This window comes from Proteus sp. MB838, from assembly GCF_054767435.1.
Window position 1 is genome coordinate 1 of sequence record NZ_BAABMO010000030.1, and the last position, 50,853, is coordinate 50,853.

Below are 50,853 nucleotides of genomic sequence, written 5' to 3' on the forward strand. Positions count from 1 at the left end.
AACTGTATGAAATAACATTATTTTTATTCAGATGTTAATTTTAATTATCATCACAATAGAAATAACAACAAAATAAAAAAATGTAAAAAGATACTAATAAAATAAAAATAGAAAAAAATGCATTAACATTAAAAAATCTTATGTTTTTTGAGGGGTGATCTTAAGTTATCGATAACTAGTCATAAAAATCATTCGTAAAAAATTGATAATTCTGGTTAATGGGACGGTAAAAATTACACAATCAGGTTGTTTTTCAAGCAAATAAAAAGGCACTAAAAAATAAGTTTTATTTTTCAGTGCATTATATTAATCGATTAATTCATAATTAATATGAATGTATTCTGTTTTTTTACTGTAGAGGGTTAGCTAGAAATCCCAGTCATCATCTTCGGTATTGATCGTTTTACCAATAACATAAGAAGAGCCTGAGCCAGAAAAGAAATCATGATTTTCATTTGCATCTGGCGATAGTGATGAAAGTATTGCTGGACTAACATTAGTTATTTCATCTGGAAATAGTGCTTCATAACCTAAATTCATCAGCGCTTTATTCGCATTATAATGAAGGAATTTTTTTACATCTTCTGTCCAACCGACAGAGTCGTAGAGATCTTCTGTATATTTAACTTCATTATCATATAAATCTAATAATAATGAGAAAGCAAAGTCTTTAATATCTTGTTTCTCTAATGATGATTTATTTAATAACTGATTTTGGAATTTATAGCCAATATAATAACCATGCACAGCTTCGTCACGAATAATTAAACGAATTAAGTCGGCTGTATTGGTTAATTTCCCTCGACTTGACCAATACATTGGTAAATAAAATCCAGAATAGAATAAAAAAGACTCTAAAAATACACTGGCAATTTTTTTCTTTAATGGATCACTATCTTGATAATAACGCAGAATAATATCTGATTTCTTTTGCAAATAGGTATTTTCTTCACTCCAACGATAAGCATCATCAACATCTGTTGTTAAGCAGAGTGTCGAAAATATCGAGCTATAAGAGCGAGCATGTACCGCTTCCATAAAACAGATATTCGATAATACCGCCTCTTCATGAGGAGTCTGAGCATCAGGCATTAAGGTTGGTGCCCCGACCGTATTTTGTATCGTATCGAGCAGTGTAAGCCCTGTAAATACACGGATAGTCAACTGTTTTTCAGCTTGGGTTAAGGTATTCCATGAAGGTATATCATTAGAAAGTGGAATTTTTTCGGGTAACCAAAAATTCATGGTTAAACGGTTCCAAACTTCTAAATCTTTTTCGTCTTCAATACGATTCCAATTTATCGCATTAACACGACTTAAATAAGATGCAGACATAGTAACACTTTCCTTATCATTATTATTAAAGGGCGCATGAAACACAGCCTTTTATTTCTGTGCCGGCTAATGCTGTTTGTCTAATACGAATGTAATACAAGGTCTTTATACCTTTACGCCATGCATAAATTTGTGCTTTATTAACATCCCTTGTGGTTGCTTCATCAGAAAAGAATAATGTTAGCGACAATCCTTGGTCGATATGTTGTGATGCTTGGGCATAGGTATCGATAATTTTTTCTGCGCCAATTTCATAAGCATCTTGATAAAAATGACGGTTTTCATTGGTCATAAAAGGGGCGGGGTAATAAACCCGACCGATTTTACCTTCTTTTCTTATTTCAATCGGTGCCACAATGGGGTGAATACTCGATGTAGAGTGATTGATATAAGAGATTGATCCTGTTGGTGGTATTGCTTGTAAGTTTTGATTATAAATACCGTGAGTCATAATCGAGAGCTTAAGTTTTTGCCAATCTTCTTGGGTTGGAATATGAATATTGGATTGGCTAAATAGCTGGTGGACTTTTTGGGTTTTAGGTAACCACTGTTTTGATAAATATTTATCAAAATACTCCCCAGTGGCATATTTTGACTGTTCAAACCCTTTAAAGCGCTGTTTAGTCTCTATCGCTAATTGGTTAGAGGCTAAAAGGGCATAGTATGTTACGGTATAGAAATAGATATTGGTAAAATCAAGTCCTTCTTCTGAACCATAATAAATCCCTTCACGGGCTAAATAACCATGTAAGTTCATTTGCCCTAAGCCAATGGCATGAGATGCTTGGTTGCCTTTTTCAATAGAAGGTACTGATTCTATTTTAGTCATTTGTGCCACACTCGTCAGTGCTCTGATGGCAACATTTACGGTATGCGCAAAATCTGGTGAGTCCATCGCCATGGCGATATTCATTGATCCGAGATTACAGCTAATATCATGACCAATTTGTCGATAACTTAAATCAGGATTGTATTCACTGGCACTATTTACTTGTAAGATTTCTGAGCATAAATTGCTCATATTAATTCGGCCCGCAATCGGATTTGCGCGATTGACGGTATCTTCAAACATAATATAGGGATAACCTGATTCAAATTGAATTTCAGCTAAAGTTTGAAAAAATGCCCGTGCTTTAATTTTTTTCTTACGTATCTCTGCATTGTTGACCATTTCAGTATATTTTTCGCTAATACTGATTTCTGACATAGGAACGCCATATACTCGTTCTACATCATAAGGTGAAAATAGATACATATCTTCGTTGCGTTTAGCTAATTCAAAGGTAATGTCGGGAATAACGACACCTAATGAAAGCGTCTTAATACGTATTTTTTCATCAGCATTTTCTCGTTTTGTATCTAGAAAATGATAGATATCAGGATGATGAGCATGGAGATAAACCGCTCCAGCACCTTGTCTTGCGCCTAATTGATTGGCATATGAGAAGGCATCTTCAAGCATTTTCATTACCGGTACTACGCCAGACGATTGGTTTTCAATGTGTTTTATGGGGGCTCCTGCTTCTCGTAAATTAGTCAGTAAGAAAGCAACACCTCCGCCACGTTTCGACAATTGCAACGCAGAATTGACTGCTCGGCCAATGGACTCCATGTTGTCTTCGATACGTAATAAAAAACAAGAGACCAATTCGCCACGCTGTTTTTTTCCACAATTTAAGAAAGTAGGGGTTGCAGGCTGGAAACGGCCACTAATTATCTCATCGACAAGGTGAGTGGCGAGTTTGGTATTCCCCTGTGCTAGGGTTAAGGCAACCATACAAACACGATCTTCATAGCGTTCGAGATAACGCTCACCATCAAAGGTTTTTAAGGTGTAACTGGTGTAGTATTTAAATGCACCTAGGAACGATTGAAAGCGAAATTTTTTGCTATAGGCATGCTTAAAAAGCTGTTTGATAAACGGGAAATCATACTGCTCTAATACTTGTGCTTCGTAGTAGTGTTGTTGCACCAGAAAATCGAGCTTTTCTTTTAGATCATGAAAAAACACCGTATTTTGATTAACGTGTTGACGAAAAAAATGGTGGGTGGCTAATTTGTCTTTATCAAACTGGATATTGCCTTGCTCATCATAGAGATTGAGCATGGCATTTAAGGCGTGATAATCGAGTTGTTCTATAGAGTGGGTCATATTTTTTATCTCATTCACTTTTCAGTCATTATTTGCTAGCTGACCAAAATGTGCTTAATCCGGTTTTTACACGTTTAACATCTTCAGGCGTACCAAGTAACTCAAAACGATAGAGAAAAGGGACTTGGCATTTTTGTGCAATAATGTCACCTGCTAAGCCGTAAGCAGAGCCAAAATTGGTATTTCCTGAAGCAATAACACCGCGTATTAATTGGCGATTTTCAGGAATATTTAAAAACTGGATCACCGCTTTAGGCACTGCGCCTTTAACGCCACCGCCACCATAAGTTGGGCAGAGCAACACAAAAGGTTGTGTGGCTTGTAGTGGTTCATCCTCTTTTATCCTTGTCGCTTGTAGATTAAGTTTTTGTACGAAGCGGTGACAATTTTCTGAGCGACTAGAGAAATAAATTAAAGGGGCAGTCGATTGCATAAGTTGCTCCTTTAGCGCGCTATTTGACGAATTTTATCTGGGCAGAAGCCAGACCAATGTTCGTCACCATTAACGACAACTGGTACTTGGCGATATCCCATAGAAACTATTTTTGCTAATGCTTGAGTGTCTTGGGTGAGATCAACCGCAGTGAAAGGAATTTTTTGTTGTTGTAATGCGCGCTCGGTTGCACTGCATTGAACACAATTTGGTTTGGTATAGAGGATCACAGACATAGAATAACCCTTATAAAAATGTGAATGTGTCTGCTCACAGTCACAATGAAAAGTGCTTAAATACTATATATAGGTTTATTCTTTTTCAACCACACTAGATATGGTGTTTTTTATTTTTGATAATGATTATTATTAAAATTAAGCAGTTAGCAGATTTATTTTATTTTCTTATCGCTCATTTGAGCAATTTTTATTAGGTATAGTAGAAAATTAGATGATTGATTTACTTACAAAGCATGTTTTAATCTTGATGATACAGACAAATCAATAGAGAACACATTATGTACCAAGATTATCTCAATACGCCGAAAGGTTTTCCAAAGCCTTATATATCCATTACCGCAGATGATGATGGCATCACCAGCCTTAACTTTGTTAGTGAAAAAGAGGCGTTAGTTAATTCAAATGCCATAATTGACCTGTGTATAAAACAGTTAAAAGAGTATTTTTCGGGTAAACGAACCCTATTTTCAGTGCCACTAGCGCCAAAAGGAACCGAATTTCAAATACGCGTTTGGCAGACTTTACAGTCTATTCCTTATGGTGAAATTTGGAGTTATAAAAAGTTGGCACTTACATTAGGTTCCGTCAACTATTGCAGAGCGGTAGGAATGGCAAATTCACGTAATCCAATCTCGTTAATTATTCCTTGCCATCGCGTCATTGGTCATAATGGTAAGTTAGTAGGCTATACTGGGGGACTTGATATCAAACGTTGGCTATTACACTATGAAAAAGTGGATATTGACGAATAGTTCATATTGTAAGTATTAAGCACTATTTCTTAAGTGATTAATGGCTTAAGTTATGGGATTTGTCTGAATAATAATCGTTTAACAGAAAAAAAATACGCGTTTCGTGATCTAGACTGTGGACAGCGAATCATCATTTTTGTTTTACTATAGCCAACGCAAAACGCTTGCGTTTATTTTCTATTTTAAAGGTAAACTTGATGTCTAAATTAAAAGGTAACGTTAAGTGGTTTAACGAAACTAAAGGTTTTGGTTTTATCACTCCAGAAGATGGCAGTAAAGATGTGTTCGTCCACTTTTCCGCTATTGTTTCAGAAGGTTTTAAAACACTTGCTGAAGGTCAAAAGGTAGAGTTTGAAGTTACTGACGGCGCGAAAGGGCCATCTGCTGCAAACGTTGTCGCTATCTAATTAACGACTTCTCCAAAAGTAAAAAACGTTTTTGAAATGACCCCCAATAGTTGGACAACCAATTATTGGGGGTCTTTTTATGTCAAATACAGGGGGGATTTAAACATCATCATTGCCAATCAATGGTCAGCGGGTGAAGCATTTCAGACACTTTCTGAACAGTATTTATTAAAATAAATTAAAACTATTTTACTAAAAGCTGACTATCTTGTTCTGCCTTCTTTTTAGCCTGCTGAAAACGAAGAAGTAACTAAAGAGACTACATTTCACGGAGTAGCCAGAATGCGAATGCCGTCATCAGAAACGAGCCCGCTAAGTTTGCCCCCATGGTGCCTAATGCCCAGCCTATTCGTCCTTCATTAAATAAGGCGACCACCTCAACAGAAAAAGTAGAAAAGGTGGTTAAGCCACCACAAAAACCTGTGGTAAGCATGATTTTCCAAATAGGGTCAATATTGGGAGCTTTACTAAACCAAGCAATGCCAAAGGCGATAATAAAGGCACCAATACAGTTAGCGACCAAGGTCCCCGTTGCAAAATGGGGAAAAAGAGAATTAAGGCGGTAGCTAATTAGCCAGCGTAGTACGCTACCTAAACCACCGCCGATAAATACAGCTATTGCAATGTTAAGCATAAGAGAGATTAATCGTTATTTAACCTCAATCCCTTGAGCTTGAAGATCAGCATGATAAGACGAACGAACAAATGGTCCACAAGCGGCGTGGGTAAAGCCCATCGCTAATGCTTGCTCTTTCATATATTCAAACTCGTCAGGACTGACGTAGCGTTGAACAGGAAGATGGTGACGACTGGGTTGTAAATATTGCCCTAATGTCAGCATCGTTACACCATGTTTACGCAGATCGCGCATCACGTCAATAATTTCTTCATTTGTTTCACCTAAACCGACCATTAACCCCGATTTAGTTGGAATATTTGGGTGGGCTTGTTTAAAGCGTTCTAGTAACGTTAGAGACCATTGATAGTTCGCACCAGGACGCACTTGACGATAAACACGAGGTACGTTTTCTAAATTGTGGTTAAAGACGTCTGGTGGTGTGTCAGTGAGGATCTCTAATGCTTTATCCATACGACCACGGAAATCAGGGACTAAAGTTTCGATGCGAATATTAGGATTTTTTTCACGGATAGCGGTAATACAATCGGCAAAATGTTGTGCACCACCATCGCGTAGGTCATCGCGATCTACTGAGGTGATAACAACATAACGTAATCCCATATCTTTTATCGTTTGGGCTAATTTAATTGGCTCTTGGGGATCGGGTGCGTTAGGACGACCATGGGCAACGTCGCAAAATGGGCAACGACGCGTACAGATTGCCCCTAAGATCATAAAGGTTGCGGTACCGTGGTTAAAACATTCTGCAAGATTAGGGCATGAAGCCTCTTCACAAACAGAATGCAGGCCATTTTTACGCATGGCCGCTTTAATACCTTGAATTTTACTTGAATCTGCGGGCAACTTTATTTTCATCCACTCAGGTTTGCGTAGCAGTTCTTCACGTTCTGTAACGATTGTTTTAACAGGAATAAGTGCCATTTTATCGGCGTCACGATATTTTACGCCGCGTTCCATCTGAATAGGTTTACTCATAATTGTGCCAGTTCCAGTTATCTAGGGTGATTAACACGATGTGACTGAGGTAATCAGGGTTTTAAAAAAAAATGATAAATGTTAAAAAAATTATAGCATTTTTATTGCTGTGGTTGGAATCCCAGTTGTGTACAAAAATGGTTGATTAATAATGATGCCACTTGTTCCGATGTTGCATTAGGCGCCAAATCAACCAGTTGTGTCATTTTTAGATCAGGATAACCACAAGGATTTATTCGCGTAAAAGGAGATAAGTCCATATCAACATTAAGTGCTAGACCGTGAAAAGAGCAACCTTTGCGTATACGTAATCCCAAAGAGCAAATTTTATCACCATTAACATACACGCCCGGTGCATCTGCACGAGCATATGCGTCTACATTAAATTCTGCGAGTGTGTTGATCACAGTATTCTCTAAAACAGTGACTAATTGGCGAACGCCAATATGGTTACGTTTTAGATCAAGCAAAACATACATCACTTGTTGGCCAGGGCCGTGGTAGGTCACTTGTCCACCTCGGTCAGATTGGATCACCGGTATAGAGCCTGTGTTTAAAAGGTGTTCTGCTTTACCCGCTTGACCTTGGGTAAAAACCTGTTCATGTTGAACCAGCCATATTTCATCAGGTGTATGACTTTCCCGTTTTTCCGTAAACTGATGCATAGAATCAGAAACCGGTAAATAGGGTTTCATACCCAATTGGCGAATAATGATTGTTTTATCTTGCACCGTGAAAATCTTCATTTGTAGCGTAATTGTGAAAGGCAGTATAACGCTCCAACAAATGAACTACCAGAATGAGATGAGATTATTGCTTCAGTTTGTGTTTGATAAAGGAATATTGATAAAAAAACGACGTAGTGAGAAGGGGGATAGATGTGATTAACCAAGAAGAGCTTAATTGGCGATTAACCCCAATTAGGCTTTTATTTTAGTGAGACTTGCTAAAACTAGGTGACAAATCAATAACGAAATAATAAGAATTAATATAAGAAGTAAGGTGAAAGAGAAAGAGAAAGATAAAGAGAAGATACTGCGTAATATTGCTTCTTAAGTACGTCTAATGCCCCCTAATAGGGTAAGGGGGCAAATAGAAAAAAATTATAACACCATGCGAACAAGCTCTAATTCACCTAACTCTTTATAGAGGGTTTCTACTTGTTCAATATGCGTTGCGTTGATAGTCACAGAGACTGAGTGATAGTTACCTTTGCTACTTGGTTTTACTGAAGGTGTATAATCACCGGGTGCATGACGCTGGATCACTTCAACGACTTGGTCAACTAATTCAGGTTTAGCATGTCCCATGACTTTGTAAGTAAATGAGCAAGGGAACTCTAATAGTTCGTTTAATTTTGTTTTCATCATAATGTAATCCTTAAGACAACAGGCGATGTTGTTTTAATAATCTCTTTTACACCTCATCAGCACAAATAAAAAGCGCATTCCTCCTATAATGAGGAATGCGATACTGATAGTTAGGGTAAATATAGAATGGGTAAATGTGTTTATTCCAATATCGATATAATCTTTATATATGGACACATTTATCCTTTTCAAGCCTTAACCAAACCAACGTGAAAATAATAATTTGATGTAATCAATCAAGCGGCTGAAAATGCCACCTTCTTTCACTTCATTCATAACAACAAGTGGACGTTGTTCAATGACTTGCCCATCAAGTTGGAAATTAATGGTGCCAACCACTTGGTTTTTACTGACTGGCGCATGTAATTCAACATTATCTAATACATAACTGGCCTTTAGATCTTTGAGTCGGCCACGGGGGATCGTGAGATAAACATCTTTATCAACCCCTAATTGCACTTTATCAGTATCACCATACCAGATAGGTTCAGCAGCAAATTCTTTACCCACTTGCAGTGGTTTTACCGTTTCAAAGAAGCGAAAACCCCAGGTAAGTAGTTTTTTACTTTCAGCATCACGGCCTTTAGATGAGTGTCCACCCATCACGGCAGAAATCAAGCGCATATTTCCTTCTGTTGCAGAGGCAACAAGATTATAACCCGCAGCTTCAGTATGACCCGTTTTAATACCATCAACATTGAGGCTAGTATCCCAAAGTAAACCATTACGGTTAGTTTGACGGATATTATTGTAGGTAAACTCTTTTTCTTTATAAATGGCATATTCTTCTGGAACATCACGAATTAATGCGGCGCCAATCAATGCCATATCTCGTGCACTACTGTATTGCCCAGGTGCATCTAAACCATGTACAGTTTGAAATTGTGTGTTTTGTAAACCTAGACGCTTAACATAGTCATTCATCATAGTGACAAAGGTATCTTGGCTTCCCGCAACATAAGAGGCCATTGCTACACAGGCATCATTACCTGATTGTAGATTGATACCGCGTGTTAATTGTGAAACGGTGACTTTATCACCGGGTTTTAAAAACATTAATGATGAGCCGCGAAATACAGGGTTGCCCGTTGCCCATGCTTCTTCACCAATAGGAACAATATCGTTGTTTGATATTTTTCCTGCACGAATGGCTTGACCTATAACATAACTGGTCATCATTTTGGTTAAACTGGCTGGATCACGACGGACATCTGCGTTTTTTTCCGCGAGGACTTTCCCAGAATTATAGTCGATAAGAATATAGGATTCGGCTTCGATATTAGGAACAGCGGGTATCATTGTTTTTAATGTGTCATCAGCAATAGCATGATGGCTAATAGCTAATAAAATAAAGGTTGCACTAAATAGACGTGTTCTTAGTAATTTCACTGGGCGTGTCTGTTTCATTCTGTTTGTCTGTTCCGGAAATTCAGGGAAAATAAATAAAAGTTGATAAGAAAAATATCAGCAAACTCAGGTGATTCTATGCCTGAATTTGCTTTTAGAAAAAGAGTTTTTACGAATTATTACCCTTTATTGGCTAACAATAAACCCATCGATATTTTTACTTTGTTTCAAAGCACTTTTTATTGTTTCGGCTTGCGTTTTTGATGAGTAGGGGCCTAATTGCACTTTATGTAGTCCATCAGTTGTATTAATGACACCTTGGGTATTTAAAGCATTGGTTAATTCAGATAACCATGTTTGTGCATTAGTTTGATTACTTAAAGCACCTACTTGTACATAGTAGCCTTGCGCTATTGCGCTAGATGAAGATACTGGCTGTGGAGCTGGAGCTGGAGCTGGAGCTGGAGCTGGAGCTGGAGCTGGTTGAGTCACTGTTATGGGAGACGGTGCTGTTACAGAGGGTTGGGGAGCCATTGTCGATGGCTGAGTATTAAAGTTAGGACGCTCAGGTAATGTAGTGGCTCTTTTCTCTATTTGTGCACCTTGAGTACCAATACCACTTATTTGGCCATTTTGATCAACGACAATACCTTCAATTTGAATAGGGGTTGTTGGCATTAACTGCAAACTGTTATAAACAGCAGGTGTAACCTGTATTTGTTTGCCTTCAACGTAAGGGCCACGATCGTTAATTCGCACAATCATTGTGCGTCCATTGATTAAGTTTGTTATTTTCGCATAACTTGGAATAGGCAATGTTGGGTGTGCCGCAGCAAACTCATAAGGGTTGACTCGTTCACCTATGGTTGTTAAGCGACTCATTGCTAAGCTGTCGTAAACAATCGCTTGTCCTCGTTCACTAAAGTTCGCCGGATCTTTGACTATGCGATAAATTACCCCATTTTTACGATAATCTTGATTCGCAGTCGGGTGATAAGGCTCATAACGAGGCTCTATACCTAATACGGGTTGTGTAGGTACATTTGGCAACCTTGTGGTTGGCTGATTATTATTCACAGGTTTATCAGCAACACATCCTGCAAGTAGCAATGCACTGACACCCATCAAAACCCATTGCAAACGCATAGAAACCTCATTATAAACTTTTTGATAATAGTTTTCGGTGTGTATGAATTGACATAACAATGCCAAATCCTGCCATTAGTACAATTAATGCCGATCCCCCATAGCTTACCAGTGGTAATGGCACGCCGACTACTGGGAGGATCCCACTCACCATACCAATATTGACGAAAACATAAACAAAGAAGATCAGCATTAATCCACCAATCATGACTCTGCCAAATGTATTTTGTGCTTTTGTCGCGAGATAAAGACCTCGAGCAATTAAGAGTATATAGAGCGTTAGTAGGATTAAAACACCAATCAGTCCTAATTCTTCTGCGAGTACGGCAAAAATAAAGTCGGTATGGCGCTCTGGTAAAAACTCAAGTTGAGACTGAGTCCCTTGTAACCAACCTTTGCCATGTAATCCACCAGAACCGATAGCAATTTTAGATTGGATAATGTGATATCCGGCTCCTAAGGGGTCAATTTCAGGATCAAGTAACATCATGACCCGTGTTCGTTGGTAATCATGCATCAAGAAAAACCAGAGTATCGGAATAAATCCAGCAATTAATAGTGTTGCGACAGTAATCAAACGCCAACTCATACCGGCAAGGAAGATAACAAAAATTCCTGAAGCAGCAATTAAAATAGAGGTACCCAAATCAGGTTGTGCTGCCACTAAAAGGGTGGGAACGAAGATCAACACTAAGGCTATTGCTGTGTTACGTAATGTTGGCGGGCAAACATCACGGTTCATAAAGCGAGCGACCATTAGAGGAACGGCAATTTTGGCAATTTCAGAAGGCTGAAAACGTATGATACCTAAATCAAGCCAGCGTTGTGCACCTTTACTAATTTGCCCAAAGACATCAACAAAAATAAGTAATACAACACAAAATACGTAAAGGTGAGGAGCCCAGTTTTCATACACCCGTGGAGGGATCTGCGCCATGATAATCATAACGATAAAACCCGTAGCAATTTGTCCCAGCTTGCGTTCCATCATATCGGGATCTTGCCCACTTGCTGTCCACATAATAAATGCGCTATAGCATAATAAGGCAATAATACAGAGCATAAAGAATGGATCGATATGTAAACGCGTCCAGAGTGATTTTTTCTTGTTATTTTCTGTCATTGGGTTATTCCTCTGAGCCACGCGGTGAAGGCGGGGAAATAGGCAACTCGGTGTTGTTGTCTCCAAGTATAATGTGATCAAGTATTTGGCGAGTAATATCCCCAACAGATGGGCCAGCACCACCATTTTCTAAAATTATAGAGACGGCAACGGTAGGGTTTTCATAAGGCGCAAAAGCAATCATTAATTTATGATCACGAAGATGTTCTGCTAATTGGCTAGCATTATAGGTTTCATAACTAAATACCTGTGCTGTACCTGATTTTGCAGCAATCTTATAAGGAGCATCAGCAAAGCTACGTCGCCCTGTACCATTGGGTAGATTGGCAACACCATACATACCGTACTTCGCTAACTCCCAATAACCGGAGTTGATATCGCCAATTTGGCGTGTCTCTTTATCCACGTAAGGTAGCATTTCATTACCTAACTTGGTGCCATAAAGTAAGTGAGGGGTTTTAACCTGACCATCGTTAATTAAGGTCATTAACGCTTTTGACATTTGGATTGGGGTCGCCGTCCAGTAACCCTGACCTATACCAACAGGGATGGTATCCCCTTGATACCAAGGTTTTTTATATCGTTGTTGTTTCCATTCTCGGGTTGGCATAATGCCATTACGCTCTTCAGAAAGGTCAATCCCCGTGTATTCACCATAGCCAAAGCGGGACATCCATGTGGAAATACGATCAATACCCATATCATAGGCAACTTGATAGAAGAAGGTATCTGCTGACTCAATAATGGATTTAGTAACATTGAGTTTTCCATGACCCCAACGTTTCCAGTCACGATAGCGTTTTTCAGAGCCGGGCAGTTGCCACCAGCCCGGATCATGGATAGTTGTGTTAGGAGTAATAACCCCTTCACTTAGGGCTGCAACAGACATAAAGGGTTTAACCGTTGATGCCGGAGGATAGAGCCCTTGGGTTGCCCGGTTTATTAATGGTCTATCGGGATTATTAAGTAGGCCTTGATAGTCTGTATTAGATATTCCCCCAACAAATAGGTTAGGGTCATAACTTGGATTAGAAACCAGTGCTAATATCTCGCCGTTACGAGGATCTGTGACGACCACAGCCGCTCGGCTAGTGGTTAATAGCGTTTCAATATAGGTTTGTAATTCAAGATCGATAGTTAGGTAGATATCTTTACCGGCTTGTGGTGGTTGCTCATGCAATTGGCGGATCACACGGCCACGGCTATTAACTTCGACCTCTTCATAACCGGTTTTACCATGCAAAACAGATTCATAATAGCGTTCAATACCTAATTTACCGATATCTCGGGTTGCTGCGTAATTAGGATAGAGCCCTTCTTTTTCAAGACGTTCTACATCTTTATCATTAATTTTTGCAACATAACCAATAACATGAGTAAGGGCTGAACCATAAGGGTAATAGCGACGTTGATAGCCTTTGATTTCTAATCCGGGATAGCGATATTGATTAATGGCAAAACGTGCCACTTGCACTTGGTCAAGTGACGTTTTAAGCGGAATAGAACTAAAACGACGAGAGCGTTTTCGCTCTTTTTCAAATGCAGCAATATCGTCGTCAGTTAAATCAACGACCTCTCGTAAACTCTCCAATGTTTCTTGGATATTAGCCACTTTCTCCGGTACGATTTCTAATTGATAGATAGTACGATTTAGGGCAAGTGGAACCCCATTACGATCGTAAATAATGCCTCGGCTCGGTGGGATGGGAACTAATTTGATCCGGTTATCATTCGAGCGAGTTTGATAATCATCGTGGCGAGCGACTTGTAAGTGATACAAGTTAAAAACTAAGATGCCCGTTAAAACTAAGATCCCTGAAAATGCGACAATAACACGGCGGATAAAGAGTTTTGACTCCGCTGTATAATCTCGAAACGGGGTGCGTTTTCTTTTCTTCATCCCATTAGTTGATTTCACTTACTTACCCGCCAATTTATTATTCCCGATGATAAGGATGGTTTGTGGTAATACTCCATGCACGGTAAAGGCTTTCTGCTACCACTACACGTACTAGCGGATGTGGCATAGTTAATGGAGATAAAGACCAACTTTGTTCTGCAGCTGCTTTACAAGCGGGGGCTAAACCTTCAGGGCCACCAATTAATAAGCTGACATTTCTTCCATCTAACTTCCAGCGATCGAGTTGCTCGGCAAGTTTTGGGGTATCCCAACGGGCGCCAGGAATATCAAGGGTGACGATACGATTTCCTTTACCTACCGCTGCTAACATCTGTTCGCCTTCTTTTTCGAGAATACGCTTAATATCAGCATTTTTCCCTCGTTTACCCGCGGGGATCTCGATGAGTTCTAAGGGCATATCTTTGGGAAAGCGGTTAAGATAATCCATAAAGCCGGTCTGGATCCAGTCCGGCATTTTTGTACCAACGGCGATGAGCTGTAATTTCAAACTCAGCTCCAGAGTTTTTCGAGTTCGTACATACGGCGACTGTCTTCTTGCATTACGTGTACCATGGCTTCACCAAGGTCAACAACAATCCAATCAGAAACGCCTTGTCCTTCGATGCCTAAAGGTTGTAATCCTGCTTCACGACAGTCATCAACCAGATTATCGGCGACAGACATTAAGTGTCTGTTTGAAGTTCCCGTACAGATGATCATGTAATCAGTGACACTTGATTTTCCACGAACATCTAATGCGATAATGTCTTGAGCTTTAGAATCCTCAAGTTTATCAATAATAAATTGCTGTAATTCTGAGCCTTGCAAAAGGGTCACCTTTTTCTATTTAGTTAACTCAATCGAGAAAATAACAAAGCGCTATTTTAAAGGAATTTATACCAATAAATCTATTTTACTCGATGATTTATTCCAGTTGTCGATAGCAAAAACATCTATCAAGTATGGTTGCTATTCGACGCTTGATTTAGAAAAATTCATATATGCCTATTTATTGCGCCATAATAAATAATAAAAGCCGGCAGATAAGAACTTTCCAATTAGACGACAGTTTTACTCCACAGTTCCCTTAATAGGAACCGAGGGTGAGAATAACAGTAAAACAATGTCTGTCAATGCTCGTGAAATACCTGATAACGGTATCATCACGTCAATGATTGTATCATTATACGGTGTAATGTTGAGATAGTGACTAAGAGAAACAGACGAATGAAAGAAAATTATTATTATTTGGAGCAAACTTCAGAAATAGCGAGTAACAAAAACGCATTGTTACAGGCAGATTGGCAACGATTTTGTCAATTGTTATGCTATGAAGGCATTGAAATTAAACAAAATAATGATGAAAAACGACAAAATAAGGCAGTGATTTGTCGGGTTAAAATGAAAGGGGACTATTCATCAACCTTATTCACGCAGATTTTGGGGGAAGGAGAGTTACAATTAACCCTTGAACAATTTTCTCAACCTAGTGGATTGGAACATTTTCTGACACAGTTTTTTGCCTTAATTGATTATCAACAGCAGGTAAATGCTAAGTTGAGCAAAAAAGCACTGATCCAATTTCATAGTCGATATAAATATTTGTTAATGGCTTATTCTCAAGTCGCTTATCGAGAATTGGGGCGTTATATGGCCAATATCCCTAATTCGCTACCGCTGTTACAATTTGCCGAGCAGTATCAAAAGGCCTTAATGAAAGCACTGTCAATACCAGCAACTCGAGAAGGGCATACCAATGCATTAATGCATATGGCGGGATATTTTAAGCGAGCACTTAGCGCAGAGCAAAAACAGTTGTTAACACAAGAGATTTTATCTTATCGGCAAGGAAAAACGAGTCTTTCGGCTCCTTTGTCACGGTTGAAAAACTACTTGGCGTTTTATCCTGATAATTATCTACTTTCTCAACGCTATTTTTCACCTTATCCAGCGGTATTTGATGACTTAAGAGCGCAATTTTAATCTCTAAGATCTGTTATCGATACAACTGATGCTGTTTGATATAGTTTTCAACAGACTCAGGCAGAAGATCATGACAATCTAATCCTGCTTTATGTCTAGCCCTAATATCGGTCGCTGAAATATTGTATAAAGGAGTATCAGCAAGAAAAATTTTCCCTGCGGGTAAACAGTGAATATCTGCTTGCTGTTTGGTTTGATGTTGTTCAAGCCAGGTTTGCATTTGTGGTGATGTAAATGTGGTTTGGTAACCCGGGCGAGCGCAAACCAATAAGTGACACACATCTAACAACTCTTCCCATTTATGCCAAGTATCAATTGAAAGTAATGAATCTTGTCCAATAATAAAGGCTAATGGCTGTTTCTCACCAATTTCTTGTCTAAACGCTTTTAATGTCTCAATGGTATAAGAGGGAGTCGGTTTCTCTAACTCTCGAGTGTCGACTTTGAAAGCACTAAAAGGTTGTAATGCGAGCCGCACCATGGCTAATCGCTGTTGTGAAGAGGCTTCTGGTTGGGGGCGATGAGGGGGAATATTATTAGGCAACCAAATCACTTCTTTTAGCCCTATCAAGCCAGAAAGGGCTTCTACAGGACGTAAATGCCCATAATGGATCGGATCAAAAGTACCACCATATAGAGCAATGGCTTGATGAATTAAAGGGGGGTTATTATTGGTGCTAGCCATGGCGAATAAATCCTTCCGGTAATGCTTTTCCACATAATAATAAGCCAAGGGCATGAAGTTCAGGCCAAACGTTTTGTCCGTGATCCTGTTTAAGGGTTATTTCAATCTGGGTAAGTAATCGCATGGCAGTGAGTAATTGATGCTCTGACAAACGTTGTAACGCGGCGGTAAATATCGGACGTCGGTTTTGCCATATCCGATGTTGATCGAAAACGGATTTTAAGGAGGCCGTTTTAGCGCTACGATGTAAGGTAATTAATTGCATTAATTCGCGTTGCAATGTTCTAAGCAGAATAACGGGTTCAATATCCTCTCTTTTTAGTTGCTGCAAGATATGCCATGCCCGTTGGGTTTTACCTGCTAATAATGCATCAATCCAATGATAAGCAGTAAAATGAGAGGCATCATTGACAGCCGCTTCAACTCTTGGCAGGGTTAATTTACCATCAGGATAGAGCAAACAGAGGCGTTCAATTGCTTGAGCTAAAGCGAGTAAATTTCCTTCATAGCAGTAACACAGTAATTGATTACCTTGTTCATCAAGCTCAAGGCCTTTTTGCTTGGCGCGTCTCGCTACCCAATTTGGTAATTTATCTAACTCAGGGGTTAAGCAAGTCACATAAATACCTTGCTGGCTGAGTGTTTTAAACCATTCGCTATTTTCCTGTGCCTTGGTTAATTTATGTCCACGTAAAATTAACAAGAGATCTTCATGCAATTCGTGAGATAAGCGTAAGAGCTTTTCTGACATTGCCGCATTAGGACCATTTTCAGGAAGATGGAGTAAGATAGATTGCTTTTGTGAAAAAAGACTCAGTGACTGGCAGAGTGAATATATTTCATTCCAATCAGTGCTGTTATCAAGGGTAAATTGATAATGTTCCGTAAAGCCTTGTGATTTTGCCACCGTTTGAATGGCATCTTGAGATTCTTGGAGTAATAGCGGTTCATTACCCCAAAGTAGGTAACTTTGGCGCAACCCCTCTTGGAGTTGCGCATTAAGTTGTTCTGGATAAAGGCGGATCATTTGGCTGGTGAGATTATCTGTTTCGCTTTAGCTGCCTCTGACGCTTTTTGGCGTTCAGCATTGTGAACCACCAATAATTTACGTACTAAGATAGCGGTAGCCTGTTCACGCATTTCCTGTTTGATAATATCATTTTCGGCATCTTTAGCTAATGCTTCTAATGGGTTATCAAAGAATGGACGTGAAACCTGTGATGAAATAGGGTAGATGGTTCCATCAGGCATAATCACTTGTGCATCTAGGACAAAAGTGAGCTGACGTTCAGCCGATTTACCGTCTTGATACACAGAGACAGTCTCTTTATTTTCTGAAGATCCAACAATTTTGAGAACAGGAATATCTGCTTTTGGCGTTTCAACCAGTTGAACTCCACTTAATCTCAATTGTTGACGCATTACACGAGATAGTGGCCCGTATGGGTCACCAGAGCTTAGGTAAAGCGTTTTTAATTCAGCTGGAACTTGGGTTTTACCTTGTAGGTGAAAACCGCAGCCAGCGGTGACCAACACCGCTAACGCAAAAAACAGCGAAAATAGATATCGCACTAAGCCTCCTTATCAGCCAACAACGATGTTCAGTAATTTGCCCGGTACATAAATCACTTTACGTACGGTGACATTTTCTAAATATTTAGCAACACTGTACTCTTTTGTTGCCATTTCCTGAACATAATCTTTTTCTGAATTAGCAGGAACAGTGATACGACCACGTACTTTACCATTAACTTGAACAATAATAAGTTTCGTGTCATCGACCATCGCTTCTTCATCAGCAACAGGCCATGGTGCAACATCAATATCCTCTTTACCACCTAACGCTTGCCACATGACAAAACAAGCATGTGGAATGATAGGAGAAAGCATACGTACCACTGCTTCTAATGCTTCTTGCATTAAAGCACGATCTTGCTCAGTCTCTTGTGGTGCACGTGTTAATTTATTCATTAACTCCATAATTGCAGCAATAGCCGTATTGAATGCTAAGCGACGACCTACATCATCAGAAACTTTGGCGATAGTTTTGTGTAAATCGCGACGTAAGTCTTTTTGCTCTGTGGTTAATGTTGCCAAATCAAGTGATTGAGTCGTTCCTTTTTCGGTATGCTCATGAACTAAACGCCATAAACGACGTAAGAAACGGTTCGCACCTTCAACACTTGATTCTTGCCACTCAAGTGTTAATTCTGGTGGTGCAGCAAACATCATAAATAGACGTACGGTATCAGCACCATAACGCTCAACCATGGTTTGTGGGTCGATGCCGTTATTTTTTGATTTAGACATTTTGCTCATACCAGCGTAAGTCAGTTCATGGCCTGCACTGTCAGTTGCTTTGATGATGCGATTTTTTTCATCGCGTTCAACAATCGCTTCTGCAGGAGAGACCCAATGGCGAGCGCCATCTTCACCGGTATAATAAAATGCATCTGCTAATACCATGCCTTGGCACAGTAAGCGTTTAGCAGGTTCATCAGAATTAACTAAACCAGCATCACGCATCAATTTATGGAAGAAACGGAAATACATCAGGTGCATGATAGCGTGTTCAATACCACCAATGTACCAGTCAACCGGTAACCAATAGTTAGCAGCTTTTGGATCTAACATTCCCTTGTCGTAATCAGGGCAGGTATAACGTGCGTAATACCAAGAAGATTCCATAAAGGTATCAAAAGTATCTGTTTCACGTAGCGCAGGTTGACCATTAATCGTTGTTTTAGCCCACTCAGGATCGGCTTTAATTGGACTGGTAATGCCGTCCATTTTCACATCTTCTGGTAAAATAACCGGTAATTGGTCATCAGGAACTGGAACAACGCTACCATCTTCTAAGGTTGCCATTGGAATTGGCGCACCCCAATAACGTTGACGAGAAACCCCCCAGTCACGTAAACGGTAATTCACTTTACGTTCACCCACACCCATTGCAGTAAGTTTATCTGCAATAGCATTAAAACCAGCTTGGTTATCAAGTCCTGAGAATTCACCAGAGTTAATTAGGCTATTTTTCTCAGTCAGAGCGCCTGTTGATAAGTCAGGTTGGTTACCTTCTGCATCAGCAATAACCGCTTTAATCGGCAAACCATATTTAGTGGCAAATTCCCAGTCGCGTTCATCGTGACCTGGAACGGCCATAACCGCACCTGTACCGTATTCCATTAAGACAAAGTTAGCTACCCAAATAGCGACTTTCTCTTGGGTTAATGGATGAATAGCATACAGACCTGTAGCAATACCTTTTTTCTCCATGGTTGCCATTTCAGCTTCTGCCATCTTCATGTTACGGCATTCATCAATGAAGTGCTGAATTTCAGGATTATTTTGAGCGGCTTTTTGAGCTAATGGATGACCGGCGGCCACAGCAACATAAGTGACCCCCATAAAGGTATCTGGACGTGTGGTATATACGGTCATAGTATCGTCGCTATCTGCGACATCAAAGGTAATTTCAACACCTTCAGACCGGCCAATCCAGTTACGTTGCATGGTTTTAACTTGTTCTGGCCATTCATCTAACGTATCTAAGTCGTTTAACAGCTCTTCAGCATAATCGGTGATTTTAATAAACCACTGTGGAATTTCTTTGCGCTCGACAGGGGTGTCGCAACGCCAGCAACAACCATCGATGACTTGTTCGTTAGCCAGTACGGTTAAGTCGTGTGGGCACCAGTTTACAGCAGAGGTTTTTTTATACACTAAACCTTTTTCATACAGCTTAGTGAAAAACCACTGTTCCCAACGATAATATTCTGGTGTACAGGTGGTGACTTCACGATCCCAATCATAACCAAAGCCCAGTTTTTTTAACTGGCCTTTCATATAATTGATATTTTCATAAGTCCACGGTGCAGGTGCGGTGTTATTTTTTACGGCAGCACCTTCTGCGGGTAAACCAAACGCATCCCAACCAATAGGTTGTAAGACGTTTTTACCCAACATACGTTGATAACGGGAAATCACGTCACCAATGGTGTAGTTACGGACGTGTCCCATGTGTAGTCGACCAGAAGGATAAGGTAGCATTGACAGGCAGTAATATTTTTCTTTGTTATTATCTTCTGTCACTTTAAATGTATTGTTCTTTTCCCAGTGTTCCTGGATAGTTTGCTCTATATCTTCGGGACGATATTGTTCTTGCATGGCACCGATAATCCTATGGTGAATTAATGGCTACCGAAGGGTAACCGCTATGATGAATTAAGACTTGCATAGCATAGCTGATTTTGTCTAATAGCCACAACTATTGATCTCAAGGAAAGCCATTGTTTGCATAACTTTTTTGCCACAATGGCGAGATAGCGCGAAAACAGCATTTTTTTGTTAATGATAAATGCGAGATTTTCAAGCGTTTAGCCTAATTATTGCAATAAAAATGAATTAATTGCTACTGTGTTGCGTCATCAAAGGTTGATGATTATTTTTAGCGATATTTTGCTGGCATGTAATAATTCATGCCAGCAAAGGGGAAAAGTGAGTGGGATGAAAAAGAAAATTGAAGATTAATGTAAGATTTTAGCTAGGAAATCTTTAGCCCTTTCTGATTTAGGATTATCAAAGAAGTCATTTTTCGGGCTATCTTCGACAATACGACCTTCATCCATAAAAATAATACGGTCAGCAACTTTTTTAGCAAAGCCCATTTCGTGTGTAACCACCATCATGGTCATGCCTTCATTAGCCAGCTCAACCATAACATCAAGAACTTCATTAATCATTTCAGGATCAAGTGCGGATGTGGGTTCATCAAATAGCATCGCAATAGGATCCATACATAAAGCACGAGCAATAGCAACGCGTTGTTGTTGACCACCAGAAAGTTGAGCAGGGTATTTATTAGCGTGGTTGGCTAAGCCTACGCGCTCTAATAATTTTAGCCCTTTCTCTTTTGCTGCACCTTTCTCTCTATTAAGGACTTTCACTTGCGCTAGTGTAAGATTTTCAATAATGGAAAGGTGAGGAAATAATTCAAAGTGTTGAAACACCATACCAACTTTGGCTCGTAACTTAGCTAAATCAGTTCGTTTATCATTGACTTTTATATCATTTACTAGGATTTCACCTTGTTGTATAGGCTCTAAACCATTAACGGTTTTGATAAGCGTCGATTTACCTGATCCTGAAGGTCCACAGACAACAACAACTTCCCCCTTTTTCACTTCAGTGGAACAATCTGTCAGTACTTGAAACTGACCATACCATTTGGATACATCTTTTAGGGAAATCATCTAAGTAGTCCTTTTTTTAAGAAAGTTCACTAACATTGAAGCGGAGAAACTAATTATAAAGTAGACAAAACCAGCAAAAAGGATCATTTCAACCTGTGTGCCATCACGCTCACCAATATTTGCCGCTGTTCGGAAAAAGTCGGTCAGACTTAATACATACACGAGTGAGGTATCTTGAAATAAAACGATACCTTGTGTGAGCAATAAAGGGATCATGGCACGAAATGCTTGAGGTAAAATCACTAAACGCATCGTTTGTGATTTTGTCATTCCTAAAGCTAAGGATGCTGAAAACTGGCCTTTACTGATGCTTTGTATACCTGCTCTGATGATTTCAGAGTAATAAGCAGCTTCAAATAGAGAGAACGCTACCATTGCTGAAATTAAACGGATATCACTTTTTGGTGAAAGGCCTAGAACATTTTGTAATATGTTAGGCACAATTAAATAGAACCACAGTAATACCATCACTAAAGGAATAGAACGAAAGGTATTAACGTAAGCGGCCGCAAACCAACTGATGGGCTTAAAAGTAGATAAGCGCATCACTGCAAGTATTGTTCCCCATAAAATACCGATAACAATTGCTGTTATGGTAATTTTTAAGGTAATGACCATGCCATCCATTAAAAAAGGTAGGCTAGGAACAACAGAACTCCAGTCAAACTCGTACATTATTGACCTCCTGCTGTGCCAGGTAAACGCACCCGTTTTTCTAACCAGTGCATAATCAACATAATAATGACGTTAATAAAGACATAGGCTAGCGTGATAGCGGTAAAGGATTCATAAGCTTTAGCTGAATAATCTAATAATTTATTCGCTTGCGCAGCCATATCAATCAGGCCAATCGTTGAGGCGATTGCAGAGTTTTTGACTAAGTTCAGCATTTCAGAGGTCATTGGCGGAATAATGACGCGATAAGCATTAGGTAATAAAACATAGCGGTAGGTTTGTGGCAGTGTTAAGCCTAGTGCTAAGCCTGCTGCTTTTTGTCCTCTTGGTAATGAATTGATTGCCGCCCGCACCTGTTCACACATGCGCGCTGCGGTAAACAAACCTAAACAGAGTGCTGAAGAGACAAAGAATTGGATATTCGGCGTTAAGTCCATTTTGAACCAATCACCAATAGCTTGTGGTAAGAGTTCAGGGATCACTAAATACCATGTGAAGAATTGTACAATCAGGGGGACGTTACGAAATAGTTCAACATAGATAGCCCCTAAACTAGAGAGCAAGCGATTAGGTACGGTTCGTAAAATACCAAAAAAAGAGCCGACAATAAAAGCAATGATCCAAGCACAAAGAGATAAAGCGACAGTAACTTGAAAGCCTGAAATAAGCCAACCTAAGTAAGTGGTATTTCCAAAAGGGGCTTCTTGGAAGAATATCCCCCAATCCCAATCAATCGACATGATTTCACCTCCGGTGAAAAAAATGGGGCAGGGAACGGCTGCCCCAAACTTCACTGATCTGTCTGTCCAACAGATACTTTATAATTATTAATTTTGCATCAATTACTTATATGCATTGTTAGTTCAATGCTTTATCATTTGGTGATGCAAACAGTGCTTTCATTTCATCCGAGATAGTGAATTCTAAATTGAGGTTTTTCGGTGGAATTGGGGCATTAAACCAACGATTGAACGATTTTTCTGCTGCGCCAGATTTTTGCGCATTAGCAATGGTTTCATCAATTAACGACTTAAATTGTGTATCACCTTTGCGTAACATACAGCCATAAGCTTCTTCCGATTGAGGTGTTCCCACAATCTCCCATAACGCAGGTTTTTTCGCTTTAGCACGTTCACCCGCTAATAAGGCGTCATCCATCATAAAAGCAACGGCACGCCCTGATTCAAGTGTACGGAATGAGTCGCCATGATCTTTTGCGCTAATAATGCGCATATTCATTTTTTTCTCATCATTGAGCTTGTTGAGTAACATTTCAGATGTGGTGCCTGACGTAACAACCACATTTTTGCCCGCAAGATCAGCAAAATCTTTAATTCCACTGTCTTTTTTCGCAAGTAAACGTGTACCAACAATAAAAATAGTATTCGAGAAATCAGCTTGTTGTTGGCGAGCGAGATTATTGGTCGTTGAGCCACACTCAAAGTCAAATGTACCATTTTGTAATAGTGGAATTCGATTCTGAGAAGTGATAGGGATAAGGCGAACTTGTAGGTTAGGTTTGCCTAATTTTTCTTTTACTGCCTCAACAATCAGGTTGGAATAGTCTTGAGAGTATCCGACCACTTTTTGTTGATTATCGTAGTATGAAAAAGGGACAGAGGATTCACGATGACCAACAATAATAATATCGTTATCGTTGATTTTTTTTAAGGTACCAGTGAGTTCTTCTGCTTGCACAGCTCCTGCAGCCCCTAAAATCATTAATGATAATGCTAGTTTACGCATGCGCATAATAACTCCTGTCGTGGTGATATTGATGTGTTGCTTTGTGTTGCTTTTTTGTTTTAATTTGTTTTGATAATGTTAATAAATAGAACAAATAACATACGGTTGGGAAGTGCAATATTCCAAATACGAGAGCTATCTCTCAATAAAAGGATGAAATAAAAAATTGTTCAATGTTTTTTGGAAGTGATTTTCAATATTTAAAATTATTATAGTAATAACCATGAGAAGTTAAAGGTTAAAAAGAACAAAGAAGAAAAAGGCGTTAATCTAAAAAAGAAAAGAATTTGTAAAGTTTATCTTAAGGAGTTGTTTGTCTGTAGATTACCGTTAAGATAGCAGGTCAACAAATGAGGAAATCTATGCATAATTGGCGGTCAGGTCGCTGGCTAGTGTTGATAACAGTATTGCTGATCTTGTGTTGTATTGTTCAGCGCTCTATGGGGGCTCATGTGATTAGTGAGCGCTTAGCATCTGCTGTTTCGCAAACACAGTCCTCATTCTCGACGCCAATTGCAGAGCAACAAAATGCAAGTGAAGGGAAATATTCACTTTCAACCTGCGAATTAAGTGCTAAATCACTCTTATCGATTCCTCCTTTAGCGATTGAACCGCTTTTTTATACTTGGGCGGTATTACTTTTATTTGGTATGGCTGCCATTTATGTTTCTCGTCAACGTAGCCAGAAAAAACAACATCACCCACCTCCACGAATAAGGCTTCACCTTCATTACTGTATTCTAAGGGATTAGTAGCGCTTTAACTCAATAATACGTCTTATATTGAGGCGTTGTTTTATGTGTAGCGTTAGAGGATTTTTTAGGGAGTTGCTATGGTTCGTTCTTTTTTAATAGCATTGATGTTGATGCTATTTTCATTATCTTCATTAGCCGCCGATACAGGTTGGCTAACTATGCCAGACAATGATCATGCTCAGGTTAGGGCTACGGCTGACAAGTCATCGACAGGCGATGTTAAAATATTGCTTGAGGTGCAATTAGCGCCGGGCTGGAAAACATATTGGCGCTCTCCCGGAGAAGGTGGCGTAGCACCTGAAATTAATTGGACGCAATCTGTGTCTGATATGATATGGCATTGGCCATCACCTTCCGCTTTTGATGTCGCAGGTATTCATACCCAAGGTTACGATAAAGAAGTCGTCTTCCCCATTGAACTAAAATCTGTCGATAGCGATAACTTAAATGGGGTATTAACACTTTCAACCTGTAGTAATGTCTGTATTTTAACTGATTACTCATTAAATCTGGATTTAAACGAGCCTGCTCCCGCTGACTTTGAATGGCAATATAATCAAGCCATGGCCAAAGTACCAGTGACAAGTGGATTAATTTCTGCTGTTTCATCTGATTATCGAAATAGTCAATTAACCCTCTCATTACAACGAGAACAAGGTGATTGGCATCAACCTAATATTTATCTCGATCCACCACAAGGAATGCTATATGGCATTCCACAGTTAACAGCAAAAGGTGATCATTTATCTGTTACTGTCGATGTAACCGATGATTGGGGAGACGCTGCGGGTGACATTGTAGGAAAACCACTCTCCTTTGTTGTGACTGACGATGGCTATTCACGTCAAGTCAATGACACTATAGGCCAAGGCGATAGCGCATCTCTGCCTACTGCTGACTCGGGGGTAGGATTATGGAGTATTTTATCCTTTGCGCTGTTAGGGGGCCTAATTCTTAATTTAATGCCTTGTGTGTTACCTGTTTTGGCAATGAAATTGGGCTCAATTCTTCATATCGAAAAACGTGATACAGGGGCTATTCGTAAACAGTTTTCTGTTTCTGTTGTGGGAATTTTAGTGTCATTCTGGGTCTTAGCGCTGTTTATGACCGTATTACGCTACAGCCAAGAAGCAATAGGTTGGGGCATACAGTTTCAAAGCCCTTGGTTTATTGGCTTTATGGTGCTGATCACGGCTATTTTTACCGCTAATTTATTTGGCCTATTTGAATTACGTTTATCAAGTAATATGAATACCAAAATAGCAACAGCAGGAGGCCAAGGTTATAGTCGACATTTCTGGGAAGGGGCTTTTGCTACATTGCTTGCCACACCGTGTTCTGCCCCATTCTTGGGGACTGCGGTTGCTTATGCATTGATAGCACCATTAAGTGAGTTATGGTTAATTTTCACCGCATTAGGTCTTGGAATGAGTTTACCATGGATCATGGTTGCTATGTTTCCATCAATTGCCAAAGTATTGCCAAAACCGGGTAAATGGATGAATCGCCTAAGAGTTGTTTTAGGCTTTATGATGTTGCTATCTTGTATTTGGCTGATCACTTTATTGATCCCCCATTTTGGTATTGGCATTGTTGCGGCTATTTTTGTGGCTATCGCCCTGATCTTGCTTTTTGCTATTGCTAAACATTACGGCAAAAAAACGCTATTTGCTTCAATGGTGATCACCCTTATTTTAGGTGGTACAAGCTATCTATTTATTGCTCAGCCTGATACTCAGACCTTGGCGGGGCAAGATCATGTGAATTGGCAACCACTCTCAGAAGAGGCTATTCATCAAGCGTTAGCTGAAAATAAACGGGTGTTTATTGATGTTACCGCAGATTGGTGTGTTACCTGCAAAGCAAATAAATACAATGTATTATTACGCGATGATGTGCAAAAGGCACTTTCAGAGCCTGATGTTGTCGCATTAAGAGGGGATTGGACGAAACCGTCAGAACAGATCACCCAATTTTTAAAACAGCGCGGTCAAGTCGCCGTGCCGTTTAACCAGATTTATGGACCATGTAACAAGGAGGGGGAGATCCTACCGCCTCTTTTAAATAAAGATCTAATGTTAACTATTCTTTCAGAGGCTAAAGGAGCCCAATAATGAAAAAAACACTTTCTGCACTGGTTATCTCTTCGTTACTTTTTGGTGCAAATGTTCAAGCCGCTGCCTTGAATGCAGCTCAAGAAAAAGAAGTACGTGCATTAGTTCGTGATACTTTAGTGAGTAATCCTGAGATTTTGGAAGAAGCTATCATGGCATTGCAAACTAAGAAGGCAGATGAGCAACAAGCACAGTTCCGTCAAGCATTGGCCTCTGAACATGATGCATTATACAACGATGCGGCAAGTCCACGTATTGGCGCTAAAGATGCTAAGTTAGTGTTAGTGTCGTTCACTGATTATAACTGCCCGTATTGCAAACGCTTTGACCCATTATTAGAAAAGATCACCGAACAATACCCTGATGTGGCGGTTATCATTAAACCATTACCATTTAAAGGTGAAAGCTCTGCTAAAGCCTCTCAGGCGGTGCTTTCTGTCTGGAAAGAAGATCCAAAAGCATTCTTAGCACTTCATCAACGTTTGATGCAGAAGAAAACGATGCTAGATAATGCAAGTATTGAAGATGCAATGAAGAGCACTAATACTAGCAAAATTAAGTTAACTGATGACAGCTTAAAAACGTTGCAAAATAACTTAGAGCTTTCTCGTAAACTGGGTATTCAAGGTACGCCAGCGACGGTAATTGGTGATACTATTTTACCGGGTGCTGTTGATTATGATCAGTTAGAAATTATTGTGAAAGAACAACTGGCGAAAGTGAAAAAATAATGGCAAATCGTTTACGAAAATGGGGTAAAGAATTAATTATTCTCGCCCTTATTTTTGTGGCTATTTCATTTGCTATGGACTGGTGGCGTCAACCAACGCCACCAGAACTTACTGATTTATCTACGCTTTATACAGTCGATGATAAACCAGTCTCATTGATTGCCCTTAGCCAAGAGAAACCATTACTGATCTATTTTTGGGCGAGTTGGTGTGGCATTTGTAAGTTAACTACACCGACGGTAAATGATTTAGCACAACAGGGTTATAATGTTACGTCTGTAGTTATCCGCTCTGGTGATGATGCCAAAATAATACGTGGCATTAACTCCAAACAACTGGTTTTTCCGGTTATTAATGATGATAGAGGGGCTATTTCTCAACGTTGGGGGATAAGTGCTACACCTTCTTTTGTTATTCTCTATAAAGGTGAAATGGTGCACTTTACAAGTGGCTGGACATCCTCTTGGGGATTAAAACTTAGGTTATGGTGGGCTTCAATTTAACTTGTTTATCAGAATTTAAATGAAGAAAAAATAATACCAGGTAAGCTGACAATAAAATCTATTATCTCATAGACAAGTTTTTTACGTCTGCGTTTTATTTTTGCTTCTTGGCTACCTTGAACAATTAATTCCTTTTCATTGTAAGTGCGTTTTGAGGTATTAATATGTATTGGTACAATATTAATAGGAATAACGATTTGATTATTCTTATTGGCTGGTGTTAATTGAGCTAATGTCCAACCATATTGATGTTGTTTATCTCCAAACGCATTTTTCTGGATAATACGACCGTAATAATCTTTACGAAAACCTTTTTCTTCATTATCGCTGGAAATCTGATGGGCATGTTGCCAATAAGGTAACACATCTGTTGGTGATTGAATGAGTCGCGATAGTGCTAGTGGGTCAAGTGGGATCATATTGAGACGTTTAGAGCTTGCTTCTTGTTTTTGCTCATAGGCTCTCGCTGTTTGCCAATGTAAAGGCACAATTGTTTCATCTTCAATAAGTTGATGAATCGAACTAGGTTGTTTTGATAATACCCAGCCAAATTCATTTTGTTGATTAAACAGTTGGCGCTTGATCCATTTAGTTTCTTTATCTTTACGAAATCCTTTTGTTTCATTATCGGCAGATATTTTTTTCGCTCTTTGCCAAATAATATCAAGAATATATTCAGGGTAATGGATCATTGAAAAGTCCTTTTATTAGAAAAGCCCTTACTTAATTAACTGTTTTAAGATTAATTGAGTAGGGCTTTATTTAACATTAAGAACGACGCTTAATAAAAGCAAGAATTAAAAATACCCCTGCTAAAATCCACACTGGATAACTCCCCATTTTATAATAAGGTGTTGATCCTGTCGTGGGCGTCATTTTTTCAGCTAATGCACCAGCTTCAAATTGTGGAAGCTGGGCAATAACATCACCATTAGCAGCAATAAAGGCGGTAATGCCGTTATTAGTTGAACGTAATAATGGGCGTCCTAACTCTAATGAACGCATTCTAGCCATTTGAAAATGTTGCCATGGACCAATTGAATTACCAAACCAAGCATCATTTGAAATAGTTAATAAGAAACGTGTATCCGGCTTAAAGTTAGCACGAACTTGTTCTCCAAGAATAATTTCATAACAGATGGCGGCGGTTATTTTGGCATCATTTACCGTCAGTTGAGGTTGTATATATTCACCTTGGCTTAATGATGACATAGGTAAATTAAAAAATGGCGCTAATGGGCGCAATAAAGACTCTAAAGGGACATACTCACCGAAAGGCACAAGATGATGTTTGTTATAGCGATCTGTTGCCGGATATTGGTAAGCATAGTGTTCACCTAATGTAATAACACTATTATAAAAACGATAGCCTTCTAAGGTGGGACGCGCATCAATAATTCCTGTCATTAGATGCGTGTCTTGTGCTCTTAATTGTTTATCCAATTGCGCTAAAAAGCCTTGTTGCTGAATTTCAACATCAGGGATAGCTGACTCAGGCCAAATAATTAAGTTTGCTTTACCCATAAAAGGGCGACTTAAGGTGAGATAGGTGTTTAACGTACTTTCTAAAGTACCGGGTTGCCATTTTAATGATTGCGCGATATTGCCTTGAATTAAGGCAATTTCTTGTGTTTCATCAGTTAAAGGTTGATACCATTGATAAGATTTAAAGCTGATAGGTAAGAGTAATAATATTGCTCCGATCACCGCACTATATAGTGATTTACGATAGATAGCGACAGCAATAAGTCCACTAATTATGGTCAGCAAAAAGGTTATCATGGTGACACCAAAAATAGGTGCAATACCTTTTAATGGGCCATCAATTTGGCTATAACCAAATTGTAACCACGGAAACCCTGATAACACCCAGCCTCTTAAAAATTCAGTGAGTTGCCATACAGCGGGAGCCGCAAAGACAAAACGCCAAACGGTAGGTTTAGGAAAGAACTTGTTTAATAATCCGGCAAATAGGGCGGTATAAAGCGATAAGTAAAGGGCTAACAATATGACTAAGAAAATATTGATAGCAAATGGCATTCCCCCAAAATCAGCAATGCTGACATATACCCAGTTTACACCACTACCAAATAATCCAAATCCCCAGGCAAAACCAAGCCATGCCCCTTGTCGTGTGGTTCGTTGCGTTATTATCAGTAGCAAACCTGATAAAGAAATTAACGCTGCAGGCCAGAAATCAAAGGGAGAAAACGCGAGTGTGCCACTGGCACCGAAAAAAACCGCCAGTAGGGTGCGAACCCACTGGCGGTTTAATAAAGAGAAATTATTCATTAATATCCTACACATCATTACCTAGTTCAGGTACAGGCGCATCGTCAGGAATGTGCACATAAACCTGAATAATTTTACGGCTATCAGCCATAACAACTTTAAATTGGTAATTATCAATGGTAATAGTTTCACCTCTAGCAGGAAGATGACCGAAGGCTTGCATAACTAAACCACCAATCGTATCGACTTCTTCATCACTAAAGTGAGTACCAAATGCCTCATTAAAATCTTCTATTTGGGTTAATGCTCTCACTGAGTAGGTATGGCGACTTAATGGACGAATATCAATATCATCCTCATCATCATACTCATCTTCAATTTCGCCGACGATAAGTTCAAGAATATCTTCAATCGTGACCAAACCAGAAACACCACCAAATTCATCAATGACAATAGCCATATGATAGCGTTGCGAACGGAACTCTTTTAGTAAGCGGTCAACGCGTTTACTTTCTGGTACAACGACAGCAGAACGTAAAACTTTGTCTATACTAAATGGCTCAGCACCAGTACGCATAAATGGCAATAAATCTTTTGCCATTAATAAGCCTTCAATATGATCTTTGTCTTCACTGATGACAGGAAAGCGAGAGTGCGCTGAATCAATAATCACATCAAGGCACTCATCAAGGGTTTGATTGCGTTTTAATGTGACGATTTGCGAGCGGGGGATCATAATATCCCGTACACGCTGCTCAGCGATATCCATTACCCCCTCTAACATATCACGGGTATCAGGATCGATTAATTCTTTCTGTTCAGAATCGCGGATAAGCTCCATCAGATCATCACGATTTTTAGGTTCACCGTGGAATAACTGATTAAGCAGTGTGAGAAACCCCTTTTTAGGACCAGGGTTATCGTTACTCGAAGATTGGTCGTCGCTCATGGCGTTTTAACTATTTTTCCTCATTGAATGGTTATTAGATATAGTATTTATCATAAAATAAAGAGAACTGTTACTCTTTTTCAATCAAATAGGGATCTTCATAACCTAATTTTTGTAAGATTTCTGTCTCTAAACCTTCCATTTCTTCAGCTTCATCATCTTCAATATGATCATAGCCTAAAAGGTGCAGACAACCATGGATAACCATGTGTGCCCAGTGCTCTTCAACAGTTTTATTTTGCTCATCGGCTTCTTTTTCAACGACCTGACGACAGATAATTAAATCACCCAGTAAAGGTAATTCCACTTCAGGCGGTGCTTCAAAAGGAAAAGAAAGTACATTAGTTGGTCTATCTTTTCCTCGATAAGTCAGGTTTAACTCATGACTTTCCGCTTCATCAACGATACGGATAGTCACTTCACTAATAGGCTGAAATTGCGGTAGTACGGCTTCCAGCCAAGTGATAAATTGGGCTTCACTCGGAAGCCCTTGTGTATTTTCAGTGGCAACTTGTAAATCAAGAATCACTTCACTCATGATTTTCTCTCTGCAGTCTCTCTTTTTCTGCTTTAATTGCTTGGCGGCGTTTTTGATCTTCAACTTCCCAAGCTTCATATGCGACAACAATCTTAGCAACCACAGGATGGCGAACCACGTCTTCACTATGGAAGAAGTTAAAGCTTAAATCATCGACATTAGATAGCACTTCTATGGCATGACGCAATCCGGATTTATGGCCTCGAGGAAGGTCGATTTGCGTGATATCACCTGTGATGACCGCTTTAGAGTTAAAACCGATACGCGTTAAAAACATCTTCATCTGTTCGATTGTGGTGTTTTGACTTTCATCGAGAATAATAAATGCGTCATTGAGTGTACGACCTCGCATATAAGCTAAAGGGGCCACTTCAATCACATTACGCTCTATCAGTTTCTCAACTTTTTCAAAACCTAACATCTCGAATAACGCATCATAAAGTGGTCGTAAATACGGATCGACTTTTTGGCTTAAATCGCCGGGTAAAAAACCGAGCTTTTCACCCGCCTCTACCGCAGGGCGAGTCAGTAAAATACGGCGTACTTCTTGACGCTCAAGGGCATCGACAGCGGTAGCAACAGCCAGATAGGTTTTCCCTGTACCTGCAGGCCCGATACCAAAAGTAATATCGTGAGTTTGGATATTGGCAATATATTGCGCTTGGTTAGGCGTACGTGGTTTTATCACGCCGCGTTTAGTGCGAATATTGGTCGATTTCCCAAATTCAGGCACATGCTCATCACTTTGCTCAAGCACTCGGCTCTCTTTGATGGCAAGGTGAATTTGCTCAGGGTCGATGTCGGGTATCACACCTTTAATGGGTGAGGTTTCCACATACAGATGTCGCAAAATTCCTGCAGCTGCATTCACATTCAGTGATTTACCCGTTAGTTTAAAACGGTTATCACGGTGATTGATCTCGATACCTAAACGGCGTTCAAGTTGCTTAATATTGTCGTCAAATGGGCCACATAAACTCATTAAACGGTCATTATCTGCGGGCTCTAAGAAAATCTCTTGGGTCGCTACCTGTGTATGGGCTATTACTGTCACTGAGTATCCTTTTGTTAAGTCTGATCAATTAAGGTTGGTAAACACCTACACCTAATTCATCTTCTTTACGAGTACGGGCAATAACGGATTCTGGTGATTCATGGATACGTAAATCCATTTGATCTTCCGTTCTGACCACTTTACCACGCAATGAGTTAGCGTAAACGTCAACAATTTCGACATCAACGAATTTACCAATCATATCCGGTGTACCTTCGAAGTTAACCACGCGGTTATTTTCGGTACGACCTGAAAGTTCCATCACATTTTTACGTGAAGGGCCTTCTACAAGAATACGTTGTACGCTGTTAAGCATGGCACGGCTGTAGTTCATTGCTTGCTGATTAATGCGCTGTTGTAACAGATATAAACGCTGTTTCTTCTCTTCTTCGCTCACATCATCAGGTAAATCAGCCGCAGGGGTTCCTGGACGGGCTGAATAGATAAAGCTAAAGCTCATATCAAAGTTTACATCCGCAATTAATTTCATGGTTTTTTCGAAATCATCTTGCGTTTCACCTGGGAAACCAATGATAAAGTCTGAGCTTATCAGAATATCAGGGCGTGCTTTGCGTAATTTACGAATAATGCTCTTATATTCAAGAGCTGTATGATTACGCTTCATTAAGGTTAAAATACGATCTGATCCGCTTTGTACGGGTAAGTGTAAGAAGCTAACCAATTCAGGGGTATCTTCATAAACCGCAATAATATCGTCAGTAAACTCAATAGGGTGGCTGGTAGTAAAACGAATACGATCAATACCATCAATCGCTGCCACTAGGCGTAGTAATTCTGCAAAGCTACAGATTTGCCCGTCAAAGGTTTCACCACGATAAGCATTGACGTTTTGACCTAATAGATTAACTTCACGTACCCCTTGAGCGGCCAGTTGTGCGATTTCAAATAGAATATCATCACAAGGGCGGCTGACTTCTTCACCACGCGTATAAGGCACTACACAAAATGAGCAGTATTTATTACAGCCTTCCATGATAGAAACAAATGCAGAAGGGCCTTCAGCACGAGGTTCAGGTAGACGGTCAAATTTTTCAATTTCAGGGAAACTGATATCGACCACTGGGCTTTTGGTGCCTTTTACCTGATTAATCATTTCTGGTAAGCGGTGTAAGGTTTGTGGTCCGAAGATAATATCGACACACTGCGCACGTTGACGAATGTATTCACCTTCTTGAGAGGCAACACAACCACCAACGCCGATGATAATATCAGGTTTATTATCTTTAAAATTTTTCCAACGTCCTAACTGATGAAAGACTTTTTCTTGTGCTTTCTCACGGATAGAACAGGTATTTAGCAGTAGAATGTCCGCATCTTCGGCGACATCGGTTAACTGATAACCGTGGGTGCTTTCGAGTAGGTCTGCCATTTTAGATGAATCGTACTCATTCATCTGGCAGCCCCAAGTTTTAATGTACAGTTTTTTTATCGTCGACATTGTATAAATCCGGTATTTACAGTGAGATAATAGCTAATCACTGAAAAACGTTGCGTGTAATAAGCCAATAAGGCGGTTATTGTAGTCATTTGTGTGGTCAGTGACTAGAGTCAGTCGGCGCTAATTCTTTCTGGCGTTCAGTTTTGCTTATTTCTAATAAACTGATATAGCGCTTACCTATTATTTTTAAAGCAATGAGTTATGGCATAACAATGATGAGAAATGTAAAAAACGATTTTGATGCAGTCATTGCCGGTGGAGGCATGATTGGCGCAGCCGTTGCCATTGGGCTGGCGCAAGAAGGGTTGCGTGTTGCAATGGTAGAACGGCAATCTCCAGCACCTTTTGATGCCTCATCTCATCCTGATATTCGTATTTCTGCGATCAGCTGCGCGTCCGTTAGTTTATTAAAACAGCTAGGTGCATGGCAACATGTTTTAGCGATGCGCAGTGCGCCATACCTAACCCTCGAAACATGGGAAGAAGATAATGCCCATGTTATTTTTGATGCCAAAAGTCTTGGTTTACCTGAATTAGGTTATATGGTTGAAAATCGCATTTTGCAATTGGCATTGTGGCAAGAAGCAGAACGTTATAGCAATATCACTTTATTATGCCCAAATAGTCTAAGTAACATGAAATACTTAGATAATAAATGGCAAGTCACGCTTGCTGATGGTCAGGAAATCACCACTCAGTTAGTTGTAGGGGCCGATGGGGCTAATTCGCAAGTACGTCAAATGGCAGGGATTGGCAGTAATGGTTGGCAGTATCGTCAATCCTGTATGTTAATCACCGTGAAAACGCAATTGCCACCAGAAAAGGGTACATGGCAACGCTTTTACCCTTCAGGGCCACGGGCTTATTTGCCTTTGTTTGATAATTGGGCTTGCTTAGTTTGGTATGATTCTCCGCAGAGAATTAGAAAGCTACAAACGATGCCAATGGCACAGTTAGAAAAAGAAATCGAACATGCTTTCCCTGAACGCTTAGGCAAAGTGACACCTATTGCTGCAGGCTCTTTCCCATTAACTCGTCAGCATGCTAGTCGTTATGTTGATAATGGTGTGATTTTAGTGGGGGATGCGGCACATACTATTAATCCATTAGCAGGACAGGGGGTTAACCTCGGTTATCGTGATGTGGATTGCTTGCTTAATTTAGTGGCGCAAGCGAAACAGCATTTTGAACCTTGGCATTCAATGGCATTGTTAAAAAAATATCAGCGCCGTCGTATGCCTGATAATATGCTGATGCAGGCAGGAATGGATCTTTTTTACCACGCTTTTAGCCATCAATTACCAGGTTTAAAATTAGCCAGAAATATCGGGTTATTAGCGGCGCAGCATGCAGGAAAAGCGAAAGAAGCCGCGTTACGTTATGCTTTAGGGATTAAATGATGAGCAATGCGATGATCTGAATTGTATTCATCGATCATCGCATTAGGTTTAAGCCTTTAAGTGCTTAGCATGAAAGGCTATATGTTCACCGATAAAACTCGCGACAAAATAGTAACTGTGGTCATAGCCTTGATGTAAATTTAAACAGCATGCAAACTGTTTTTTATCACACACTTGTGCTAAACGTTCTGGCTGTAGTTGCTGTTGGTAAAAAGGATCATCAAGACCGACATCCACTCGTATGGGTACTGTCTGTGGTGTTTTATTCAGTAATTCAATCGTGTCATATTGTTGCCATTGTGCCATATCGTCGCCTAAATAAGCGCTGAAGGCTTTTTGTCCCCAAGGGACTTGGGTTGGTGCAACAATGGGTGAAAACGCTGAAATACTGCAATAGCGAGACAAATTACGCAAACCAATCATCAATGCACCATGTCCCCCCATTGAATGTCCACTAATAGCACGTCGCTCATTGGCAGGAAAATGTGTCTCAATCAATTTAGGGAGTTCATTAACAATGTAGTCATACATTTTATAATGACTATCCCAAGGTGCTTGTGTGGCATTCAGATAAAAACTAGCACCTTGTCCTAAATCATAAGCACTATCATCAGCCACATTTTCACCACGAGGGCTAGTATCAGGTACCACTAAAATAACACCGTGTTGCGCAGCATATTGCTGTGCTCCGGCTTTGGTAATGAAGTTTTGTTCATTACAAGTTAATCCAGATAACCAATATAAAACCGGATATTTTTGCCCATCTTCCATAGGCGGGAGATAGATAGCAAATTTCATCTCACAATTGAGGGTGGTAGAGGTGTGTTGATAAACCTCTTGCCAACCGCCAAAACAGGCATGGCGTTCAATGTTGTTCATTTTGACTCCTTAACAACAAAGTCAGACCTATTTGATAATAGGCCTGAGAGTGATTAATCGAAATGAATAACAGTTCTAATTGATTTACCTTCATGCATTAAATCAAAGGCTTCATTTATTTTTTCAAGAGGTAAAGTGTGGGTCACAAAAGGTTTGAGTTCGATTTTCCCATTCATTGCATCTTCAACCATATTGGGTAGTTGGCTACGACCTTTTACTCCGCCAAATGCAGTCCCTTTCCATGAACGACCTGTGACGAGTTGGAAAGGGCGTGTTGAGATCTCTTGTCCTGCCCCCGCAACACCAATAATGATAGATTGCCCCCAACCACGGTGAGCACTCTCTAGAGCGGCTCTCATCACATTGACGTTACCAATACACTCAAAAGTATGATCAACGCCCCACTGAGTCATTTCAACCAGTACTTCTTGAATAGGTTTGTCATAATCATTGGGATTTAAACAGTCTGTGGCACCAAATTGGCGTGCTAATGCAAATTTTTCAGGATTAGTATCAATCGCAAAAATACGGCCTGCTTTGGCTTGTCTAGCGCCTTGCAGTACAGCAAGACCAATGCCACCTAAACCAAATACAGCCACCGAGTCACCTTGTTGTACTTTTGCCGTATTATGTACAGCACCAATACCTGTTGTCACGCCGCAACCAAGTAAGCAGACTTCTTCATGGTTGGCTTGTGGATTGATTTTAGCGAGTGATACTTCAGCTACTACCGTATACTCACTAAAGGTAGAGCAACCCATATAGTGATAAATAGGTTGTCCATTATAGGAAAAGCGCGTTGTGCCATCAGGCATTAAGCCTTTACCTTGGGTTGCTCTTACTGCTACACAGAGATTCGTTTTGCCTGATTTACAAAATAGGCATTCGCCACATTCTGCTGTATAGAGAGGGATCACGTGATCACCCGGTTTGACACTGGTGACGCCTTCACCTACTTCAACCACCACCCCCGCGCCTTCATGACCTAAAATGGCCGGGAAAACACCCTCAGGATCATCACCTGAAAGGGTAAAGGCATCAGTATGGCATACGCCAGTGTGACTAATTTTAATCAATACCTCACCTGCTTGAGGTGGCATCACATCAACTTCAACAATTTTTAAAGGCTCTCCTGGTCCAAAGGCGACCGCAGCACGAGATTTCATAATGATATCCTTGTTGTTATTAGCGCAGGTAAGTGCGTATTAGTGAGATTGCATCATCAACGGAGTTTTTTTGATCTTCAGGAGAAGCGACGGCATCCATTAGACCTTCACGTAAATGACTTTCGAGTACGCCCGCCATCAGGCCATTGATAGCACCCCGAATGGCAGCAATTTGCTGTAAAACTTGACCGCATTCATTTTCGTTTTCAAGGGCGGTTTCTAATGCCAAAATTTGCCCTTTGATTTTTCTTACACGGGTTAACGCGGCTTTTTTTTCTGCTGGTGAGTGTGGCATATATAATCCTTAATTATACTATGGGGGAGTATAGTATTGGTATGAATATATGTACAGCTTGATCAAAAAATAGCGTTACGATGAGTTTATGTAGATTATCGAGCAAACAATGATAACTATGAGAGTAATGAGGAAATAGACAAGGCGTCAGCGTGTTGATAAAGGGTGAGAGAGAGAGGGGATATTTAAGGCTAAAAACAAAAAAGACCCGCCATAGCGAGTCTTGTTTGTTGATTTTAGTTAGTGTTTGACACTATTAATCTATTAATCAATGGTGCGGGAGGCGAGACTTGAACTCGCACACCTTGCGGCGCCAGAACCTAAATCTGGTGCGTCTACCAATTTCGCCACTCCCGCAACAACCTTTGAGAAAAAAAGACTCGTTTAACGAGTCTCTCTTTCAGAATATGGCTGGGGTACCTGGATTCGAACCAGGGCATGCCAGGATCAAAACCTGGTGCCTTACCGCTTGGCGATACCCCAAAATGGTGGCTATGACGGGATTCGAACCTGTGACCCCAACATTATGAGTGTTGTGCTCTAACCAGCTGAGCTACATAGCCAATAGGAGATAATTTCTCACTATTTATTGAATTTAGCAGAAATATGGCTGGGGTACCAGGATTCGAACCTGGGAATGCCAGGATCAAAACCTGGTGCCTTACCGCTTGGCGATACCCCATCCGCTAATTCAATTGTCAACACGCATATTATCTATCAGGAAAATGGCTGGGGTACCTGGATTCGAACCAGGGTATGCCAGGATCAAAACCTGGTGCCTTACCGCTTGGCGATACCCCACCTGATAAATTGACGACGGTTAAAATGGTGCGGGAGGCGAGACTTGAACTCGCACACCTTGCGGCGCCAGAACCTAAATCTGGTGCGTCTACCAATTTCGCCACTCCCGCAAAAAAGATGGTGGCTATGACGGGATTCGAACCTGTGACCCCAACATTATGAGTGTTGTGCTCTAACCAGCTGAGCTACATAGCCATCTTTTTTTGCATAACCTTCGTCGGCGTTGCGGGGCGCATTATGCGTATTACAGACAAATCCGTCAACTGCTTTTTGCATTAATTTTCGAGAAAAGTGTTCGTTTGCTCGCTGGTTAATCATTTTGTCGAAAAAAGATCCAAAAAACAACCTTATTGATGAAAAATCTTACCAAGTAAATAACAACAGATTGTCTGAATAAAAAGAAAAAACAGCCTAATAGGTGATAATTTGATAGCACAGGGAAGGGGATATAGCGGTGTGGTGGTGACATAATAAAACAACGCACAGTTATTTTAGCTGTACGTTGTTTTTTAAAGAAAGATGACTGGTTGAAATTTATCCTAAAATTAATCTTAATTGAGATAAATAACAGCCTTCATTTAAAAAGCTGTTTTATTGTAACAAAAAGATTATTTGTCGAATAAATATTGTAGTAACTCTCCATTAAGCATTGCTCGCTTGGTAAGTGCAAATGCCCCAATGGCTGAGCGATGATCAAGTTCGGAGATAACAACAGGAAGCGCTTCTCTAAACTCTTTTAATACTTGGGTATTAATGCAACTTTGGATCGACGGTAGTAATATTTCAGCCGCTTCGGTCACTTCTCCTGCCAGAACTACTTTTTGTGGGTTAAATAGGTTAATTGCAATGGCGATAGCTTTACCTAGATGAAGACCCACTTGTTTAATGGTTTCAACAGCGAGGGGATCGTTTTTTACCGCTGCATCGCATATATCTTGAATTTGGCATTGTGTTGCAGATAAATGCTGGCTGGGATAGCCTTGTTCAAGTTGGTAGCGGACTTTAGCTTCTATTGCGCTATTGGACGCAATAGTCTCTAAACAACCAAAGTTACCACAGTGGCAACGCTCTCCTAATGGATCTATTTGGATATGACCAATTTCACCAAGATTACCACGCTGGTTGAGCAAAATTTTGTTGTTGATAATAACACCAGCCCCTGCGCCACGATGAATACGAACCAAGATAGAATCTTCACAATCTCTGGTGGCACCAAAATAGTTTTCTGCTAAGGCGAGACTCCGAATATCATGGCCCGCATAGCAAGGCAGATCAAAGTGTTTTTCTAAGTTATCAACGAGTGCCCAGTTATTTACCTTCATATGAGGCATATAGTGGACAATGCCTTTATTAGGATCAACTAACCCGGGCAAGATAATTGAAATTGAAATAAGCTCATTAATACGACGTTGATTTTGTTTAATAAAATCATCAATAGCATTAATAAGCAAGGTTTCAACTTCTTGTTGGGTGCTTTGTTCTAAAGGGTAGTGTTGCTCTACTAAGGCTTTACCACTGAGATCATAAAGAGCAACAGTGGCATCATTGCGTCCTAATCGGACGCTGACGGTATTAAAACGGCGATGTTCCACAACAATGGATATTGCGCGACGACCTCCGGTTGAAGCCTGTTGATCAACTTCTTTAATCAAGCCACGTTCAAGAAGCTGACGAGTAATTTTAGTGACACTGGCAGGGGCGAGTTGGCTCTGCTCGGCGATTTGAATACGAGAAATCGGCCCGTGTTGATCAATGAGCCGATATACAATCGCACTGTTAAGTTGCTTAACAAGATCGATATTGCCAATTTGCGTTTCAGTGTTGTTGTGACTCATCAGCATTTACATCCATTAGTTATCTGTTATTTCAATACCATTGACAAATGTTGTGCAAAGGTTGAAGTCCTTATCAAAAGAAGCAATATTTGCTATTTTACCTGCTTCAATTGTACCGAGTTCGTTATCTGCACCAATCGCACGGGCAGGGTAAAGTGTTGCCATACGCAATGTTTCATCTAATGGAATACCAACATGAAGTACACTATTTTTAATAGCGTCAATCATCGTGAGTGATGAACCACTTAATGTACCGTCCGCATCCACACACAGCCCATTGCGATAATATATCGTTTTTCCAGCAAAAACGAAGCTATCCATCTCATTTTTATTTGGATCAAGCCCCGCAGGAGCTGTCGCATCTGTCACTAATAACAGTTTTTCACCTTTTAAGCGCTTACTGTTACGGATATTTGCCCATGAAACATGTAAACCATCGGCAATGATCCCTGCGTAAACCTCAGGGGTATCATAAATTGCCCCTACAAGACCCGGGCCACGACCTGAAATATAAGGCATTGCATTATAAAGGTGAGTCGACAATGAAATACCGTTACGAAAGCCTTTACGCGCTTCTTCATAGGTGGCATTTGAGTGGCCTGCAGAAACAACAATACCTGCTGTGATTAATTGACGAACATATTTTTCATCGACCATTTCTGGTGCGAGTGTAATTTTAGCGATGACATCAGCGTTATCACACAAATAGTCAATCATCTGTGCACTTGGTTGACGAATAAATTGAGGATCATGTGTCCCTTTTTTAATGATATTGATATAAGGGCCTTCTAAATGTAATCCCAACACTTTATTTTGGTGTTTTTGCATATAAGCGCGAGTTGCTTCAATGCCTATTTTCATCAATTCATCAGAACAGGTAATTAATGTTGGTAAATAGCTAGTACAGCCTAAGCGTTCATTGGCTTTTTGCATAATCTCTAGCGTTTTTACTGTGACATTTTCCGCGGTGTCATTAAATTGTACACCGCCACAGCCATTGACTTGTAAATCAATAAAACCGGGGGAGACAATCGCACCTTGCATATCACGAGTGGCTATATCTTTTGGTAGTTGATCCTGTGGGCAAACCTGCTCAATACGTGACCCGTTAATAATAATGGCGTGATCTTCTAAACGGTCATAACCTGTATAAATAACAGCATTTGTTAAGGCAAACATACCTTTGTCTCCTAATATAAGGGAAGTCAATCTAAAAAACCGATATCAGCCAGCAAATTCTGGCTGATAAGTAAGAGAGCTTAGTTTTCCACTACTTATCGTAGGTACTTAATTTACTAAACTTAGTCTTGGTATTGCTGGCGCTCTTGCGCTTCAATTTGCTGAAAATAACGCAGTGTTTTCACACGCAGTTCCATTGTCGCCGGATCATCACAGACTAAAATTGCTTTAGGGTGTAATTGCACGCAAGAGATAGTCCATAGATGATTAACAGCACCTTCTGTTGCCACCTGTACTGCTTGAGCCTTATTGATGCCAGTCGCTAAAATCATTAACTCTTCTGCATCTAATAATGTCCCTACACCGACAGTTAGCGCATATTTAGGCACTTTATTGATATCGTTGTCGAAGAATCGTGAATTAGCGAGACGAGTATCTTCAGTCAGTGTTTTCATCCGTGTACGAGAAGCGAGTGATGAGGCGGGTTCATTAAAAGCGATATGACCATCATTACCAACACCTCCCATAAACAGATTGATTTTGCCATAAGACTTTATTTTCGCCTCATAACGTGCACATTCTGCTTGTGGATCTGTTGAATTACCGTTTAATAAATTGATATTTTCATCTTTAATATCAATATGATTAAAAAAGTTCTCATACATAAAAGTACGATAACTTTGTGGGTGATCTGCTGGAATGCCAACATATTCGTCCATATTGAAGGTGACAACATGCTGGAAACTTACTTTACCTGCACGATGTAGTTCAATTAGCGCTTTGTACGTTGCTAATGGCGTACCACCAGTAGGTAAACCAAGAACAAAAGGACGATCGGCGCTTGGCGCAAATGCGTTGATTTTCTCAACGATATAATTAGCCGACCATTTTCCCACTTGCTGTGCCGTGGATAGGGGGATTAACCTCATAATAACCTCATAGAAAAAAGACAAATCTGACAATCAAGTTACATACTATTTCAATGCGTGATTATCAGTGACTCATCTATAACACGAATTGCTTTTCATTTTTAGTCAATGAAGACATCAATCCTTCAAAAGATATTTTTAATCATAAAATAAGCTTTCTGACTTAGCCAGCATTTAAGCTAAAAAATATCCTATATAGGTGACTTTAATCACAAATTAGCACTAATTAATTTGCGATACAAAATAATTTTTTTAGACTAAAAATGGAATTAAATAATTAACTCATCAATAAATATAAATGAGTATAAATAAGATCCCAAATAGGGGTTATCCAAGGGGGAGTGTGTGAATATTTTAAGTTATCTGCAAAAGATAGGACGGGCATTGATGGTGCCCGTTGCGACATTGCCTGCTGCAGCAATTCTGATGGGAATAGGCTACTGGATTGATCCGGTAGGCTGGGGAAACGATAATGCGCTAGCTGCTTTACTGATCAAATCAGGTGCTGCCATTATCGATAATATGTCAGTATTGTTTGCGATAGGTGTTGCTTATGGTATGTCAAAAGACAAAGACGGGGCGGCGGCCTTAACTGGCTTTGTCGGCTTTTTAGTGGTGACTACACTTTGTTCACCTGCTGCGGTATCGATGATCAAAGGTCTACCACTTGCAGAAGTGCCTGTGGCTTTTGGTAAAATAAACAACCAGTTTGTCGGTATTCTGGTTGGGGTACTTTCAGCTGAGCTGTATAACCGCTTTAGCAGTGTCGAATTACCTCGTGCATTATCATTTTTTAGTGGTCGTCGCTTAGTGCCGATCCTCACGTCATTCTTGATGATTATCGTCGCCTTTATTCTAATGTATATCTGGCCGGTAATTTACGGCGGCTTAGTGAGCTTTGGTGAAAGCATTAAAGATATGGGGGCTTTGGGCGCCGGTATTTATGCTTTCTTTAACCGCCTATTAATTCCTGTTGGTTTACACCATGCGCTGAACTCTGTGTTCTGGTTTGATGTGGCAGGTATTAATGATATTCCTAACTTCCTTGCTGGTCAGCAAGCGATTGATGCGGGCTTGGCAACGGTCGGTGTGACAGGACGTTATCAAGCAGGTTTCTTCCCAGTTATGATGTTTGGTTTACCAGGGGCAGCACTGGCTATTTATCATTGTGCGCGCAAAGAGCATAAAGCAAAAGTTGCGGGTATCATGATGGCTGGGGCATTTGCGGCATTCTTTACGGGGATCACTGAACCGCTTGAATTCTCCTTTATGTTTGTTGCTCCAGTGCTTTATGTTATTCACGCATTCTTAATGGCGATTTCTGTTTATATTGCCGCAAGTATGGAGTGGATTTCAGGCTTTGGCTTTAGTGCGGGCCTTGTGGATATGTTCTTATCTTCACGCAACCCTCTGGCGGTTAAATGGTATATGTTGATTGTGCAAGGTATCGCATTCTTCTTCATTTACTATGGTATTTTCCGTTTCACTATTACTAAATTTAACCTGAAAACACCGGGTCGTGAAGATGAAGTGGCGGGGGATGAAACCGCAGACGGCTATGATGAAGATATCAAAGCCGTCCCCACTAATAGCAAAGAAGCAGTGCAACAAGAAGCACGTCAATATATCGCTGCAGTTGGTGGCTCAGATAACTTAACTGGTATTGATGCTTGTATTACTCGTTTACGTTTAAATGTAAAAGATGCCAGTGTAGTCAACGATGCTTACGCAAAACACCTAGGTGCTTCAGGGGTTATTCGCTTAAATAAACAGAGTGTTCAAGTGATTGTGGGCACACGGGCTGAAATTGTTGCAAGTGCCATGCGTGATGTATTAGCACAAGGCCCAGTTGCCGCTTATGCTGGTAGACATACAGATAACGCGGTATCGACAGAAAAAACATCAGAAAAACAGACTAATAATGATGCCAAAGTCATTCTTGAAATGGTCGCGCCATTTGATGGTGAAGTGGTTGCATTAAAAGATGTGCCTGATGAAGCTTTCTCAAGCGGTGTCGTGGGAGATGGTCTTGCTATTAAACCCACATCAAATATTGTGATGGCACCTGCTGCCGGTACGGTAGTAAAAATCTTTGATACTAACCACGCATTTTGCATTGAAACGGATAATGGTGTTGAGATTATCGTCCATATGGGGATTGATACGGTCGCATTAGGAGGAAAAGGCTTTAAACGTCTGGTTGAAGAAGGTACAGAGGTTAAACTCGGCCAGCCTATCTTAGAGCTAGATCTTGAGTATTTAAACACTAATGCTAAATCAATGATAAGTCCGGTTATCATCAGTAATATCGATGACTTTGATAAAGTGAGTGATATTGCATCCGGCCAAGTGACGGCAAATAACACCATAATCTATAAAGTATTAAAATAAATATCATATAGATATTTAATCCTCTATAAAGAGATGGTTAAATAAGACGATAAAACGGGGAGTGTTGTCTACTTCCCGTTTTTTTATCCCTATCTTGATAAATATCTCTGCGCTCTCTTTCGCTAGGGTATTTATGAAACCTGCTTATTGGATTATAGTGGTGTTCGTTTTTTTGTATTATAAATCAATGTCATACATATCGATACTCACAATCACTCACTATTAACTCACAATTCAACGTAGCCATTACCTCTATCATCAAGGTATTTATCTGTCATTCTCATAGATTTGTGGCCAAGTATTTTCTTTGCAAACTCAGCACTTTTTTCTTCTTCATATAATCTTGCAGATAAACTTCTAATTTCATGAAATGTTGGTTTATTTTCCAAATACTCAGGTAGGGCTTCGATAAACTTACCTCTTAATGTTTTTGCTGTGGTATTGCCACAGATTTTATCTGAGTTCCTATTCATGAGATTTAAAACATCTTTAATAGAATAACCAATAGACTCAAGTCTTAATGAGAGTGGTATTGCTACTTTAGAACCTGTTTTTATTTGGGTGACATACAGCCTATCATTTTTTATATCATCCCACTTCATATTGATAATATCGCTAATGCGCTGAGCTGTAAGGGCCGCTAGTAGAAACATATGCCTATATTTGTCATTTGTGTGCTCCAAGGCGTATTTAAACTCTTCTAGTGATAACCTTGATCGCTGAACACTTGTTTTTGGTGGCTTTGTCACGGAAACGGGATTTTCCTTTATCACACCATCCGCAATAGCTTCATTAAAGGCATCTAGCATAGTGGACCTTAGTAATTTTGCCATTGCCTTTTTAGGGTACTCTGAAATAAATGTGGCTACATCTCTTGGTGTTACATTCTCAATTGGACAGTCATTAAAGTGTAATTTGATTAACTTTATTCTTGATTCGTAATCGTAGAGCGTCTTCTCTTTTAACCCCCTGTTGTTTACTTTCTCCCTATAAGTATCAAGCCACTCATGCAATGTTACACAGTGAACATTATTAATTCTGTCAACTAATGACTCTTTAGGTTTATAAATAGCCAAATTGGCTTGTATGGCTTCGGTTATTGCTAATGATTTGTTTGAGCCAACAGAAAATTCCTTTTTAGTTCTTACATCCCTGTAATAGTAAATCCCTTTACGCAAATACAAGTTAGGCGGTAAACCCTTGTTCTTTGCACTTCTGCTTCTGCCCATTAATTTTCTCCATTAAATATTGCGGTTCCCTTACCATTTTGTCATTTGTTAGAATTGTCCACGGCTCTAACTCATATTCTCTACCAACCTTTTCTGGAGCAGGGTATAACCTACCTTCCTTTATATAGCGAGATAATTGCCGTTGACTTCTAGGGTTAGCGAAATATTTATTATTCCATTCTGATAATGTAATTCGTTTCATTGATTATTCTCCGTATCCTTCATCATTAAAAAAACTTCCATAGCGCCACGGTATGGGTTTTTATTTACTGACATGAAGTCATAATCAAGGCAGTCAGCTGTCCATTTATTAGAATGGTACATTGGTGATAACCCTATTTTATTTTCAATAATAATCGGCATTGCGTCTGATGGGTTATTGCATGGGTCGAAAAAGCGATAACCAAACGAGCCATCAACAAGGAATTGGATAATATCCATTGTTTGTTTAGTTACATGGTATTGCGTTTCAGGTAAAACAGATTGAGCTACTAATAAATTAATCTCGAAATCAGATAGTTCGGTGTATTTATTCATTATCATCTCCTAGTATTTCATTAATAGTATTTCTGATGTCAATTAAGTCTTGTTTTGTCACATCCATATTCCAAGATGGAGTATTTAAAATAAAACAATCTTTTGTTGTAGGTTCAATCTCAATACAATCTTTGTAATTTTCCAAGCCAGCATAATATTTATCTTTCATTCCATACCTCTCCACAAACAACTTTAACATTCCTCACTGACATTAAATATTCAGCACGTTTATTGCATTCCGATTGCGTATAAATATCTTCCGTAACAGGCACAGCAGAACCCTGTATTAACATGTGTAATACATATCCGATTATTTGCATGAATTGTTACTCTGAATTTTAGGTATAAAAAACCCTGCACTAGCAGGGTGGGTAATTAATAATAAAGTTCATTTAGTCTAGATGTTATTTCCCTTTCTGTTTCTTTTAGGAAATCTATCAATTCATTTTTATCTTTACAGCTAAAATGTTCATCAGGGATGTCTAGTGAATGCGCATGTGAATACATAACATAGCTATATGTTTTATTAATGAAATTCTCACTTAATGAGTCAATGTCTAAGATAAATATAAATAAATATAAACTCGCATGTATATTATTTCTATCCAAAAAATCATTATTTTTAAGCTTAAGGTTTATGGTGTTAGTAATATTGTACTCATCCTCTAATGGGTCTTTGTATATAATTTTATTTCCACTAACTCCTATTCCATAATATTTATCATCATTCTCAAGAAATGTTAAGACTCTTTTTATTTTAAAATTAAAATCACTAACCTTTTCCCTAATAAAATAAATTAATTTTTCATCTATCTCTTTTTGTTTTCTTTTATCATCATTTTTTTTGAGAAAAATAAACCCCGATTGTTATGAGTATACCCAGTGAAGATAGAAGAGCGAAAAAAGCAGATAGAAAAGAAAAAATTATGCTCAACTTATCTTTACCTTGCGCGTCATTGGCAAATATATCAATAACAAAAATACCAAAAACAATTAAAGCTATTGAAGCTGTTAATGCCCAAAAAATAATATTTTTAAACTTTGAAGATAGTTCAATCATTGTGGATACCATTATAAATATAGGAATCATACTCACATCCATGTGACTAATCCACACCTAAGAGACTGAATCAATACATATGTGGCGTTACTTTCATTGCATCCCTGCGAGTTAAATTAAGCTGCGTTTTCCCAGCCTGAAATGGCAAATCTACCTATCTTATTGTGATACCATTGGGTTCCGCGTTGCTCTGCTTCATTCATCATTTGATGAAGTGATTGCTTGAAAGTTTCTTCATGCACCACTGACATTTGAGTTACTTGTCCACTTGGTGCGATATGTGGAACTTTTTTGTTAGGCACAGCCCAAGCCATAACAAGTTGACGGCATTTGGCATCACTTAATCCATAAGTGGCTTTTAGGTAGCTGTATCCCTGATAACCTACAGGGATAGTACCTTGCTCCATTTGTTCAATTTTCTGTTCAACGCAGTTAAGACGCCTTTCCTGCTCTACATTGACTTGCGCCATAGCGGCGATTAACTCAGCTTGTGACATTTGCGGTGGATTAGACAATGTTTTAAGTTTTTCAAGAACCGAGCGACGAACCGCTTTTGATTCTCTCATACCAACCAACATTAGCTGATCCATGTTTAAATCATAAGCTCTAACTTCGTTTCCATAGCGGTAAAAAGTTTTTACCGCTGGTAAATCATCCAATTCATCCTCTATTCGTTTAACAAAATGAGCATTTTTAACCTCTGCTTCACCACAAGACACTCTGGCAGGGTTTATTATATTATTAAGAAAATCTAAACTGCTCATGGTGATTTCTTTTTCAACGTTAATTAAATTTTGCATATAAAAATCCCTCGCTGGTTAAAACGATGCTAAAAGCCCTGAATTAACAGGGCTGAGATTGATTAGTGGTGACGCGGCAGTTGACGGTTCGTCAGCTTAGAGTTTAAATCTTGCTGTAGGTATTTAACGAATACATAGCCGTCTTGGAATCTGTCATACAGGCGACCATAAACAGGTGAGTTGAGCGTTTTTAATGCAGGGCGTAATTCTTCTTTCCAAATCTGATAAATGGCTTCGTAGTGTTTGGCGAGAGCATTTATGTTGTAGGCATCTCGTTCTTCTTGAGTAACGCATGAGGTTATTCTATTCCCGTACAGTTCAGCTTCCATACGGTTAAATTCGGCAATGTAGGCTTCTTTGAATTGAGCCGCTTTCTTGCCTGTGAATCCCATAACCAAAAAGACAAATCCGTCTTTAGTCATCTGGTAGTAAACAATTTCACGCTTTGCTCCACTGCCAATTGGTTTGTTTTTGACCATTCGCGAAAAGTTGCGGATGGTAAATTCTTTTGAGCAATCAAGTGATTCGAGCTTTTGAACGACATGATGATGCTGTTTGCCAAAGTAAATGGCTACATTTTCCGTAGTTGTGATTGCTTTCCCATTTTGGATGGTAACGGTTGGTGATAATACGGAGATTTGAGTATTCATATTTATGTCCTTACGATATTTTTGATTACCCCTTTTGAGAGGGCGGTCGGGCGCTCAAAACCGTCGTAAGTCGGCGGGCATATTCCCATCACTGGTATTGTATTAGCCGCACGCCCGACCATATCAAAATACTATGGACATAAAAAATCCGCATGACTATCGGGTGCGGTATCCGCTTACGAAGGTGTTTTGAGCACCTACGAGCAATCTACAGCAACCCGTTGAGTTCGTCAAGTTTCTACCTCCTGTTTGCATCCTTGCACTGAGTAATGGTCATATTCTTTGGTTAAATCACATAAATAGCGTGGCGTGGGTAGGGGAGTCCGATAGGGGCGAAGGGGATATCATCCTCAAAATCCATCGGAGGCTCACTTTGTGGTGTTTGATTACTCGATGCTTGTTTTTGCGCTTGCGGTTGCTGAGGTTGTCCCCATCCTTGATTCTGCTGTGACTTCTGGCTTCCTGCCTGATTACCACCGTTACCGCCTAACATCTGCATAGAACCGCCGACATTAACTACCACTTCCGTTGTGTATCGGTCTTGCCCGCTTTGGTCTTGCCATTTTCTGGTTTGCAGAGAACCTTCGATATATACTTGACTTCCTTTTCTCAGATATTCACCTGCAATTTCTGCTAATTTGCCGAAGATGCACACTCGATGCCACTCGGTTTTTTCTTTCATCTCACCGGTTTGTTTATCACGCCACGATTCCGATGTGGCTAGTGTGAGATTAGCGATTGCGCCACCTGATGGCATATAGCGGATTTCTGGATCCTGCCCCAAGTGACCAATGAGAATACATTTATTCACGCCTTTACTTGCCATCAGTACCTACCTCTTGTTTGGTTAGTTCTTCTTTTCTTAGCTCATACACTTTTTGAGCCTCCGCTTGTTCAGGTGTATCTCTAAGTGCTTTGTATGCTTCACTAAAGGCGATTTTTAACTCATCCATGTTTTGTGCTTCCGTTGCAATGCTCGTAAAGTGAGCTAGATCTATCTCTGCTTTAGTGCGTCCATCATTAAGCCAATCCATTAGCTTTTTACCTGTTAATTCATTTAACTGAGTAACTTCGGCGTTGCTGAACAATCCTGTTCTATCCTTGCTTGCCATTGCCGTGTGAGTTTCGTGATTTAGGTCTAGTACAGTCGTAAACTCATACTCAACCCCGTCACGCTGCTCTGATTTCATGCCAAGTTTATCTACGC

The 50,853-nt window shown here is 39.8% G+C and carries 51 protein-coding genes, 7 tRNA genes and 1 pseudogene; 9 read left to right on the forward strand and 50 right to left on the reverse strand.

Features of this window, described 5'->3' with window-relative positions; all coding sequences use genetic code 11:
* Window positions 1–366: 366 nt before the first annotated feature.
* Genes nrdF through nrdH form a run of 4 tightly spaced genes read right to left on the reverse strand, consistent with a single transcriptional unit; the run spans window position 367 to window position 4,156 of the window.
* On the reverse strand, window positions 367–1,335 hold the full coding sequence (nrdF, locus tag ACYUCW_RS12960) for a class 1b ribonucleoside-diphosphate reductase subunit beta (RefSeq protein WP_004247427.1): 969 nt from the start codon (window positions 1,333–1,335) through the stop codon (window positions 367–369).
* Window positions 1,336–1,360: 25 nt separating this feature from the next.
* A complete protein-coding gene (gene nrdE / locus ACYUCW_RS12965; RefSeq protein ID WP_460408753.1) occupies window positions 1,361–3,487 on the reverse strand; it encodes a class 1b ribonucleoside-diphosphate reductase subunit alpha in 2,127 nt (708 codons plus the stop codon).
* A 28-nt stretch (window positions 3,488–3,515) separates the two neighbouring features.
* The gene (nrdI, locus tag ACYUCW_RS12970; protein WP_004246072.1) at window positions 3,516–3,920 is read right to left on the reverse strand and encodes a class Ib ribonucleoside-diphosphate reductase assembly flavoprotein NrdI; all 405 of its coding nucleotides are present in this window, start codon (window positions 3,918–3,920) and stop codon (window positions 3,516–3,518) included.
* Window positions 3,921–3,931: 11 nt separating this feature from the next.
* Window positions 3,932–4,156: a glutaredoxin-like protein NrdH gene (gene nrdH / locus ACYUCW_RS12975; protein ID WP_004246071.1), complete on the reverse strand. Its 225-nt coding sequence runs from the start codon at window positions 4,154–4,156 to the stop codon at window positions 3,932–3,934.
* Between the two features lie 281 nt (window positions 4,157–4,437).
* Between nrdH and ACYUCW_RS12980 the strand changes: the two genes are divergently transcribed.
* Both ACYUCW_RS12980 and cspE read left to right on the forward strand, forming a co-directional pair.
* The gene (locus tag ACYUCW_RS12980; RefSeq protein WP_004246069.1) at window positions 4,438–4,911 is read left to right on the forward strand and encodes a methylated-DNA--[protein]-cysteine S-methyltransferase; all 474 of its coding nucleotides are present in this window, start codon (window positions 4,438–4,440) and stop codon (window positions 4,909–4,911) included.
* Window positions 4,912–5,108: 197 nt separating this feature from the next.
* Window positions 5,109–5,318: a transcription antiterminator/RNA stability regulator CspE gene (gene cspE / locus ACYUCW_RS12985; RefSeq protein ID WP_004246068.1), complete on the forward strand. Its 210-nt coding sequence runs from the start codon at window positions 5,109–5,111 to the stop codon at window positions 5,316–5,318.
* 259 nt (window positions 5,319–5,577) lie between these two features.
* Here the strand turns inward: cspE and crcB are convergent, their stop codons facing one another.
* From crcB to rsfS, 10 genes are all read right to left on the reverse strand, one after another.
* Window positions 5,578–5,952: a fluoride efflux transporter CrcB gene (gene crcB, locus ACYUCW_RS12990; protein WP_004246058.1), complete on the reverse strand. Its 375-nt coding sequence runs from the start codon at window positions 5,950–5,952 to the stop codon at window positions 5,578–5,580.
* 15 nt (window positions 5,953–5,967) lie between these two features.
* Window positions 5,968–6,933, reverse strand: coding sequence for a lipoyl synthase (gene lipA, locus ACYUCW_RS12995; protein WP_004246057.1), 966 nt, complete (start codon window positions 6,931–6,933; stop codon window positions 5,968–5,970).
* A gap of 101 nt (window positions 6,934–7,034) precedes the next feature.
* A complete protein-coding gene (gene lipB, locus ACYUCW_RS13000) occupies window positions 7,035–7,679 on the reverse strand; it encodes a lipoyl(octanoyl) transferase LipB (protein ID WP_004246056.1) in 645 nt (214 codons plus the stop codon).
* 357 nt (window positions 7,680–8,036) lie between these two features.
* Window positions 8,037–8,300, reverse strand: coding sequence for a DUF493 family protein YbeD (gene ybeD, locus ACYUCW_RS13005; RefSeq protein ID WP_026090527.1), 264 nt, complete (start codon window positions 8,298–8,300; stop codon window positions 8,037–8,039).
* 198 nt (window positions 8,301–8,498) lie between these two features.
* Window positions 8,499–9,710: a D-alanyl-D-alanine carboxypeptidase DacA gene (gene dacA, locus ACYUCW_RS13010; RefSeq protein WP_004246054.1), complete on the reverse strand. Its 1,212-nt coding sequence runs from the start codon at window positions 9,708–9,710 to the stop codon at window positions 8,499–8,501.
* Window positions 9,711–9,836: 126 nt separating this feature from the next.
* Entirely contained in the window at window positions 9,837–10,796 is a 960-nt protein-coding gene (gene rlpA, locus ACYUCW_RS13015) for an endolytic peptidoglycan transglycosylase RlpA (RefSeq protein ID WP_099434314.1), read from the reverse strand.
* Between the two features lie 10 nt (window positions 10,797–10,806).
* On the reverse strand, window positions 10,807–11,919 hold the full coding sequence (mrdB, locus tag ACYUCW_RS13020) for a peptidoglycan glycosyltransferase MrdB (protein ID WP_004246052.1): 1,113 nt from the start codon (window positions 11,917–11,919) through the stop codon (window positions 10,807–10,809).
* Window positions 11,920–11,923: 4 nt separating this feature from the next.
* Entirely contained in the window at window positions 11,924–13,819 is a 1,896-nt protein-coding gene (gene mrdA, locus ACYUCW_RS13025) for a peptidoglycan DD-transpeptidase MrdA (protein ID WP_004246051.1), read from the reverse strand.
* A 37-nt stretch (window positions 13,820–13,856) separates the two neighbouring features.
* Window positions 13,857–14,327, reverse strand: coding sequence for a 23S rRNA (pseudouridine(1915)-N(3))-methyltransferase RlmH (gene rlmH, locus ACYUCW_RS13030; protein ID WP_004246050.1), 471 nt, complete (start codon window positions 14,325–14,327; stop codon window positions 13,857–13,859).
* Window positions 14,328–14,329: 2 nt separating this feature from the next.
* Window positions 14,330–14,656, reverse strand: coding sequence for a ribosome silencing factor (gene rsfS / locus ACYUCW_RS13035; RefSeq protein WP_004246049.1), 327 nt, complete (start codon window positions 14,654–14,656; stop codon window positions 14,330–14,332).
* A 390-nt stretch (window positions 14,657–15,046) separates the two neighbouring features.
* Here rsfS and ACYUCW_RS13040 point away from each other — a divergent pair, with 390 nt between their 5' ends.
* Window positions 15,047–15,802, forward strand: coding sequence for a YbgA family protein (locus ACYUCW_RS13040; protein WP_074924259.1), 756 nt, complete (start codon window positions 15,047–15,049; stop codon window positions 15,800–15,802).
* Window positions 15,803–15,815: 13 nt separating this feature from the next.
* Here the strand turns inward: ACYUCW_RS13040 and nadD are convergent, their stop codons facing one another.
* The 8 genes from nadD to ACYUCW_RS13080 form a co-directional block, all read right to left on the reverse strand.
* Window positions 15,816–16,487 carry a nicotinate-nucleotide adenylyltransferase gene (gene nadD, locus ACYUCW_RS13045; RefSeq protein WP_004252240.1) on the reverse strand — a complete coding sequence of 224 codons (672 nt, stop codon included), beginning with the start codon at window positions 16,485–16,487 and terminating at the stop codon, window positions 15,816–15,818.
* The gene (gene holA, locus ACYUCW_RS13050) at window positions 16,480–17,514 is read right to left on the reverse strand and encodes a DNA polymerase III subunit delta (protein ID WP_017628838.1); all 1,035 of its coding nucleotides are present in this window, start codon (window positions 17,512–17,514) and stop codon (window positions 16,480–16,482) included. The genes nadD and holA overlap by 8 nt, the downstream gene beginning before the upstream one ends.
* Window positions 17,511–18,059, reverse strand: coding sequence for an LPS assembly lipoprotein LptE (lptE, locus tag ACYUCW_RS13055; RefSeq protein ID WP_004246045.1), 549 nt, complete (start codon window positions 18,057–18,059; stop codon window positions 17,511–17,513). The genes holA and lptE overlap by 4 nt, the downstream gene beginning before the upstream one ends.
* 12 nt (window positions 18,060–18,071) lie before the next feature.
* A complete protein-coding gene (leuS, locus tag ACYUCW_RS13060; RefSeq protein WP_004247439.1) occupies window positions 18,072–20,654 on the reverse strand; it encodes a leucine--tRNA ligase in 2,583 nt (860 codons plus the stop codon).
* A 359-nt stretch (window positions 20,655–21,013) separates the two neighbouring features.
* Window positions 21,014–21,739: an amino acid ABC transporter ATP-binding protein gene (locus ACYUCW_RS13065; RefSeq protein ID WP_004246043.1), complete on the reverse strand. Its 726-nt coding sequence runs from the start codon at window positions 21,737–21,739 to the stop codon at window positions 21,014–21,016.
* The gene (gltK, locus tag ACYUCW_RS13070; protein WP_004246042.1) at window positions 21,740–22,414 is read right to left on the reverse strand and encodes a glutamate/aspartate ABC transporter permease GltK; all 675 of its coding nucleotides are present in this window, start codon (window positions 22,412–22,414) and stop codon (window positions 21,740–21,742) included.
* Window positions 22,414–23,154, reverse strand: coding sequence for an amino acid ABC transporter permease (locus ACYUCW_RS13075; protein ID WP_004247440.1), 741 nt, complete (start codon window positions 23,152–23,154; stop codon window positions 22,414–22,416). Before ACYUCW_RS13075 ends, gltK begins: the two co-directional genes overlap by 1 nt.
* 118 nt (window positions 23,155–23,272) lie before the next feature.
* Complete coding sequence (locus ACYUCW_RS13080) at window positions 23,273–24,166, reverse strand: amino acid ABC transporter substrate-binding protein (protein WP_004246040.1); 894 nt, start codon at window positions 24,164–24,166, stop codon at window positions 23,273–23,275.
* Between the two features lie 356 nt (window positions 24,167–24,522).
* Here ACYUCW_RS13080 and ACYUCW_RS13085 point away from each other — a divergent pair, with 356 nt between their 5' ends.
* From ACYUCW_RS13085 to ACYUCW_RS13100, 4 genes are all read left to right on the forward strand, one after another.
* Window positions 24,523–24,912, forward strand: a complete 390-nt coding sequence (locus ACYUCW_RS13085) for a hypothetical protein (RefSeq protein WP_004246039.1) — start codon at window positions 24,523–24,525, stop codon at window positions 24,910–24,912.
* 80 nt (window positions 24,913–24,992) lie between these two features.
* Window positions 24,993–27,029 carry a protein-disulfide reductase DsbD family protein gene (locus ACYUCW_RS13090; protein WP_460408756.1) on the forward strand — a complete coding sequence of 679 codons (2,037 nt, stop codon included), beginning with the start codon at window positions 24,993–24,995 and terminating at the stop codon, window positions 27,027–27,029.
* Complete coding sequence (locus tag ACYUCW_RS13095) at window positions 27,029–27,760, forward strand: DsbA family protein (RefSeq protein WP_004246037.1); 732 nt, start codon at window positions 27,029–27,031, stop codon at window positions 27,758–27,760. Before ACYUCW_RS13090 ends, ACYUCW_RS13095 begins: the two co-directional genes overlap by 1 nt.
* Window positions 27,760–28,263 (forward strand): protein disulfide oxidoreductase, encoded by a 504-nt coding sequence (locus tag ACYUCW_RS13100; protein WP_004252236.1) that lies wholly within the window; start codon window positions 27,760–27,762, stop codon window positions 28,261–28,263. Before ACYUCW_RS13095 ends, ACYUCW_RS13100 begins: the two co-directional genes overlap by 1 nt.
* Window positions 28,264–28,271: 8 nt before the next feature.
* On the opposite strand, the gene ACYUCW_RS13105 is transcribed toward ACYUCW_RS13100, so the two are convergent.
* From ACYUCW_RS13105 to miaB, 6 genes are all read right to left on the reverse strand, one after another.
* Window positions 28,272–28,955 (reverse strand): hypothetical protein, encoded by a 684-nt coding sequence (locus tag ACYUCW_RS13105; RefSeq protein WP_049198791.1) that lies wholly within the window; start codon window positions 28,953–28,955, stop codon window positions 28,272–28,274.
* Window positions 28,956–29,031: 76 nt separating this feature from the next.
* Window positions 29,032–30,555, reverse strand: coding sequence for an apolipoprotein N-acyltransferase (lnt, locus tag ACYUCW_RS13110; RefSeq protein ID WP_020945341.1), 1,524 nt, complete (start codon window positions 30,553–30,555; stop codon window positions 29,032–29,034).
* 7 nt (window positions 30,556–30,562) lie between these two features.
* A complete protein-coding gene (gene corC / locus ACYUCW_RS13115; RefSeq protein ID WP_004246033.1) occupies window positions 30,563–31,444 on the reverse strand; it encodes a CNNM family magnesium/cobalt transport protein CorC in 882 nt (293 codons plus the stop codon).
* A gap of 70 nt (window positions 31,445–31,514) precedes the next feature.
* Window positions 31,515–31,982 (reverse strand): rRNA maturation RNase YbeY, encoded by a 468-nt coding sequence (gene ybeY / locus ACYUCW_RS13120; RefSeq protein WP_004246032.1) that lies wholly within the window; start codon window positions 31,980–31,982, stop codon window positions 31,515–31,517.
* The gene (locus ACYUCW_RS13125) at window positions 31,975–33,036 is read right to left on the reverse strand and encodes a PhoH family protein (RefSeq protein ID WP_460408757.1); all 1,062 of its coding nucleotides are present in this window, start codon (window positions 33,034–33,036) and stop codon (window positions 31,975–31,977) included. Before ACYUCW_RS13125 ends, ybeY begins: the two co-directional genes overlap by 8 nt.
* Window positions 33,037–33,064: 28 nt before the next feature.
* Window positions 33,065–34,495: a tRNA (N6-isopentenyl adenosine(37)-C2)-methylthiotransferase MiaB gene (gene miaB, locus ACYUCW_RS13130; protein ID WP_004246028.1), complete on the reverse strand. Its 1,431-nt coding sequence runs from the start codon at window positions 34,493–34,495 to the stop codon at window positions 33,065–33,067.
* 212 nt (window positions 34,496–34,707) lie between these two features.
* On the opposite strand from miaB, the gene ubiF reads away from it, so the two are divergent.
* Window positions 34,708–35,895, forward strand: a complete 1,188-nt coding sequence (gene ubiF, locus ACYUCW_RS13135; protein WP_004247447.1) for a 3-demethoxyubiquinol 3-hydroxylase — start codon at window positions 34,708–34,710, stop codon at window positions 35,893–35,895.
* A gap of 48 nt (window positions 35,896–35,943) precedes the next feature.
* On the opposite strand, the gene fghA is transcribed toward ubiF, so the two are convergent.
* The 13 genes from fghA to nagB form a co-directional block, all read right to left on the reverse strand.
* On the reverse strand, window positions 35,944–36,774 hold the full coding sequence (gene fghA / locus ACYUCW_RS13140; protein ID WP_004247448.1) for an S-formylglutathione hydrolase: 831 nt from the start codon (window positions 36,772–36,774) through the stop codon (window positions 35,944–35,946).
* Between the two features lie 53 nt (window positions 36,775–36,827).
* The gene (locus tag ACYUCW_RS13145) at window positions 36,828–37,940 is read right to left on the reverse strand and encodes an S-(hydroxymethyl)glutathione dehydrogenase/class III alcohol dehydrogenase (RefSeq protein ID WP_012367592.1); all 1,113 of its coding nucleotides are present in this window, start codon (window positions 37,938–37,940) and stop codon (window positions 36,828–36,830) included.
* A 19-nt stretch (window positions 37,941–37,959) separates the two neighbouring features.
* Window positions 37,960–38,235: a formaldehyde-responsive transcriptional repressor FrmR gene (gene frmR / locus ACYUCW_RS13150; RefSeq protein WP_004246023.1), complete on the reverse strand. Its 276-nt coding sequence runs from the start codon at window positions 38,233–38,235 to the stop codon at window positions 37,960–37,962.
* A 272-nt stretch (window positions 38,236–38,507) separates the two neighbouring features.
* Window positions 38,508–38,592 (reverse strand) — tRNA-Leu (locus ACYUCW_RS13155).
* A gap of 51 nt (window positions 38,593–38,643) precedes the next feature.
* Window positions 38,644–38,718: transfer RNA gene (locus ACYUCW_RS13160), tRNA-Gln, on the reverse strand.
* Window positions 38,719–38,721: 3 nt separating this feature from the next.
* Window positions 38,722–38,798, reverse strand: a tRNA-Met gene (locus ACYUCW_RS13165).
* Window positions 38,799–38,842: 44 nt separating this feature from the next.
* Window positions 38,843–38,917: transfer RNA gene (locus ACYUCW_RS13170), tRNA-Gln, on the reverse strand.
* Between the two features lie 44 nt (window positions 38,918–38,961).
* Window positions 38,962–39,036: transfer RNA gene (locus ACYUCW_RS13175), tRNA-Gln, on the reverse strand.
* Between the two features lie 25 nt (window positions 39,037–39,061).
* Window positions 39,062–39,146, reverse strand: a tRNA-Leu gene (locus tag ACYUCW_RS13180).
* Between the two features lie 8 nt (window positions 39,147–39,154).
* Window positions 39,155–39,231: transfer RNA gene (locus tag ACYUCW_RS13185), tRNA-Met, on the reverse strand.
* A 413-nt stretch (window positions 39,232–39,644) separates the two neighbouring features.
* Entirely contained in the window at window positions 39,645–40,877 is a 1,233-nt protein-coding gene (gene nagC, locus ACYUCW_RS13190; RefSeq protein ID WP_004246020.1) for a DNA-binding transcriptional regulator NagC, read from the reverse strand.
* Between the two features lie 9 nt (window positions 40,878–40,886).
* Window positions 40,887–42,050 carry an N-acetylglucosamine-6-phosphate deacetylase gene (gene nagA, locus ACYUCW_RS13195; RefSeq protein WP_004246019.1) on the reverse strand — a complete coding sequence of 388 codons (1,164 nt, stop codon included), beginning with the start codon at window positions 42,048–42,050 and terminating at the stop codon, window positions 40,887–40,889.
* A 122-nt stretch (window positions 42,051–42,172) separates the two neighbouring features.
* Complete coding sequence (nagB, locus tag ACYUCW_RS13200; protein ID WP_049198651.1) at window positions 42,173–42,979, reverse strand: glucosamine-6-phosphate deaminase; 807 nt, start codon at window positions 42,977–42,979, stop codon at window positions 42,173–42,175.
* A gap of 387 nt (window positions 42,980–43,366) precedes the next feature.
* Between nagB and nagE the strand changes: the two genes are divergently transcribed.
* Window positions 43,367–45,370, forward strand: a complete 2,004-nt coding sequence (gene nagE, locus ACYUCW_RS13205) for an N-acetylglucosamine-specific PTS transporter subunit IIBC (RefSeq protein ID WP_004252221.1) — start codon at window positions 43,367–43,369, stop codon at window positions 45,368–45,370.
* Window positions 45,371–45,597: 227 nt separating this feature from the next.
* On the opposite strand, the gene ACYUCW_RS13210 is transcribed toward nagE, so the two are convergent.
* The 9 genes and pseudogenes from ACYUCW_RS13210 to ACYUCW_RS13250 form a co-directional block, all read right to left on the reverse strand.
* Window positions 45,598–46,599, reverse strand: a complete 1,002-nt coding sequence (locus tag ACYUCW_RS13210) for a tyrosine-type recombinase/integrase (protein WP_262254495.1) — start codon at window positions 46,597–46,599, stop codon at window positions 45,598–45,600.
* Window positions 46,556–46,801 (reverse strand): excisionase, encoded by a 246-nt coding sequence (locus ACYUCW_RS13215; RefSeq protein ID WP_012367595.1) that lies wholly within the window; start codon window positions 46,799–46,801, stop codon window positions 46,556–46,558. The genes ACYUCW_RS13210 and ACYUCW_RS13215 overlap by 44 nt, the downstream gene beginning before the upstream one ends.
* Window positions 46,798–47,136 carry a DUF2591 domain-containing protein gene (locus tag ACYUCW_RS13220; protein WP_262254496.1) on the reverse strand — a complete coding sequence of 113 codons (339 nt, stop codon included), beginning with the start codon at window positions 47,134–47,136 and terminating at the stop codon, window positions 46,798–46,800. The genes ACYUCW_RS13215 and ACYUCW_RS13220 overlap by 4 nt, the downstream gene beginning before the upstream one ends.
* Complete coding sequence (locus ACYUCW_RS13225; RefSeq protein WP_012367596.1) at window positions 47,129–47,305, reverse strand: hypothetical protein; 177 nt, start codon at window positions 47,303–47,305, stop codon at window positions 47,129–47,131. Before ACYUCW_RS13225 ends, ACYUCW_RS13220 begins: the two co-directional genes overlap by 8 nt.
* Before the next feature lie 666 nt (window positions 47,306–47,971).
* Window positions 47,972–48,238: a hypothetical protein gene (locus tag ACYUCW_RS13230; protein ID WP_460408760.1), complete on the reverse strand. Its 267-nt coding sequence runs from the start codon at window positions 48,236–48,238 to the stop codon at window positions 47,972–47,974.
* A 74-nt stretch (window positions 48,239–48,312) separates the two neighbouring features.
* Window positions 48,313–48,960: a hypothetical protein gene (locus ACYUCW_RS13235; protein WP_196557406.1), complete on the reverse strand. Its 648-nt coding sequence runs from the start codon at window positions 48,958–48,960 to the stop codon at window positions 48,313–48,315.
* Window positions 48,961–49,058: 98 nt separating this feature from the next.
* Entirely contained in the window at window positions 49,059–49,646 is a 588-nt protein-coding gene (locus ACYUCW_RS13240) for a Rha family transcriptional regulator (RefSeq protein ID WP_232467332.1), read from the reverse strand.
* Window positions 49,647–49,932: 286 nt separating this feature from the next.
* A complete protein-coding gene (locus ACYUCW_RS13245) occupies window positions 49,933–50,472 on the reverse strand; it encodes a single-stranded DNA-binding protein (protein WP_110144533.1) in 540 nt (179 codons plus the stop codon).
* A pseudogene (locus tag ACYUCW_RS13250) lies at window positions 50,462–50,853 on the reverse strand (hypothetical protein); the annotation flags it as partial. The gene ACYUCW_RS13245 and the pseudogene ACYUCW_RS13250, both read right to left, overlap by 11 nt.

What these genes read in the sequence shown, in the direction of transcription:
- ACYUCW_RS13065 (WP_004246043.1), bottom strand. Translation starts at nt 21,739, where the DNA reads ATGATTTCCCTAAAAGATGTATCCAAATGGTATGGTCAGTTTCAAGTA.
- lnt (WP_020945341.1), bottom strand. Translation starts at nt 30,555, where the DNA reads ATGAATAATTTCTCTTTATTAAACCGCCAGTGGGTTCGCACCCTACTG.
- ybeY (WP_004246032.1), bottom strand. Translation starts at nt 31,982, where the DNA reads ATGAGTGAAGTGATTCTTGATTTACAAGTTGCCACTGAAAATACACAA.
- ACYUCW_RS13220 (WP_262254496.1), bottom strand. Translation starts at nt 47,136, where the DNA reads ATGAATAAATACACCGAACTATCTGATTTCGAGATTAATTTATTAGTA.
- rlpA (WP_099434314.1), bottom strand. Translation starts at nt 10,796, where the DNA reads ATGCGTTTGCAATGGGTTTTGATGGGTGTCAGTGCATTGCTACTTGCA.
- leuS (WP_004247439.1), bottom strand. Translation starts at nt 20,654, where the DNA reads ATGCAAGAACAATATCGTCCCGAAGATATAGAGCAAACTATCCAGGAA.
- gltK (WP_004246042.1), bottom strand. Translation starts at nt 22,414, where the DNA reads ATGTACGAGTTTGACTGGAGTTCTGTTGTTCCTAGCCTACCTTTTTTA.
- holA (WP_017628838.1), bottom strand. Translation starts at nt 17,514, where the DNA reads ATGATCCGCCTTTATCCAGAACAACTTAATGCGCAACTCCAAGAGGGG.
- nagB (WP_049198651.1), bottom strand. Translation starts at nt 42,979, where the DNA reads ATGAGGTTAATCCCCCTATCCACGGCACAGCAAGTGGGAAAATGGTCG.
- mrdA (WP_004246051.1), bottom strand. Translation starts at nt 13,819, where the DNA reads ATGAAGAAAAGAAAACGCACCCCGTTTCGAGATTATACAGCGGAGTCA.
- ACYUCW_RS13245 (WP_110144533.1), bottom strand. Translation starts at nt 50,472, where the DNA reads ATGGCAAGTAAAGGCGTGAATAAATGTATTCTCATTGGTCACTTGGGG.
- nrdE (WP_460408753.1), bottom strand. Translation starts at nt 3,487, where the DNA reads ATGACCCACTCTATAGAACAACTCGATTATCACGCCTTAAATGCCATG.
- ACYUCW_RS13080 (WP_004246040.1), bottom strand. Translation starts at nt 24,166, where the DNA reads ATGCGCATGCGTAAACTAGCATTATCATTAATGATTTTAGGGGCTGCA.
- lipB (WP_004246056.1), bottom strand. Translation starts at nt 7,679, where the DNA reads ATGAAGATTTTCACGGTGCAAGATAAAACAATCATTATTCGCCAATTG.
- ACYUCW_RS13040 (WP_074924259.1), top strand. Translation starts at nt 15,047, where the DNA reads ATGAAAGAAAATTATTATTATTTGGAGCAAACTTCAGAAATAGCGAGT.
- mrdB (WP_004246052.1), bottom strand. Translation starts at nt 11,919, where the DNA reads ATGACAGAAAATAACAAGAAAAAATCACTCTGGACGCGTTTACATATC.
- nrdF (WP_004247427.1), bottom strand. Translation starts at nt 1,335, where the DNA reads ATGTCTGCATCTTATTTAAGTCGTGTTAATGCGATAAATTGGAATCGT.
- fghA (WP_004247448.1), bottom strand. Translation starts at nt 36,774, where the DNA reads ATGAACAACATTGAACGCCATGCCTGTTTTGGCGGTTGGCAAGAGGTT.
- ACYUCW_RS13210 (WP_262254495.1), bottom strand. Translation starts at nt 46,599, where the DNA reads ATGGGCAGAAGCAGAAGTGCAAAGAACAAGGGTTTACCGCCTAACTTG.
- nrdH (WP_004246071.1), bottom strand. Translation starts at nt 4,156, where the DNA reads ATGTCTGTGATCCTCTATACCAAACCAAATTGTGTTCAATGCAGTGCA.
- nadD (WP_004252240.1), bottom strand. Translation starts at nt 16,487, where the DNA reads ATGGCTAGCACCAATAATAACCCCCCTTTAATTCATCAAGCCATTGCT.
- ybeD (WP_026090527.1), bottom strand. Translation starts at nt 8,300, where the DNA reads ATGAAAACAAAATTAAACGAACTATTAGAGTTCCCTTGCTCATTTACT.
- crcB (WP_004246058.1), bottom strand. Translation starts at nt 5,952, where the DNA reads ATGCTTAACATTGCAATAGCTGTATTTATCGGCGGTGGTTTAGGTAGC.
- lipA (WP_004246057.1), bottom strand. Translation starts at nt 6,933, where the DNA reads ATGAGTAAACCTATTCAGATGGAACGCGGCGTAAAATATCGTGACGCC.
- ubiF (WP_004247447.1), top strand. Translation starts at nt 34,708, where the DNA reads ATGATGAGAAATGTAAAAAACGATTTTGATGCAGTCATTGCCGGTGGA.
- nagC (WP_004246020.1), bottom strand. Translation starts at nt 40,877, where the DNA reads ATGCTGATGAGTCACAACAACACTGAAACGCAAATTGGCAATATCGAT.
- corC (WP_004246033.1), bottom strand. Translation starts at nt 31,444, where the DNA reads ATGAGCGACGACCAATCTTCGAGTAACGATAACCCTGGTCCTAAAAAG.
- ACYUCW_RS13075 (WP_004247440.1), bottom strand. Translation starts at nt 23,154, where the DNA reads ATGTCGATTGATTGGGATTGGGGGATATTCTTCCAAGAAGCCCCTTTT.
- ACYUCW_RS13225 (WP_012367596.1), bottom strand. Translation starts at nt 47,305, where the DNA reads ATGAAAGATAAATATTATGCTGGCTTGGAAAATTACAAAGATTGTATT.
- dacA (WP_004246054.1), bottom strand. Translation starts at nt 9,710, where the DNA reads ATGAAACAGACACGCCCAGTGAAATTACTAAGAACACGTCTATTTAGT.
- ACYUCW_RS13240 (WP_232467332.1), bottom strand. Translation starts at nt 49,646, where the DNA reads ATGAATACTCAAATCTCCGTATTATCACCAACCGTTACCATCCAAAAT.
- ACYUCW_RS13095 (WP_004246037.1), top strand. Translation starts at nt 27,029, where the DNA reads ATGAAAAAAACACTTTCTGCACTGGTTATCTCTTCGTTACTTTTTGGT.
- ACYUCW_RS13090 (WP_460408756.1), top strand. Translation starts at nt 24,993, where the DNA reads ATGGTTCGTTCTTTTTTAATAGCATTGATGTTGATGCTATTTTCATTA.
- ACYUCW_RS13145 (WP_012367592.1), bottom strand. Translation starts at nt 37,940, where the DNA reads ATGAAATCTCGTGCTGCGGTCGCCTTTGGACCAGGAGAGCCTTTAAAA.
- frmR (WP_004246023.1), bottom strand. Translation starts at nt 38,235, where the DNA reads ATGCCACACTCACCAGCAGAAAAAAAAGCCGCGTTAACCCGTGTAAGA.
- nrdI (WP_004246072.1), bottom strand. Translation starts at nt 3,920, where the DNA reads ATGCAATCGACTGCCCCTTTAATTTATTTCTCTAGTCGCTCAGAAAAT.
- ACYUCW_RS13085 (WP_004246039.1), top strand. Translation starts at nt 24,523, where the DNA reads ATGCATAATTGGCGGTCAGGTCGCTGGCTAGTGTTGATAACAGTATTG.
- ACYUCW_RS13230 (WP_460408760.1), bottom strand. Translation starts at nt 48,238, where the DNA reads ATGGATGTGAGTATGATTCCTATATTTATAATGGTATCCACAATGATT.
- nagA (WP_004246019.1), bottom strand. Translation starts at nt 42,050, where the DNA reads ATGTTTGCCTTAACAAATGCTGTTATTTATACAGGTTATGACCGTTTA.
- ACYUCW_RS12980 (WP_004246069.1), top strand. Translation starts at nt 4,438, where the DNA reads ATGTACCAAGATTATCTCAATACGCCGAAAGGTTTTCCAAAGCCTTAT.
- ACYUCW_RS13235 (WP_196557406.1), bottom strand. Translation starts at nt 48,960, where the DNA reads ATGAGCAGTTTAGATTTTCTTAATAATATAATAAACCCTGCCAGAGTG.
- cspE (WP_004246068.1), top strand. Translation starts at nt 5,109, where the DNA reads ATGTCTAAATTAAAAGGTAACGTTAAGTGGTTTAACGAAACTAAAGGT.
- ACYUCW_RS13100 (WP_004252236.1), top strand. Translation starts at nt 27,760, where the DNA reads ATGGCAAATCGTTTACGAAAATGGGGTAAAGAATTAATTATTCTCGCC.
- ACYUCW_RS13215 (WP_012367595.1), bottom strand. Translation starts at nt 46,801, where the DNA reads ATGAAACGAATTACATTATCAGAATGGAATAATAAATATTTCGCTAAC.
- ACYUCW_RS13105 (WP_049198791.1), bottom strand. Translation starts at nt 28,955, where the DNA reads ATGATCCATTACCCTGAATATATTCTTGATATTATTTGGCAAAGAGCG.
- nagE (WP_004252221.1), top strand. Translation starts at nt 43,367, where the DNA reads ATGGTGCCCGTTGCGACATTGCCTGCTGCAGCAATTCTGATGGGAATA.
- miaB (WP_004246028.1), bottom strand. Translation starts at nt 34,495, where the DNA reads ATGTCGACGATAAAAAAACTGTACATTAAAACTTGGGGCTGCCAGATG.